Raw genomic sequence first — 56,202 nt, forward strand, 5'->3', positions numbered from 1 at the left:
GTTGCGGCTCGGGCATCCTCGCCATCGCAGCCCTGCTGCTCGGCGCACCGCAGGCGGTGGGCACCGATATCGACCCGCAAGCCCTGGAAGCTTCGCGCGACAATGCCTCGCGCAATGGCATCGACCCGGCGCGCTTCCCGGTTTACCTGCCCGCCGACCTGCCGCAACAGCCGGCAGACGTGGTGGTCGCCAACATCCTCGCCGGCCCGCTGGTTTCCCTGGCACCTCAGATCACTGCACTGGTCAAAGCCGGTGGACGCCTGGCACTGTCGGGCATCCTCGCCGAGCAGGCCGACGAAGTCCGTGCCGCCTATGCCGGCGCCTTCGACCTCGACCCGACGGCGACCAAGGACGGCTGGGTACGCATCAGCGGCGTCAAGCGCTGATGCGCGCTCAGTCGTTGCGTTAGACTAGCTGCTTGGATTTTCCGGACCCGCGCATGAGCGAAAGCCACGTCACCCAGTGCCCCCATTGCCGCACCAGCTTCCGCGTCAGCCAGGCGCAGCTGGGTGCTGCCCATGGCGTAGTGCGCTGTGGTGCCTGCCTGCATGTGTTCAACGCCGCCGAACAGTTGTTCGGCCCCCGCGCGCCGGCACCAGCACCGACGCCGGCCAACACGGCAAGCACTGCGCCCGACAAGCTTCAATCCGGCAGCGATATCAAGGCGCCGGCCAAGAAGCCGCTCGACGACACCCTGTGGATCCACGACGACCTCGACCTCGACAGCCTCGATCTGGACGAAGAGCTGGCCAGGCTGGAAGAGCAGGAACAGCAGCTGTCGCAACAGTTCCTCGCCCTGGAACAAACGCCGCCTTACACCGGGAACTTCGACGCCGGCGCCGACGAACAAGAAGCGGCGCATGACGAGGCCTGGGCCGAAGCCCTGCTGCGCGACGAGCCATTGAAACGCGAGCGCAGCAGTTTCGAACTGCAGCCGACCGAGAAGCAGCCGGACCCGCTGGCTGCACCGGAGCCGAAAGCAGCCAGCACGTTCAACGCGCCGGCCGTTGCCCGCAAGCCTTCGATCACCGACGAGCTCGACGAGACCGATGAGCCGCGCCTGGGCGACCTCGATAACGAGCCGGGGGAACCCGCCCCCCTGAACGACGGCCTGCACGACGACCGTGAAGAACCCAGAGTGGCACGCAACGAGCCGGGCCTGCGCGAGGAGCGTCTGTTCGAACTGGACGACGAGCCCCTGCAGCTCGACTGGCGCCAGCCACAGGGCATTGCCTGGGGGCGCGTGTTCGGCTGGAGCTTGCTCAATCTGCTGGCGGCCGGCGGCCTGCTGGCCCAGTACGTAACCTACAACTTCGACGAGCTGGCGCGCCAGGATCGCTATCGCCCCTGGTTCGAGCAACTGTGCCCGAGCATTGGCTGCAGCCTGCCGTCGAAAGTCGACATCGGCCAGATTCGCAGCAGCAACCTGGTGGTGCGCAGCCATCCGGAGTTCTCCGGCGCGCTGATCGTCGATGCCATCCTCTATAACCGCGCCCCCTTCGCCCAACCCTTCCCGCTGCTGGAGATGCGCTTCACCGACCTCGGCGGCCAACTGGTCGCCAGCCGTCGCTTCAAACCCAGCGAGTACCTTGCCGGCGAACTGGCCGGGCAGAGCGAAATGCCGCCGCAAACGCCGATTCACATCTCCCTGGATATCCTCGATCCAGGTACCCGCGCGGTCAATTACAGCCTCAGCTTCCACTCGCCCGAATAGCCTGAAGACGGCGCGACCGGTGGCCGCAGGCCACTCATCTAACTGCTGGCAATAAGCCCATAGCTGTTCAGAATTTGTTCAAAACGACCTTTATCCGGTCATCCAGAGCGGGTATCATGCCCACCCTTTTGCGAGCACCGCCCCACCATCGTTTCCCTCGAGGACACAGTGGAGGGCAGGTGTTGATCGCTTACAGTCTCAACTGCGAACCAACAAGCAGGGACGCCCATGTCGGCCCCACGTATTGGCCCCTACACATTGCCCAATCGGTTGATCCTGGCCCCCATGGCCGGCGTCACCGATCGCCCGTTCCGCCAGCTGTGCCGTCGCCTCGGCGCCGGGCTGGTGGTGTCGGAGATGGTCACCAGCGATGTGCGCCTGTGGAACAGCCGTAAATCCAGCCTGCGCCTGCTTCACGCCGGGGATCCCGAGCCGCGCTCGGTACAGATCGCCGGTGGCGATCCGCAGATGATGGCCGACGCAGCGCGCAAGAACGTCGAACTCGGCGCGCAGATCATCGACATCAACATGGGCTGCCCGGCAAAGAAGGTCTGCAACAAGGCCGCCGGCTCCGCCCTGCTGCGTGACGAGCCACTGGTACGCGAGATCCTCGATGCGGTGGTCGGTGCCGTGGACGTACCGGTCACCCTGAAGATCCGCACCGGCTGGGACCGGCAGAACAGGAACGGCATAACCGTAGCGAAAATCGCCGAAGATGCCGGCATCGCTGCACTGTCCGTACACGGGCGCACCCGTGCCGACCTGTACACCGGCGAAGCCGAGTACGAGACCATTGCCGCCATCAAGCAAGCGGTATCGATTCCGGTGTTCGCCAACGGCGACATCGACTCCCCACAAAAAGCCAAGGCCGTGCTCGACGCCACCGGCGCCGACGCCTTGCTGATCGGCCGTGCCGCTCAGGGCCGGCCATGGATCTTCCGTGAAATCGAGCACTACCTGCGTACCGGAGAAACCCTGCCGACACCAAGCCTGCTCGAAGTGGAACGCATCCTGCTGGAACATCTTGCCGCATTGCACGCCTTCTATGGCGAACTGATGGGTGTACGTATCGCCCGCAAGCATGTCGGCTGGTATCTGGCAACCCTGCCGGGCGCCAGGGAGTTTCGCGCCCAGTTCAACCGTCTGGACAGTACGGACGCACAGTGCGCCCACGTTCGCGCGTTCTTTCGCGAACGGCACGAAGAAGGAACAGAGGTGGCCGCATGACGTTGATGACAGAGACCCTAGTGAGTGGAATTGCACCCGTGAGTGACAACACCAGCCTTAAACAGCACCTGAACACGCCGAGCGAAGAGGGCCAGACCCTACGCGGCGCCGTAGAGAAGGCGCTGCACAACTATTTCGCCCATCTCGAGGGCGCGGACGTCACCGACGTGTACAACCTGGTGCTCACCGAAGTCGAAGCACCGTTGCTGGAAACCGTCATGAACCACGTGAAAGGTAACCAGACCAAGGCGTCCGAGCTGCTCGGCCTCAACCGCGGCACGCTGCGCAAGAAGCTCAAGCAGTACGACCTGCTGTAAGCGAATCCCCCGGAAAGGGCGGCCCGGTGCCGCCCTTTTTCACTGATATACCTGTTCCAATGGACCCTACCATGACCGACCAGACCACCCGCCTCCCCGTCCGCCGCGCCCTGATCAGCGTTTCCGACAAGACCGGCATCCTCGACTTCGCTCGCGAACTGGCTGCACTCGGTGTCGAGATCCTCTCCACCGGGGGCACCTACAAGCTGCTCAAGGACAACGGCGTGGCCGCGGTCGAAGTCGCCGACTACACCGGTTTCCCGGAAATGATGGACGGCCGCGTCAAGACTCTGCACCCGAAGATCCACGGCGGCATCCTCGGCCGTCGCGCACTGGACGGCGCGATCATGGACGAGCACGGCATCAAGCCGATCGACCTGGTAGCGGTCAACCTGTACCCCTTCGAAGCCACCGTGGCCAAGCCTGACTGCGACCTGGCCGACGCCATCGAGAACATCGACATCGGCGGCCCGACCATGGTCCGCAGCGCGGCGAAGAACCATAAGGACGTCGCTATCGTGGTCAACACCGGCGACTACGCCAGTATCGTCGAGAGCCTGAAAGCCGGCGGTCTGACCTACGCCCAGCGCTTCGACCTGGCGCTCAAGGCGTTCGAGCACACTGCCGCCTACGACGGCATGATCGCCAACTACCTGGGCACCATCGACCAGGCGCGCGACACCCTGAGCACCGAAGATCGCGGCGCCTTCCCGCGCACCTTCAACAGCCAGTTCATCAAGGCGCAGGAAATGCGCTACGGCGAAAACCCGCACCAGAGCGCAGCCTTCTATGTCGAAGCGAAGAAGGGTGAAGCCAGCGTTTCCACCGCCGTGCAACTGCAGGGCAAGGAGCTGTCGTTCAACAACGTGGCCGACACCGATGCCGCGCTGGAGTGCGTGAAGAGCTTCGTCAAGCCGGCCTGCGTCATCGTCAAGCACGCCAACCCGTGCGGCGTGGCCGTGGTTCCGGAAGACGAAGGCGGCATCCGCAAGGCCTACGATCTCGCCTACGCCACCGATACCGAATCCGCCTTCGGCGGCATCATCGCCTTCAACCGCGAGCTGGATGGTGAAACCGCCAAGGCCATCGTCGACCGTCAGTTCGTCGAAGTGATCATCGCCCCGAAAATCAGCGCCGCCGCCCGCGAAGTGGTAGCCGCCAAGGCCAATGTGCGCCTGCTCGAGTGCGGCGAATGGCCAGCCGAGCGCGCAGCCGGCTGGGACTTCAAGCGCGTCAACGGTGGCCTGCTGGTACAGAGCCGCGATATCGGCATGATCACCGCCGACGACCTGAAGATCGTCACCCAGCGCGCACCGAGCGAGCAGGAAATCCATGACCTGATCTTCGCCTGGAAAGTGGCCAAGTTCGTCAAATCCAACGCCATTGTCTACGCCAAGAACCGTCAGACCGTCGGTGTCGGCGCCGGCCAGATGAGCCGCGTCAACTCCGCGCGCATCGCCGCCATCAAGGCCGAGCACGCTGGTCTGCAGGTGCAGGGCGCGGTGATGGCCTCCGATGCCTTCTTCCCGTTCCGCGACGGTATCGACAACGCCGCCAAGGCCGGTATCACCGCGGTGATCCAGCCGGGCGGTTCGATGCGCGACCAGGAAGTGATCGCGGCAGCCGATGAAGCCGGGATTGCCATGGTGTTCACCGGCATGCGCCACTTTAGGCATTAAAATCGGCCGCACTGAAAAACCGGCATCTGCGTTGTTGCCCCAAGTTCCGCCAATGCTCATTGCCATTAGGCAACTGCGCTTGTCGGAGCCTGGGGCGCCTGGCATCTACCGGCTTCATCGCGACCTGACACCGAGTCGCCAAGTTTTTGTAGCGGCCCGAAAGATTTGCGTCGTAGCCCGGATGAAATCCGGGGACACCCCACTCAAAAGCCCCGGATTGCATCCGGGCTACGGTCAGGAGAAACCCCATGAACGTACTGATCATCGGCAGCGGCGGTCGTGAACACGCCCTGGCCTGGAAAGTGGCGCAGGACAAGCGCGTCGAGAAGGTCTTCGTCGCCCCGGGCAACGCCGGCACCGCCGTCGAAGCCAAGTGCGAGAACGTGGCCATCGACGTACTGGACATCGAAGCGCTGGCCGACTTCGCCGAGAAGAACGTGCAGCTGACCATCGTCGGCCCGGAAGCGCCACTGGTCAAAGGCGTGGTCGACCTGTTTCGCGCACGCAAGCTGGACATCTTCGGCCCCACCGCCGCCGCCGCCCAGCTGGAAGGTTCCAAGGCCTTCACCAAGGACTTCCTGGCCCGTCACAAGATCCCCACCGCCGACTACCAGAACTTCACCGAGATCGAGCCGGCGCTGGCCTACCTGCGCGAGAAAGGTGCTCCGATCGTGATCAAGGCCGACGGCCTGGCCGCGGGCAAGGGCGTGATCGTCGCCATGACCCTGCAGGAAGCCGAAGACGCCGTGCGCGACATGCTCGCCGGCAATGCCTTCGGTGATGCCGGTTCGCGCGTGGTGATCGAGGAGTTCCTCGACGGCGAGGAAGCGTCCTTCATTGTCATGGTCGACGGCGAGAACGTGCTGCCGATGGCCACCAGCCAGGATCACAAGCGCGTCGGCGACGGCGACAGCGGCCCGAATACCGGCGGCATGGGCGCGTACTCTCCGGCACCGGTGGTCACCGCCGAAGTGCACAAGCGCGTGATGGATGAAGTCATCTACCCGACCGTGCGCGGCATGGCCAGCGAAGGCAACGTCTACACCGGCTTCCTCTATGCCGGCCTGATGATCGACAAATCCGGCGCGCCCAAGGTCATCGAGTTCAACTGCCGCTTCGGCGACCCGGAAACCCAGCCGATCATGTGCCGCCTGGAAAGCTCTCTGGTGCTGCTGATCGAGGCCGCGCTGGCCAAGGCGCTGGACAAGGTCGAGGCGACCTGGGACCCGCGTCCGACCGTGGGCGTGGTGCTGGCCGCCGGCGGCTACCCGGGCGACTACGCCAAGGGTGACGTGATCGAAGGCCTGGATGACGCCGCCAAGCTCGACGGCAAGGTGTTCCACGCCGGCACCGCACTGAAGGACGGCGAGATCGTCACCGCCGGCGGCCGCGTGCTGTGCGCCACCGCCATCGGTGCCAGCGTCGCCGATGCCCAGCAGCAGGCCTACCGCCTGGCCGAGAAGATTCGCTGGAACGGCATGTTCCACCGCAACGACATCGGCTACCGGGCCATTGCCCGCGAGCGCGGCGAGAGCTGATAACCAGGGATTCGGTGCAGTTCGGCAAAAAAGCCGGCTTGCGGCTGGCATCAGGTGGCAAAAATGCCTGGCTGCGCCGTATTCCCGCAGACAAATGCTTGGCTATAATCCGGCCACTCATTTAGAAGGACTTGCCCGTGCGCCGGCTCAGGATTGCCATCGGACTACTCGCCAGTTTGCTGTTGCTTGGCCTTGCCCTGACAGCCAGTGCGACCTCTGCCCCGACAGGCGCGCATGGCTGGTCCTATCTGGTCGACGCCAGCGCCCGCCTGGGCCTCGAAGAGGTGCGGGCCCAGCGCCAGCAGTTCAAACCGCTGAGCAAGCAGTCCTTCACCTTCCCCCCCAGTGATCACGCCGTCTGGCTGCGTGCCGAACTGGCGCCGCAGCAGCAACCGGTCTGGCTGTGGATCTTCTCGCCCCGTGTGCAGTATCTCGACTACTACCTGCTGAGAGACGGCGAACTGGAGCAGAACCTGCATACCGGCGAGGCCATGCCGCTGGACACCCGGCCGCTGCCATCGCGCTTCTACCTGATGCCCCTGCCCAATGACGGCCAGGCCCGTGTCGCATATGTTCGCCTGACCTCCAACCATCCGCTGATGACTTGGTTCAAGGTCATGGACCAGACCGAACTGGTCAGCCTGGAAAAGCCCGCCTACCTCTACGGCATGCTGTTCGGCGCGCTGCTGCTGCTGACGCTGTATAACCTCATCCGCTTCATCTACAGCCGCACCGCCAGCAGTCTGTGGCTGGCCGGGGTGAACATCGGCCTGGCCGTGTGCTCGTCGGCCAACCTCGGCATCTTCGCCCAGTGGCTCCCCAGCCTGGGCTACAACCAGTCCCTGATCGCCGATCTTTCCGCACTGTTCGCCGCCTTCAGCGCCCTGGCCTTCGGCCTCAGCTTCATGCAGGGCACGCCGGTGCAGCACAGCGCGATCAATCGCCTGCTGCAGGGCAATGCGCTGCTGGTCCTGGCCTATGCCCTGTGCATCGCCGTCACCGGCCTGTTCTGGTACAGCTCGCTGGTCTACCTGCTGGTGGCCCTGAGCGCAATCAACCTGCTGCTGGTCAGCAGCCTGCACTGGCGCGCCGGTTACCAGCCGGCGCGGCTGATCACCATCGGCATGCTGGTGTTCAACCTCGGCTTCGGTTTCTTCGTACCGGTGCTGCTCGGTTTCGATCAGCTCAATCCGGGCTGGCTGGTGCTCGGCGTGTTCAGCGTTGCCACGCTGGCCGGTCTGATCCTCAGCGTGTCGCTGACCGAGCGCCAGCGGCAGATTCAGCACGACACCCTGAACGCAAGCACCGCCCTGGCCGCCAGCAGCGCGGAGCTGCGCGCCAAGGCCGAGTTCCTGGCGAAGATCAGTCACGAGATCCGCACGCCGATGAATGGGGTGCTGGGCATGACCGAACTGCTGCTGGGCACGCCGCTGTCGGCCAAACAGCGCGACTACGTGCAGACGATTCACAGTTCGGGCAACGAGCTGCTTACCCTGATCAACGAAATTCTCGACATTTCCAAGCTGGAATCCGGGCAGATCGAACTGGACGACGTGCAGTTCGACCTCAGCGCGCTGATCGAGGACTGCCTGGACATCTTCCGCGCCAAGGCCGAACAGCAGAAGGTAGAGCTGATCAGTTTCATCCAGCCGCAGGTGCCGCGGGTGATCAGCGGCGACCCTACGCGCCTGCGTCAGGCGCTGCTCAGTCTGCTGGACAACGCCTTCAAGCAGACCGACGAAGGCGAGATCCTGCTTGTCGTTGCACTGGACAGCAGCAACGGTCAGCATCGCCTGCGCGTTGCCGTACAGGACAGCGGCCGCCCGCTGCAGCCGGAGGAGCGCGATGCGCTGCTCAACGCCGAGCTGCAGAGCCGTGACTTCCTCGCTGCCACGCAACTGGGCGGACGCCTTGGTCTGATCATCGCGCGTCAGCTGGTGCGCCTGATGGGCGGTGAATTCGGCATCCAGGGCAGCGGCAACCAGGGCACCACCCTGTGGCTGAGCCTGCCGCTGGACGCGGCCCGGCTGGAACAGCCGGAAACCGATCTGGACAGCCCGCTGCAGGGCGCACGTCTGCTGGTGGTGGACGACAACGACACCTGCCGCAAGGTGCTGATGCAGCAGTGCAACGCCTGGGGCATGCAGGTCAGCGCCGTGCCGTCCGGCAAGGAGGCTCTGGCCCTGCTGCGCACCAAGGCTCATATGCGCGAGTACTTCGACGCGGTGCTGCTCGACCAGGACATGCCCGGCATGACCGGCATGCAGCTGGCCGCCAAGATCAAGGAAGACCCCAGCCTCAACCACGACATCCTGATCATCATGCTCACCGGCATCAGCAACGCGCCGAGCAAGGTGATCGCGCGCAACGCCGGGATCAAGCGCATCCTGGCCAAGCCGGTGGCTGGCTATACGCTCAAGACCACCCTGGCCGACGAACTGGCCCAGCGCCCCAACGACACCCCGGCCCAGGCCGCGCCAACACCGGTGAGCACGCCGCTGAACGTGCCGGCCGACTTCCGCATCCTGGTCGCCGAAGACAACAGCATCTCCACCAAGGTGATCCGCGGCATGCTCGGCAAGCTCAACCTCAAGCCGGACACCGCCAGCAACGGCGAGGAAGCCCTCAGCGCGATCAAGGCGCAGCCCTACGATCTGGTGCTGATGGACTGCGAAATGCCGGTGCTCGATGGCTTCTCCGCCACCGAGCAGCTGCGCGCCTGGGAACAGAGCGAGAAGCGCCCGCGCACGCCGGTGGTGGCGCTGACCGCGCATATTCTCAGCGAACACAAGGAACGCGCGCGTGCCGTGGGCATGGACGGCCATATGTCCAAACCGGTGGAACTGTCGCAATTGCGCGAGCTGATCGAGCACTGGATCGCCGAACGCGAACTGCGCCGCCAGCGTGATGCACTGCCACACTGATAACCTTCTTCACCTTATCTGCCTTTCTGCGAGCATGCCGCCATGGCGTCCGAGTTGTTCAGCCTGTACCTGAAGATGCTGGTGCTCTACAGCCCCTTCTTCGTCCTCTCCTGCTTCATCAGCCTCAGCCGCGGCCACACGCTCAAGGAGCGCAAGCGCCTGGCCTGGAAGGTGGCGCTGGGCGTGCTGGTGGCGAGCATGCTGCTGTACCTGTTCGGCAAGCACATCTTCGTACTGTTCGGCATCACCATCGATGCCTTCCGTATCGGCGCCGGTTCGGTGCTGTTCATCTCGGCGCTGGGCATGGCTCAGGGCAAGTCGGCGGTGCAGAGCGACAACGTGCAGCAGGACGTGACCATCGTGCCGCTGACCATTCCCCTGACGGTCGGCCCCGGCACCATCGGCGCCCTGCTGGTAATGGGCGCCACTCAGCCACACTGGGACGACAAGCTGGTGGCGGTGGCGGCGATCTTCCTCGCCAGCCTCACCGTGGGTCTGGTGCTGTACCTGTCCAACCAGTTCGAGCGCCTGCTTGGCGACCAGGGTCTGCAGATCGTCAGCCGTCTGATGGGCCTGTTCGTCTGCGCCCTGGCGGCGCAGATCATATTCACCGGGGTGAAAAACTACCTCGTCCCCTAGGGTTGCCACCCATCTGGCAGCGCTGTTTGGCCAGATCCTCTCGCCGCCCCACGGCAGAACATCCGCCTGCCCTGCGCACGCCGATGCGCACCTCATTGGTGCACACACCATCGCCCCCGCCTCGACTCAATAGAGCCTCAGCATCTTCCTCGCGCCCTGACCGCAGCAGCGCCGTGCGCGCCCTGCAGCGCGGTATCCGGCGCGTTTCCGGATGGCCGATCCTGCCCCGGCCGAGGCATTCGCCGGCGCCGCAGGGATGGAATTGCTGACCGACAGCCCAGAAAGGGCACAGCAATTGCTCAAGAGCCATATAGAGGTCAGCAAGGCAGAGGTGCATTCGATCACCCTGCACAGGCTGTACGGCGCTCGCCAGCACCTGGAGCCAAGACCGGTACAACCGGGACATGACCTTCACGCATGACCAATAACAACGCTGTCCGCTTAATCACATCCGTGAATGGAGATCGCACCATGCAACGTCGAAGTCTGATCAAGGCCTTTACCCTTTCCGCGTCCATCGCCGCCATGGGCCTGTCCTGGTCCATTCAGGCCGCCGAAACCATCAAGGTCGGCATCCTCCACTCGCTGTCCGGCACCATGGCCATTTCCGAAACCTCGTTGAAAGACATGGCGCTGATGACCATCGACGAGATCAACGCCAAGGGTGGCGTGCTCGGCAAGCAACTGGAGCCGGTGGTGGTCGACCCCGCCTCGAACTGGCCGCTGTTCGCCGAACGCGGCCGTCAGTTGCTGACCCAGGACAAGGTCGCGGTGACCTTCGGCTGCTGGACCAGCGTATCGCGCAAATCCGTGCTGCCGGTCTATGAAGAGCTCAACGGCCTGCTGTTCTACCCGGTGCAGTACGAAGGCGAAGAGATGTCGCCGAATGTGTTCTATACCGGTGCAGCGCCAAACCAGCAGGCCATCCCGGCGGTGGAGTACCTGCTCAGCGAAGACGGCGGCGCGGCCAAGCGCTTCTTCCTGCTCGGCACCGACTATGTCTACCCGCGCACCACCAACAAGATTCTGCGCGCCTTCCTGCACAGCAAGGGCATCGCCGACAAGGACATCGAAGAGGTCTACACCCCCTTCGGCCACAGCGACTATCAAACCATCGTCGCCAACATCAAGAAGTTCGCCGCCGGCGGCAAGACCGCGGTGGTCTCCACCGTCAACGGTGACTCCAACGTGCCGTTCTACAAGGAACTGGCCAACCAGGGCCTGGACGCCACCGAAGTGCCGGTAGTGGCCTTCTCCGTGGGTGAAGAAGAACTGCGCGGCATCGACACCAAACCGCTGGTCGGCCACCTGGCGGCGTGGAACTACTTCCAGTCCGTTGAGAACCCGGTCAACGAGAAGTTCGTCGCCGACTGGAAGGCCTACGCCAAGGCCAAGAAGCTGCCGAACGCCGACACCGTGGTGACCAACGACCCGATGGAAGCCACCTACGTCGGTATCCACATGTGGGCCCAGGCCGTCGAGAAGGCCGGCACCACCGATGTGGACAAGGTGCGCGAAGCCATGGCCGGCCAGGAATTCGCGGCGCCGAGCGGCTTCACCCTGAAGATGGACGAGAAGAACCACCACCTGCACAAGCCGGTGATGATCGGCGAGATCCAGGAAGACGGTCAGTTCTCCGTGGTCTGGGAAACCGAAGGCCCGATCCGTGCTCAGCCGTGGAGTCCCTTCATCGAAGGCAACGACAAGAAAGCCGATACCCCGGTGAAGTCGAACTGAGGCAAAGCCCCTCTCCCACAAGCGGCAAGCACAGCTCGTCATGGGTTGCCGTGCCGCTTGTCTCCCCTCTCCCGCTTGCGGGAGAGGGGCTGGGGGAGAGGGTTGCCGTAGCCCGGATGCAATCCGGGAAAGCACGTCCCGGAGCGCATCCGGGCTACGCCAAGGACACCCTTATGCCCACTGCCCTTACCCGAATTCTTCTGAGCCTGCTGCTGTTGCTGCCACTGGCCGCCAGCGCTGGCGATGCCGACGACTTCGTCGCCGCCAACCCTGGCAAGCAGGCCTCACTGCTGCAGGACTGGGCCGCAGCGCCCAGCCCCGAACGCATACCACTGTTGCAGGCTCTGCAGCAGGGCCGCGTCGGCAGCGATACCGACAAGCGCGCCTTCATCGAACAGGATGGCGCCTGGCAGGCTGCCGATGGCCAAGCCCAGGCCAATGGCACACCGCGCAAACTGCGTCTGAACAACCGCCTGCGCGGCCTGGTCGGCGTTGCCGTGGCCGGCCATCAGTTGCTCGACAGGGATGCAGCCATACGCCTCGGCGCCGCCAGACAACTGCAGCGCAACACGCCGGCGGCACTGCTGCCGCTGCTGGAAAGCCGTCTGAGCCTCGAGGCCGACGAGAACGTCCGCGACGCCGTCACCCTGGCTCTGGCCAACCTGCAACTGGCCGATGCCAACCCGGCCGTACGCCTGGCCGCCGTAGAGCGCCTGGGCAAGACCGGCGACCCGCTCGCACGCACCCGCCTGCAGACACTGCTCGACGGCGACGAAAGCGATGACGCGGTACGCACTGCGGCGCAGAAGAGCCTGGCCCAGGTGAAGAACAAGCTGCTGATCGGCGAGGTGCTCGGCCAGGCCTTCAGCGGTCTGTCCCTCGGTTCGATCCTGCTGCTGGCCGCCCTCGGACTGGCCATCACCTTCGGCCTGCTCGGGGTGATCAACATGGCCCATGGCGAGATGCTGATGCTCGGCGCCTACACCACCTACGTGGTGCAACTGGCCTTCCAGAAGCTCGCCCCCGGCTACCTCGCCCTCTACCCGCTGGCCGCCCTGCCGATTGCCTTCGTGGTCACCGCCTGCATCGGCATGGCCTTGGAGCGCACGGTGATCCGCCATCTCTACGGTCGCCCGCTGGAAACCCTGCTGGCCACCTGGGGCATCAGCCTGATCCTGATCCAGCTGGTACGCGTCACCTTCGGCGCGCAGAACGTCGAAGTGGCCAACCCGGCCTGGCTGTCCGGCGGCGTGCAGGTGCTGCCGAACCTGGTGCTGCCGTACAACCGCATCGTCATCATCGGTTTCGCCCTGTTTGTCGTGGCCCTGACATGGTTGCTGCTGAACAAGACGCGCCTGGGCCTGAACGTGCGTGCAGTGACGCAGAACCGCAACATGGCCGCCTGCTGCGGCGTGCCCACCGGCCGCGTGGACATGCTCGCCTTCGGTCTGGGCTCGGGGATCGCCGGCCTCGGTGGCGTGGCCCTGAGCCAGATCGGCAACGTCGGCCCGGATCTCGGCCAGAGCTACATCATCGATTCCTTCCTGGTGGTAGTGCTCGGCGGTGTCGGCCAGTTGGCCGGTAGCGTGCTGGCCGCCTTCGGCCTCGGCGTGGTGAACAAGTTCCTCGAGCCACAGATCGGCGCCGTGCTGGGCAAGATCCTGATCCTCGCGCTGATCATCCTGTTCATCCAGAAACGCCCGCAAGGCCTGTTCGCACTGAAAGGAAGGGTGATCGACTGATGACCATGCCACTGAATCAAACCGTTCTCGCCCGCGCCAGCGCCAAGCTCGGTCCACGAGTCTCGCTGGCCATCGGCCTGCTGGTGCTGGCGATCCTCGTCGCCATGCCGCTGCTGCACCTGCTGCCGGCCGATCATGCCCTATATGTCTCGGCCTACAGCCTGACCTTGGTGGGCAAGATCCTCTGCTACTGCATCGTCGCCCTGGCACTGGATCTGGTCTGGGGCTACGCCGGCATGCTCTCGCTCGGCCACGGCCTGTTCTTCGCCCTCGGTGGCTATGCCATGGGCATGTACCTGATGCGTCAGTCAGCAGGCGACGGCCTGCCGGCGTTCATGGGCTTCCTCGCCTGGACCGAGCTGCCCTGGTACTGGTACGGCACCTCCAGCTTCCTCTGGTCACTGTGCCTGGTGGTACTGGCGCCGGGTCTGCTGGCCCTGGTGTTCGGCTTCTTCGCCTTCCGCTCGCGGATCAAGGGTGTGTACTTCTCGATCATGACCCAGGCGCTGACCTTCGCCGGCATGCTGCTGTTCTTCCGCAACGAGACCGGTTTCGGCGGCAACAACGGCTTTACCGGGTTCACCCGCATCCTCGGTTTCGACATCACCGCGCAGGGCACCCGCGCCGCGCTGTTCCTGGCCACCGTGGTGTTGCTGGTGGGCAGCCTGTACCTGGGATTCTGCCTGGCACGCAGCAAGTTCGGTCGTGTACTCACCGCCCTGCGTGATGCCGAGAACCGCCTGATGTTCTGCGGCTACGACCCGCGCGGCTACAAGCTGTTCATCTGGGTATTGAGCGCAGTGCTGTGCGGCCTGGCCGGTGCGCTGTACGTGCCCCAGGTAGGCATCATCAACCCCAGCGAAATGGCCCCGACGCAGTCCATCGAGGCCGCTGTGTGGGTCGCTCTGGGTGGCCGCGGCACGCTGATCGGCCCGCTGCTCGGCGCCGGCCTGGTCAACGGCATGAAGAGCTGGTTCACCGTGGCCTTCCCCGAATACTGGCTGTTCGCCCTGGGCGCGCTGTTCATCGTCGTCACCCTATACCTGCCCAGAGGCGTGGTGGGACTGCTGAAGAAGGACAAGGAACAATGAGAGCCACTCCCGTACCCGAGTCCATGCTCGAAGCCGCCTTCGACCCCACCGGCCTGGCGCTGGACACCGGCAATCTGCTGGGCAAGGGTGTCAACGTCCGCCACGGCACCATCCTCACCCTGGAAGACATCAACGTCAGCTTCGATGGCTTCAGGGCGCTGACCAACCTGACCCTGTACATCGGTGTCGGCGAGCTGCGCTGCATCATCGGCCCCAACGGCGCCGGCAAGACCACCATGATGGACGTGATCACCGGCAAGACCCGCCCGGACACCGGCGTGGCCTACTTCGGCGAACAGTTCGACCTGACCCGCATGAGCGAGGTGGAGATCGCCCAGGCCGGCATCGGCCGCAAGTTCCAGAAGCCGACTGTGTTCGAGGCCTTGAGCGTGTTCGAGAACCTGGAACTGGCGCAGAAGACCAACAAGTCGGTATGGGCCAGCCTGCGCGCGCGCCTGTCCGGCGAGCAACGTGACCGCATCGACGAGGTGCTGCAGACCATTCGCCTGGATGGCTCGCGCCACCGTCCGGCCGGCCTGCTCTCCCACGGCCAGAAGCAGTTCCTCGAAATCGGCATGCTGCTGATGCAGGAGCCGCACCTGCTGCTGCTCGACGAACCGGTGGCAGGCATGACCGACGCCGAAACCGAGTTCACCGCCGAGCTGTTCAAGTCGCTGGCGCGCAAGCACTCGCTGATGGTGGTCGAGCACGACATGGGCTTCGTCGGCTCCATCGCCGACCACGTCACCGTACTGCACCAGGGCAGCGTGCTGGCCGAAGGCTCGCTGGAGAAGGTGCAGAACGACGAGCGGGTGATTGAGGTTTATCTGGGGCGCTGAGCCTCTCCCCGGCTCCTCTCCCACAAGCTGGAGAGGGGCAAAGGCTGGCGCTCCATAGGGTGCGCCGTATGCCCTGAACAACGGTCAAGGACATTCCTATGCTGCAAGTCCAACAGCTTCACCAGTACTACGGCGGCAGCCACATCCTCCGTGGCCTGTCGTTCGACGCCAAGGTCGGCGAAGTCACCTGCCTGCTCGGCCGCAACGGCGTGGGCAAGACCACCCTGCTCAAGTGCCTGATGGGCCTGATCCCGGCCAAGGACGGCAGCGTGCAATGGGAAGGCAAACCCATCACCGGCTTCAAACCGCACCAGCGCGTGCACGCCGGCATCGCCTACGTGCCCCAGGGCCGCGAGATATTCGGTCGCCTCACCGTGGAAGAGAACCTGCTGATGGGGCTTTCCCGGTTCAACGCCAGGGAAGCCAAGGCCGTACCCGAGTTCATCTACGAGCTGTTCCCTGTGCTGCGCGAGATGAAGCACCGCCGCGGCGGCGACCTGTCCGGCGGCCAGCAGCAGCAGCTGGCCATCGGTCGCGCCCTGGCCAGCAAGCCGCGCCTGCTGATCCTCGACGAGCCCACCGAAGGCATCCAGCCCTCGGTGATCAAGGAGATTGGCGTGGTGATCAAGAAACTCGCCGAGCGTGGCGACATGGCCATCCTGCTGGTCGAGCAGTTCTACGACTTCGCTGCCGAGCTGGCCGACCAGTACCTGGTGATGAGCCGGGGCGAGATCGTCCAGCAGGGCCGTGGCGAGAATATGGAAGCCGAAGGTGTGCGCGGGCTCGTAGCAATCTGATACGCGCCCGCCTGTGGGAGGGGCTTTAGCCGCGACGGCTCCTAGCGCCCACATGCATGGCAATTAGCGGGCGACCACGCACCGAATTGGTTCAGGGCACGCCTCTTGCTTGCCCACTCGGTCAAGTATCCTGCGGAACCGTTGCCTTACCATGAATCTGCCCGCCGCCCCGTTCACGCCAAGCTGGCCTGCCGAGCTGGAGCTGGCCTACGCGCGCCATGGCGAGCGCACCACACCGGTGCGCAGGCGCCACCTCGGCCCCCTAAGGGTGCAGAAGCACCTGTACGCCGAAGGCCCGGAAGTCTGCCAGCACATCATCGTCCACCCGCCTGGCGGCATTGCCGGCGGTGACGTTCTGGAGATCTCGGCCCAGGCTGGCGAAAACGCCTGGGTGCAGCTCACCAGCCCTGGCGCAGCCAAGTGGTATCGCGCTGCCGGTGTCGCCCGACAGAACCTGCGCCTGAGCGTCGAAGCCGGCGCCACTCTGGAATGGCTGCCGCAGGAGACCATCATCTATGCCGGCGCCCAGGCCGAACTGCACACACAGATCGACCTGCAAGGCGACGCCCGCCTGTTCTACTGGGATATCGTCGCCCTCGGCCGCCCTGCCGCCGACGAGCGTTTTGCCAGCGGCCATTTCCAGGCCGCACTGGATATCCGCCGCGACGGCAAGCTGCTCTGGCATGAACGCCAGCGTGTTTGCGGCGGCGACGGTCTGCTCGACTCGCCCATCGGTCTGGACGGTCAGCCGGTGTTCGCCACCCTGCTGGTCAGTGGCGAAGTGGACAGCGACCTGCTGGAGCGCTGCCGCGAACTGAAGATCGACGGCGTGCGCGGCGACCTCAGCCAGCTTGCCGGCCTGTTGGTCGCACGCTGCCTGGCCAGTGAAGCACTGCAGGCGCGCGCCTGGCTGATCGAACTCTGGCGCCTGCTGCGCCCGGCCCTGCTGGGTCGCGAGGCGGCGCCACCACGAATCTGGAATACCTGAGGCGGTGGCTGCCTGCAGCCGCCCCATGACCTGGAGCGAACGATGGATCTGAGTCCACGCGAGAAAGACAAGCTGCTGATCTTCACCGCCGGCCTGGTGGCCGAGCGCCGTCTGGCGCGTGGGGTGAAGCTGAACTACCCGGAGGCCATGGCCTATATCTCCGCCGCCCTGCTCGAAGGCGCGCGCGACGGCCAGACCGTCGCCGAACTGATGCATTTCGGCACCACCCTGCTGACCCGCGAGCAGGTGATGGAAGGCGTGCCGGAGATGATCCCGGAGATCCAGATCGAAGCCACCTTTCCCGACGGCACCAAACTGGTGACCGTCCACCAACCGATTGCATAACCATGAGCTACGAAATAGCGAACGCCAGTGAAGCCGACCTGCCCGGAATCCTGGCCATTTACAACGACGCGGTGCAGCACACCACGGCGATCTGGAACGAGAACCTGGCCGACCTCGCCAACCGCCGCGCCTGGCTGACCGAGCGCACCGGCGCCGGCTTCCCGGTGCTGGTGATGGTGGATAGCGCCGGCGCGGTGCTCGGCTACGCCAGCTACGGGCCCTGGCGCCCGCACGATGGCTACCGGCACACCGTCGAGCATTCGGTTTACGTACGCAGCGACCAGCGCGGTCAGGGCCTCGGCGTGCTGCTGATGCAGGCCCTGATCGAGCGAGCCAGAGCAGCCGGGCTGCACGTGATGGTCGGAGCCATCGAGTCGGAGAACACCGCCTCGATCCGCCTACACCAGCGCCTCGGCTTCGTCACCACCGGGCAGATGCCCCAGGTCGGCCGCAAGTTCGGCCGCTGGCTGGATCTGACTTTCATGCAACTGATTCTGGAGTGAGCACCCCATGATTCCCGGCGAATACCAGATTGCCGACGGCGAGATCGAGCTCAATGCCGGTCGTCGCACCCTGACCCTCTCCGTGGCCAACAGCGGCGACCGGCCGATCCAGGTCGGTTCGCACTACCACTTCTTCGAGACCAACGATGCGCTGATCTTCGATCGAGCATCCACACGAGGTATGCGCCTGAACATTCCAGCCGGCACCGCCGTGCGTTTCGAGCCCGGACAGAGCCGCGAGGTGGAGCTGGTGGAACTGGCCGGCGCGCGCCGCGTGTTCGGCTTCGCCGGCCGGGTGATGGGCGACCTGGATTGAGGTGACTCTCGCAGGAGCGGCTTTGGCCGCGATAACGGTTTCGCCGCTAAAGCCGCTCCCACGGAAGAACCGCAGCTCCTCATCCCCTGACAGACAAACACGCGCCAGCCTTCGCGCCACAAGGGAAGCGAATATGAAAATCAACAGACAAGCCTACGCCGACATGTTCGGCCCCACCGTCGGCGACAAGGTGCGCCTGGCCGACACCGACCTGTGGGTCGAAGTCGAGAAGGACTTCACCACCTACGGCGAAGAAGTGAAGTTCGGCGGCGGCAAGGTGATCCGCGACGGCATGGGCCAGGGCCAACTGTGCGCCGCCGAGGTGGTCGACACCCTGATCACCAATGCCCTGATCATCGACCACTGGGGCATCGTCAAGGCCGACGTCGGCCTCAAGGACGGGCGCATCGCCGCCATCGGCAAGGCCGGCAACCCGGATATCCAGCCTGACGTGACCATCGCCATCGGCGCCGGTACCGAGGTGATCGCCTGCGAGGGCATGATCCTCACCGCCGGCGGCATCGACACCCACATCCACTTCATCTGCCCGCAGCAGATCGAAGAAGCGCTGATGAGTGGCGTCACCACCATGATCGGCGGCGGCACCGGGCCGGCCACCGGCACCAACGCCACCACCTGCACCTCCGGGCCGTGGCACATGGCGCGCATGCTGCAAGCCGCCGACGCCTTCCCGATGAATCTGGGCTTCACCGGCAAGGGCAACGCCTCTCTGCCCGAGCCGCTGATCGAGCAGGTCAAGGCCGGCGCCATCGGTCTGAAGCTGCACGAGGACTGGGGCACCACCCCGGCGGCCATCGACAACTGCCTGTCGGTCGCCGATCAATACGACGTGCAGGTGGCGATCCACACCGACACGCTGAACGAGTCCGGCTTCGTCGAAACCACCCTGGCCGCGTTCAAGGGAAGGACCATCCACACCTACCACACCGAGGGCGCCGGCGGCGGCCACGCCCCGGACATCATCAGGGCCTGCGGCTTCGCCAATGTGCTGCCGTCCTCGACCAACCCGACCCGACCGTTCACCCGCAATACCATCGACGAGCACCTGGACATGCTGATGGTCTGCCACCACCTCGACCCGAGCATCGCCGAGGACGTGGCCTTCGCCGAGAGCCGCATCCGTCGCGAGACCATCGCAGCGGAAGACATCCTCCACGACCTTGGCGCCTTCTCCATGATCAGCTCCGACAGCCAGGCCATGGGCCGTGTCGGCGAAGTGATCACCCGCACCTGGCAGACCGCCGACAAGATGAAGAAGCAGCGCGGCCCGCTGCCCGAGGATGCGCCAGGCAACGACAACTTCCGCGCCAAGCGCTACATCGCCAAGTACACCATCAACCCGGCGATCACCCACGGCATCAGTCATGAAGTGGGTTCGGTGGAAGTGGGTAAGTGGGCCGACCTGGTGCTCTGGCGCCCGGCCTTCTTCGGCGTCAAGCCGACGCTGATTCTCAAGGGCGGGGCCATCGCCGCCAGCCTGATGGGCGACGCCAACGCCTCGATCCCGACCCCGCAGCCGGTGCACTACCGGCCGATGTTCGCCAGCTACGCCGGCAGCCGTCATGCCACCAGCATCACCTTTATCAGCCAGGCAGCGTTCGACGCCGGCGTGCCCGAGCAGCTCGGACTGAAGAAGAAGATCGGCGTGGTCAAGGGCTGCCGCGAGGTGCAGAAGAGCGACCTGATCCACAACGGCTATCTGCCGAACATCGAGGTCGATCCGCAGAACTATCAGGTCAGGGCCGATGGCCAGCTGCTCTGGTGCGAGCCGGCCGAAGTGCTGCCGATGGCGCAGCGCTACTTCCTGTTCTGACGCAGGAGCCGGGCTTTACGCCCGGCTCTGGCTGTAGTCAGGAATCCTGCTTCATCTCGTCGTAGGCACTCAGATAGTCGCCGGCCAGGCGCTCCTTCTGCCTGTCGTTGAGCAGCTTGCCGGCCATCTGGAAAAAGGTGCGCTCTTCTTCCTTGAGGTGATGCTCGACCTTCTCCGCCAGTGCCTTGGCTTGCGCCAGCCAGCTGGGGCTGCTGGGATCGGTTTCCTCCAGCCCCTCGACCATTTCGTCCATCTCGTGATGTTCGGCGATCGCATGGCGCGACAGATCAACGCCCGCATCCTGCTGCATCAGGGGAATGTAGAAATGGCGCTCCTCGGCCACCGAATGCACGGCTAGTTCCTGCTTGAGCTGGGAAAACAGGGCGTGGCGTTCGGGGCTGTCGCCCTGGGTGGCGACCAGTTTCCGCGCCAGTTCGCGCTGGATGTCGTGGCTGATGCGCAAGGCTTCGAAAATCGTCATGCAGGCACCTCTTCCTGAGTCACGGTCGTAGTAGCACTAGACCATCAGCTCGCCGATAGGTGCCGTACCGCTTGTTCAGCGCAGCTGGCTGTCCTTGCTGCCACGGCGGTTGTAGCCGCTGAAGGCGGCGTTCTCGCGGTCGTGCTCGGCCTGGCACCTGACGCACAGGCGGACGCCGGGAATGGCCTGGCGACGGGCCTCGGGGATGACCGCGTCGCACTCTTCGCAGTGACGCAGGCTCTCGCCTTTCGGCAATTGGCTGCGGGCACGCGCGACGGCGTCCTCGATGCTGCTGTCGATCTGTTCCTGAACTGCGTCGTCGCTTGCCCAACCACCGGCCATGCTCATCCTCCTCGCATTCACCGGACAGATATGCGCCCGGGAAATGCGAAGTGCAAGTGCTGCCGGTCGTTACTCGCGGACTTCCATGAACTCCGTGGCCCAGCGGATGTAATCCTCGGGCATGGTGTACTTGTGCGTCAGTTCGGTGGCGTTGAGGTCGCACGGCTGCGCGCCGCGCTGCTCGCGCAGGCAGTCGTAGGTGGCCTTGATCGCGGCGAAGTAGGCGGCGTGGCCGTTGACCACGATGCGCACGCCCAGGCGGGCCAGACGCTGGTTGTCGCGCAGTTCGGGGTTGCCATAGGTGACCAGCATCAGCGGCACCCTGAGGCCCGAGGCGATCTGCTCCAGGTGAGCGAAGTCCCTGACCCCGACCAGGCAGATGCCGTCTGCGCCAGCCGCCTCGTAGGCGCGGGTACGGCGGATCACTTCGTCCACTTCCAGTACGCCGGCATGGGTACGGGCGATGATCGCCAGTTCCGGATCGACGCGCGCTTCCAGCGCGGCGAGGATCTTGCCGACGCCTTCTTCGATGGAAATCAGGTCGGTGGACTTGCGCCCGAACTGGGCCGGCAGCAGGGTGTCCTCGATGGTCAGCGCGGCGACGCCGGCGCGTTCCAGCTCTACCACGGTGCGCATCACGTTGAGCGCGTTGCCGTAGCCGTGGTCGGCGTCGGCAATCACCGGCAGGCGCGCGACGCGGCCGATGCGCGCGGCCTGCTCGACGAATTCGCTGAGGGTGATCAGGGCGAAGTCCGGCGCGCCGAGCACCTGCAGAGAGGCGACGGAGCCACCGAGGATGCCGACCTCGAAGTCGAGATCCGCAGCAATCCGGGCGGACATGGGATCGAAGACCGAAGCGGTGTGATAGCAGCGGTCGGAAGCCAGCAGGGCACGAAAGGCGCTGCGTAGCTCATGGTGGGATGCACGTTGCAGGATGGGCATGGGGCGTATTCCAAAGTCGGTTGAATCGCTTTTTTCTCTTTTTAGTAGGGCGTAGACGCGGCGAATGCTAGCGCAAGGCACTTGCTGCCAGCTTTCAAACGGCTCGCCTGGCGAATGACCAGCAATTTACCGGCCAGCCAGCTCCGCCGGCAGTGTCGGGAAGAAGCCACCGCCGGTCAGCAGGCCGTAAGCCATCCAGATGGCAACGGCCAGATAGAACAGCCGCGGCGCCCAGCTCGCCAGCATCTGCTGGCTCGCAGCCAGCTGCTGCGCCTGCAGGCGGGCGAAACGCAGCAGTGCCTTGCCCGGGCGCCCGGTCGCTTCGCCGGTATTGAGCACACCGATGAGCATGGCCTTGCCGGGAAAACTCAGGCCGTCGAAGGCGCGCGCCAGCGACTGCCCGGCAGCGACTCGCGGCGCCAGGCTGGCGAAATCCCGCCGCAGCCGTGGATTGCCCATCGCGCTGCTGGCACGTGGCAGGGCATCGAGTACCGGCATGCCGGCCTCAAGCAGCAGCCCGAGGCTGTCACAGTAGTTTCGCAGGTCAGCGCGACGCTGCAGACTCCCCAACACCGGCAAGGCCAGCAGCAGATCGTCGAGCTGACCCGGCCTTTCGGTTCGGCGCTGCTGCCAGCGACGCCACAGTGCCCGCACGCCAAACAGCAACGCACAGAGTGCCAGCACAGGCAGCAGCACGGCTGCCAGATAACCCGCGACACTCAGGCTTCCACCGACCAGGGCGGGCAAGGGTTTGACCGTCAGCGCCAGCACCAGCACGCCTGCGGGCAGCAATAGGCGGGAGACGAGATCAGCGGCATGGCGCGCCTGCTCGTCGTAGCGCTGCGCCAGTTGCTCGTGGATATGTACCAGCGCACCGGCCTCCTGCGCAGCCCGCACCAGGCTGCTTTCCAGTGGCGTGAATACGCCACTCAGCTGGCCGGAACTCGCCAGGTCGCGTCCGTTCCCCACCATCTGCCGCAAGCGCTTCACGGCAGCCTCATGGCGCGCGCCAAGATTCAGGCTGGCCAGTGCCCGATCGATGGGTACCCCCGCCCGTTCCATCGCCGCCAGGTGAGCGAACAACCCGGCGCGGCTACGCAGATCGAGAGTGACAAAGGGACGCGACATGATCAGGCTCGGTGAAGTGCAGCGCTCAGGTTAACCAGTCGCCGTGCGGGTCGCTATGGCTGTTCCAGCGGTGGCATCGACGCGTGCGGCAGCCAGCGTCCGAGAATGGCCTCGAGGCTGCCGTCCTCGTGCATCTGCTGCAATGCACGCTGCCAGCGCACCACGCGGACCACCGAGGTCTGCGGGGAAAAGGCGATGTAATAGGCCGAGCGCATGAACGGCACGTGCGCGGTAACGTCCTGCGGCTTGAGGTCGACGACAGCCAGTTCGCCAGCCAGGGTCAGGTCCTCGGTGGCGATCAGGTTGACCCGGCCGTGCTTGAGCAGGGTCATCATCTGTCTCGGCCCGGAGACCCCGTAGAGGTTGGTGAAGCCCCTGGAACCGAGAACCTCGAAGGTATACCACTGCTTGGGCAGCGCCAGAGGCCCACTGGCGGCCGCCTGCGGCAAGCTGTCGATGACCAGCCCGCGTGATTTCAGCGAGTAGAAGCTGGTGGTGCCAACCACGATGGGGCCGACCCAGTGGAATCTGCCCTCGCGCTCGGGGATACGCACGGTAGAGAACAGACCGATGTCCGCGTCCTGCTGGGCCAGGTGAAAGGCGCGCGTCCAGGGCACCAGCTCGATCCTGCCACGGTCGCCGGTGCGCGCCAGCAGGGCTCTGACCACTTCGACCGAGAAGCCGCTGGGCTCACCGTCGCGCATGAAACTCATCGGCGGTGAATCTTCGGTGAGCAGGCGCAGCCGGGTCTCTGCCGACGCACAGGGCGCCACCAGCAGCAGAACACACAGCCATCGATGCAAGAAGCGCTTGCCCATCAACCCTCCCTCCGGCCTGCAGACTAGCAAGCCAAGATGCACGATGCAGCAGCTTCGCTCCTAACGGAGCAAATCGGCCAGCATGCTCTCGTCGGCCTCCGGAAACCAGTGTCGATGGATCCGGCCCAGGCCACCGTCGTGGCGCATATCCTCAAGCGCCCGTTGCCAACGGGCGACAAGAGCGGCATCGGTGTGCAGTGAAAAAGCAATGTAGGAGTCGCTGGGCATCAGGTCGAACTGCGCCTGCAGCTGCCCGGGATGCATGCCCTGCTCGGCGAGCAGGGCATCGAGAGTGAGGTTGTTGACCAGCAGCAGCCGCACCCGGCCGTGGCGGAACATGCGCAGCATGTCCCGCGGGGTCGACACGCCATAGAGGTTCTCCAGCTTCTGCTGGCGCAGGATTTCGTAGCTGTACCATTGACTGGGCACGGCTAGAGTACCGAGTTGCCTGACATCGTCGAGGCTGGCGACCCGCAACCCGGCATCCTTGCGCGTATAGAACCGCGTATAGCCTCGCGCAATCGGCCCTACCCACTGAAACTGTGCTTCACGCTGCGCCGTGCGCACGGTGGAAAACAGCGCGCTGTCGGCCTGGTGGCGAACCTGATGGTAGCCGCGAGTCCAGGGCACCAGTTCGATGTGCGCCGTTTCGCCGGTCCGGCGGATCAGCTCTTCGACCACGGCCACCGCCATGCCGCTCGGCTTGCCGTCCTGCAGATAGCTCAGTGGCCGATGGTCTTCGGTATACAGCCGCAATTCGGCAGCCGACAGATGTGCACCAAGGCTGCAAATCAGCAGCAGAACTGCAACCAGGCACTTCAGATTCATCACGTCTACCGTCAAAGGCCCGCCCTACAGCGAATTCAGGGCTCCGGGATCATAAACGCCTGCGCGTTCATCACCAAGGTCGCACAGATGCGGGCACATCTGCCCGTGCCTGCGGTCGGCCAGAGGACGATCCCGACAGGTCCGACGTCACCACCTCGCTACCACCCGGGCAGTGCCTTTGCGCCGTGCGGTGGCTGTCGGCAAGCTGTCGGCTCATACTTTTTCATATCCAAAACCGACGGTCGGACTAGCTCTGACGCCTCGGGCAGGCGATCATCGGGCATCCTACGCAATCGTCCAGTTACCATGACCGCCACTACTGACAGCCGTACCCCGACCCACAAGCCCCGCCCACTGATCGATCTGGCCATCAGCATCCTGATTCCCTCGTTCATCCTGATGAAGCTCAGTGGCGAGCACCGCCTCGGCGCAGATGGCGCGCTGCTGCTGGCCCTGGCATTTCCCCTGGGCTGGGGCGCGTTCGAGCTGATCAAGTACCGCAAGTTCAACTTCATCGCCCTGCTCGGTCTGATCAGCGTGGCGCTGACCGGCGGTATCGGCCTGCTCAAGCTCGATACCCAGTGGCTGGCCGTCAAGGAAGCCTTGATTCCGGGACTGATCGGCATTGCCGTGCTGGTCTCGACGCGCACCCGCTACCCGCTGATCCGCACCCTGCTGTTCAACAGGAGCGTGCTCAACGTCGACAAGATCCATGATCGTCTGGAACAGGGCGGCCATGTCGAACACTTCGAAACACGCCTGATGCGCGCGACCTACTGGCTCAGCGGCACCTTCTTCTTCTCCTCGTTCATGAACTACGTGCTGGCCAAGTGGATCGTGGTCAGCCCGGCAGGCACCGAGGCGTTCAACGACGAACTGGGGCGCATGACCCTGCTCAGCTACCCGATGATCGCCATTCCCTCGATGATCATGCTGATGGCCATCTTCTACTACCTGTGGAAGACCATTCACGGCCTGACAGGGCTGAGTCTGGAAGAGATCATGGCCCACAACGGCCAGGAGCCGCAGAGCTGAGTCGCGCCGACCTTCGGGTCGGCAGCGCCTGGCATGTTCGGTCTCTCCGCCTATCCGGCCCTGTTTCTTTCCGCCTTCGGCGCGGCGACATTATTGCCACTGCAGTCCGAGGCCTTGCTGGTCGCGCTGCTGCTGGCCGGTCAGCATGCGCTCTGGGCTCTGTTGCTGATGGCGACGCTGGGCAACGTATTGGGCTCATGGCTCAACTGGCTGCTGGGACGCTCGATCGAGCACTACCGCGAGCGGCGCTGGTTTCCCGTCACCCCGGCCCGGCTAGAGCAGGCGCAGGGCTGGTATGCCCGCTACGGTCGCTGGTCGCTGCTGCTCAGCTGGATGCCGGTGATCGGCGACCCATTGACCTTGGTCGCCGGGGTGATGCGTGAGCGACTGTGGATATTCCTGCTTATCGTGACCCTGGCCAAGGCCGGCCGCTATGTGGTGCTGGCGGCGCTCACCCTGGCCTGGATATGAACGTATCGGGAAAACATCTGACACAACTACTGAGGGCGCCTGCGTGTATGCCGGTTGAGTACTGACGGCGGCTCCCTGATACTGCGCACCGCACCGCACCGCGCGGGCGCAATCTGCCGCGGTCGTTGCGAATGGCCGGCAAGCCGGTGAACAACCGCCTCGACAGAGGCATGCGACCCCACCATCCCGGGGTCTGGTGAACGAGGAATTATGGTGTCTGTCGTAGAAGCCAAACCCAAACTGAAGCGCAGCGACCTGATCTGGACGCTGATCGGCCTCGGTGCCGTGGTTCTGTCTGGCTTCCTGCTCTATCGCGAACTGCGCACCATCTCCCTCGAAGAGATCAAGGGCAGCCTCGAGGCGATATCCCACATGAACTGGATGTTCGCCGGCGCGGCCACGCTCGGTGCCTACTGGGCGCTGGCCTGGTACGACCGCATCGCGGTCGCTCACCTCGGCAAGCAGATCCCCTGGCGCTTCATCACCCTGTGTTCCTTCACCACTTATGCCCTGGCGCACAATATCGGCGCCTCGGTGTTCTCCGGGGCCGTGGTGCGTTATCGCGCCTATCGCAGCAAGGGCCTTACGCCGCAGGAAATCGGCATTCTCATCGTCTTCTGCTCCTTCACCTTCGCCCTCGGCACGCTGCTCGCCAGCGGCTGCGTACTGATCGCCCAGCCCGATCTGATCCATCGGGTCGCCAACATCACCCCGCTGGTTTCGGTGGCCATCGGCAGCGTGCTGCTGAGTCTGGTCGGTCTCTACGTGCTGGGTTCCTGGCGCCAGTTCAAGCCCTGGACGCTGGGCAAGCTGCACGTGGAATATCCCCGCCTGCCCGTCGTCAGCCGCCAGTTGCTGGCTGGGCCACTGGAGCTGCTGTGCGCCGCAGCGATCATCTATTTCGCCCTGCCGGCCGACAATCACCCCGGCTATCTGGTGGTGCTCGGCGTGTTCCTCGCGTCCTTCTCCCTGGCGCTGCTATCCCATGCGCCGGGCGGTCTGGGCGTGCTGGAAGTGACCTTCCTCGCCGCCCTGCCGGAAATTCCCGCCGCCGATGTACTAGCTGCGCTGATCGTGTTCCGCGTGTTCTATCTGCTGCTGCCGTTCGCCCTGTCGCTGCTGGTGGTGCTGGGCTTCGAATGGACGCAGTGGAAGCACAAACGCGCAGAGAACATCGACCTGCCGTCCTGACGACTCGCCGCCACCTCGGCACTGGCATAGAATACGCGGCCATTTTTTGCGCCCCTGCGTTTCCATGTCCTTCTCTACACCCGCCCGCGCCTGCGGCATCGACTTCGGCACATCCAATTCCACCGTCGGCTGGCTGCGTCCCGGCCAGGACAGCCTGCTGCCCCTGGAGGACGGCAAGATCACCCTGCCTTCGGTGATCTTCTTCAACACCGAGGAACGCCGCCCGGTCTACGGCCGTATGGCCCTGCATGAATACCTGGAAGGCTACGAAGGACGTCTGATGCGCTCGCTGAAAAGCCTGCTGGGCTCCAAGCTGCTGAAGAGCGAAACCACCGTGCTGGGCAGCGCCCTGCCGTTCAAGGATCTGCTCTGCTTCTTCATCGGCGAACTGAAAAAGCGCGCCGAAGCGCAGGCCGGCCGCGCCTTCGAGGAAGTGGTGCTGGGCCGCCCGGTATTCTTCGTCGATGACGACCCGGCAGCCGATCAGGAAGCGCAGAACACCCTGGCGGCCGTGGCGCACAAGCTCGGCTTCAAGGAGGTATCGTTCCAGTACGAGCCCATCGCCGCCGCCTTCGACTACGAGTCGGCTCTGGCGCGCGAGGAGCTGGTGCTGATCGTCGACATCGGAGGTGGTACCTCGGACTTTTCTCTGGTGCGTCTGGCGCCTGAACGCCATCACCTCGCCGAACGCCAGGGCGACATCCTCGCCACTGGCGGCGTGCATATCGGCGGTACCGACTTCGACAAGCAGCTGTCGCTGGCCGGTGTGATGCCGCTGTTCGGCTACGGCAGCCGGATGAAGAGCGACGCCTTCATGCCCACCAGCTACCACCTCAACCTGGCCACCTGGCACACCATCAACGCGCTGTACGCGCAGAAGACCCAGCTGGCCCTGCAGAACATGCGCTACGACATCGTCGACGCTACCGGCATCGACCGCCTCTTCGGCCTGATCGAACAGCGCGCCGGACACTGGCTGGCCATGCAGGTGGAAGAGAGCAAGATCGCCCTCAGCGAGCAGGCTGCACGCCCCATCGACCTGTCGCGCGTCGAACCGGGCCTGGTCGCCGAGCTGACCCGCCCGCTGTTCGAGAACGCCATCGAACCGCTGCTCGAACGCATCCGCGCCAGCCTCACGCAACTGCTGGCCGATGCCGGCATCGCGGCCGATCAGGTCGATACGCTGTTCTTCACCGGCGGTTCCAGCGGCGTACCGGCGCTGCGCCAGAGCGTCGCGGCGATGCTGCCCAACGCGCGCAGCGTGGAAGGCAATACCTTCGGCAGCATCGGCAGCGGCCTGGCCATCGAAGCCAAGAAACGCTACGGCTAGGTTTTTTGTGGGAGGGGCTTTAGCCGCGACAAGAGCTCGCGGCTAAAGCCCCCCTACGCCAGGAGACCGAAGTGCTCTCCCATGCATCGCACAACAGGCTCTGAGTTATGCTTGCCGCCCATCCGAATGAACCGAGGAATAGCCCGATGAAAGCCCAGCTGGAAGAACTGATCGCCAAGATAAGCTCCGGCTGCCTACCCGAGGACGAGATCGCCCGGATCGCCGACGAAGCCGCGCAGGCCTACGCCGATCCGGCCGCCTTCCTGGCCGCCAACCCGGACGTCAACTACGACGACGAATTCCCCATTCCGCTGGGCGAATGGGTGGTGGTCGGCAGCCTGCCGGATACCGTGCTGTTCCAGGCCGACAGCTACGAAGAATTGTTCCAGCGCATCACCGAGTCGTTCGGCCCGCAGGTGCAGTTCGTGCTCAAGGCCAAGCAGTTGGCCAGGGCCGAACCTCTCAAGGCGCTCAACCGCATTCAGGTGCAGCTCTCGGCACTGTCACCGGAAACCGGCGGCTACGTGCTGGTGGATTTCAGCGAACCGCTGGATGACGAACTGCAGGCGGTACTGGTATATGCCAGCGATCTGCCGCGGGTGATGGAGCTGGCGGTGGAGGTCGGTATCTACGCCGCGCCGGCACTGGAAGCCATGCAGGCGGCGCAGGCCGAAGAATAAGCCACACCACGGGAGTCACCATGCAGTCGATTCGTCCTGCCCTATTGCTCGGTTTCCTGCTGCTCGCCGCATGCGGCGGCACCGAGACAGCCACCACCGCCTCCTTGCAAGCCCAGAACGCGGCGCAGAAACAGCAGCAGATGGAACAACTCAAGCAACAGATAGACCAGCTCAACCAGCAGGCCGAGCAGCGACTGCAGGAACAACTGGACACCGCCGGGCAGTGATCACCTGCCGCTCCCTGTAGCAGGCCGGGCTACAAGGCTCCGTGCAGTGCCTTCTCGAACAGGGCGCTGTACTGCGCGGCACTGAAGCCGATGGGGTTGGTGCCGGCCGAAGGGTCGACCTCGGCCATGCGCCCGACCTGTTCGATGCGCGCATCGTCGATGCCGATCTCACCCAGGCTATGGGGTATGCCCACCTCGCTGCGCAGCGTCAGCACCCATTCCAGCACCGCGTCGAAGCCGCTGCCCGGCAGCGCCAGGTAGCGCGCCATCTTCTCCATCTGCGGCTCGATCAGCGGACGGTTGGCCACCAGCACATAGGGCATCAGTACCGCATTGAGCAGGCCATGGTGGGCGTCGTACAGCGCGCCCAGCGGATGCGCCAGCGCATGCATCGCCCCGAGCCCGCGCTGGAATGCAGTGGCGCCCATGCTCGACGCCACCAGCATCTGCAGCCGCGCCTCGACATCATTGCCCTGCGCCACCGCACGCGGCAGATGCTGCTGCACCAGGCGCATGCCTTCCAGCGCGATGCCCTCGGCCATGGGATGAAACAGCGGCGAGCAGAACGCCTCCAGGCTGTGCGACAGCGCGTCCATCCCGGTAGCCGCGGTGATCCTGGCCGGCAGCCCGACGGTCAGTTCGGGGTCGAGAATCACCAGTGCAGGCAACATCCGCGCGTGAAAGATGATTCGCTTGATATGCGCCGCGTCGTCGGTGATTACCGAAGCGCGGCCGACTTCCGAGCCGGTACCTGCGGTGGTCGGAACCGCCACCACCGGGGCCATGCCGGCGACATTGACGCGGCTGGCGTTGTCGCCGATGTCCTCGAAATCCCACAGTGGCCGATCCTGGCCCACCATCAGGGCGATGGCCTTGCCGGCATCCAGCGCCGAGCCGCCGCCGAAGGCGATCACCCCGTCATGCCCGCCTGCCTTGAATGCGGCGACACCATCCATCACGTTGCTGCCGGTGGGGTTGCCCTTGATCGCCGAGAACAACCCGGCCTTCAGCCCTGCGTCGCGACATTGACGCAGCGCCGCGTCGATCATCGGTAACGCCGCCAGGCCCGGGTCGGTACATAGCAGCGGTGCGCGCATGCCGAGCAGGCGGCAGGCATCGGCCAGCTCGGCAATGCGCCCGACGCCGACGCGCATCGAGGTCGGGTAGTTCCAGTTCATGCGGTACTGTTCGAGAGTCATGGCGCGCCTCACAACTGAGTCTTGAAGTGGAAGGATTTCGGCCGGGTCAGCTGCTCGTAGCCAACCCGTGACAGGGTGCAGCCGCGCCCGGAGTTCTTCACCCCGGTCCAGGCCAGGCCGGGATCGAGGTAATCGCAGCGGTTGAGAAACACCGTGCCGGCCTCGACCCGATCAGCCAGCGCCATGGCGGCGTCGACATCGCGACTGAAGATCGCTGCGGTCAGGCCGAACTCGCTGTCGTTCATCAGCGCCAGTGCTTCCTCGTCGCTGGCGACCTTCTGAATGCCCACCACGGGGCCGAAGGATTCTTCGGTCATCACGCGCATTTCGTGGTTGACGTTGGTCAGTACCTGCGGTGCGAGGTAGGGGGTACCTGGCGCATCCAGGGGAAACTCGGCCGGGTCGATATGTGCCCTGGCGCCCTGCTCGACCGCTTCGGCGATCTGCCCACGAACGAAGTCGGCAGCATCGGCCCGCACCAGCGGCCCCAGGGTGGTCTCCGGATCGTCCGAACGGCCCAGCCTGTACTGGCGCACCAGCGCCACCGCACGCTCGACGAACTCGTCGTACAGCGCTTCATGCACGTAGATGCGCTCGATGCCGCAGCACGATTGACCGGAGTTGAAGAAGGCGCCATCGATGGCGGTTTCCACCGCGTGCTGCAGATCGGCGTCGGCCCGGACATAGGCCGGGTCCTTGCCACCCAGTTCGAGCCCGACACTGATGAAGCGCCCGGCCGCAGCGCGCTCGACCATGGCCCCGCCCGGCACCGAACCGGTAAAGGCGACGTGGTTGATGCTGGGGGAGCGAATCAGCGCCTCGGTCTCGCCGTGACTCAGGTGCAGGTACTGGAATACGCCTTCGGGCAAGCCGGCCTCGGCGAAGGCCTCGACCATGCGTTCGGCACACAGCGGCGTCTGCGCCGAATGCTTGAGCAGTACCACATTGCCTGCCAGCAGGGCCGGCATCACCGCGTTGACGGCGGTCAGGTAGGGGTAGTTCCAGGGCGCGATGACCAGCGCCAGGCCGAGCGGTTCACGGCGAATGAAACGGGTGAAGCCGGCCTTTTCCGGCAGGCGGATGTCGGCCAGCGAGCCCTCGGCGATGTCCGCCATATGGCTGGCACGCTCGACGAAACCACGTATCTCGCCGGCGGCGTAACGGATCGGCCGGCCCATCATCCAGCACAGTTCCTCGGCCAACTGAGCCTCGCGCGCGGCGAAGGCTTCGATGGCGCGCCGGCCAATTGCGATGCGCTCGCACAGCGAGGTCTGTTTCCAGGTCTGCTGCGCCAGTTCGGCCTTTGCCAGCGCGGCCAGCACCTCGGGATTGGACGCAAGACGACGCTCGACATAGACCGAGCCATCGATGGGAGAAATGCATTGCAGCTTGCTCATAAAGTGCTCCAGAAATCTTGCCCGCGTAACCCGGATGCAATCCGGGACACTCGGCGAAACCGCCCCGGATTGCATCCGGGCTGCGGCCGGTGGAATCAGATGATTTCGAAGTAGCGATCCAGCTCCCAATCGCTGACATGACGACGGTACTCGCGCTCTTCCCACTCGCGGCTGGCCGCGAAGTGCTCGACGAAGGCATCACCGAACAACTCGCGCGCGGCCTGCGACCCCTTCAGACGCTGCGCGGCATCCCACAGCGTGCGGGGAAGCGCCAGCTCTTCGGGATGCTTGACCGCGTAGGCGTTGCCGCTGACCGGCTCGGTCGGCTCCCACTCCTGCATGATCCCGTACAGGCCCGAGCCGATGGCCACCGACAGCGCCAGGAAGGGATTCCCGTCTGCGGCGCCGAGGCGATACTCCTGGCGCTGCGACTTGTCGCTGCCGGGAATCACCCGTAGTGCTGCGGTGCGGTTCTCCACACCCCAGGTGGCATCGGTGGGCGCCCAGAAGCCGGGGATCAGGCGCCGGTAGCTGTTCAGGGTCGGCGCCACCATGCACAGGAACTCCGGCATCAGACGCTGCTGGCCAGCGAGGAAATGCCGCTGCAGCTTGCTCATGTTGTGTGCCTGGCCGGGGTCGTAGAAGGCCGACTTGTCCGTCTTGCGGTCGCGCAGCGACACATGGATATGCCCGCTCTGCCCCGGGTAGTTGCCGGACCATTTGGCCATGAAGGTGGCCATCAGGCCGTTGCGCTGGGCCAGCACCTTCATGAAGGTCTTGAACAGTGCGCCCTTGTCCGCCGCGGCCTCGGCGTGATCCACGGCGATGGCCGCCTCCAGTACGCCGGGACCGGTCTCGGTGTGCAGACCCTCGATGGGAAAGTCCATCGCCTCGCCCATTTCGAGAATCTGGTGGTACAGCTCGGCATGTACCGAGTTGCGGATCATCGAGTAGCCGAACCAGTCCGGCGTGAATGGTTTGAGATCGCGAAAGCCCTTGGCTCGCGCCGAGTCCGGGGTTTCATCGAACATGAAGAATTCGTATTCCAGCGCAGCAAAGGGCTCGAAGCCCATGTCCTGACAACGCCGGATCACCCGCCGTAGCGTACCGCGCGGGCATACCGCCTCGGCCTGCTGGTCGAACTCGGCAAGAAACAGCAGCATGCCGTTCTCGAAGGGAATCTCGCGGCAGGTGTGCGGCAGGATGCGCACCGGCGCGTCCGGATAGCCGCTGTGCCAGCCGGTGTACTGGGTGTTGTCGTAGAGCTGGTCCTTGACGTCCCAGCCGAGCACCACATCGCAGAAGGCGAAGCCGTGCTCCAGCGCCGAGAAGAACTTGCTGCGGCTCATGTATTTGCCGCGCATCACCCCATCGTTGTCGAACAGACCGACCTTCACGTGGCTCAGGCCACGCTCCTCGACGATGCGCCGCGCATCGCCCAGGGTCTTTACATCCCGTGGTTTGAACATGCTAACCCCTATGTCTTGTTGTTATGGCAAGCGGGTCCAGCGCCGGGCTGAGCATCCATGACCGGCCAGGCAAGGCCGACAGCGCACGAGCGCAGCCCGACGCTTGGTATAGCGTGCGTTTCAGGCTCATAGAGTGTGGTACAGGATTGCCGGGATGGCAGGGTATCGAAGGGAAAAATCTGGCAGGTGCGATGCTGCGCTGGATAAAGCCGCGCCCGCACCTTCAGGTACGGGCGCCATGAAGCGAAAATGACCTCAGTAACGGTAGGGCGGGCCGGCCTTGGCCATCAGTGCGTTGTACTTCTTGAAGATCTCCACCACCCGGGCGCAGCGCGGGCTGGTCTTGGCGATCTCGTCCCAGAACTTCTGCGCCTCGGCCTCCACCGTGGCCCATTCTTCGGCGGGAATGGTGGTCAGCTGCAGCTTGCTGCCCTCCACCCGCAGCTGTGCCTCGCCGCCCCAGTACCAGTGCTGACGGTAGTAGTGGGAGCTGTCCATGCTCAACTTGAACAGGCTCTTGAGGTGTTCGGGCACCGCGTCCCATTTCTCGCTGTTGGCGAAATAGGAGCCGATCCAGGCGCCGGAGATGTTGTTGGTCAGGAAGTACTTGGTGACGTTGGCCCAGCCCACCGTGTAGTCCTCGGTGATGCCGCACCAGGCGATGCCGTCCAGCTCGCCGGTCTGGATGGCCACCTCGATGTCCTCCCAGGGCAGGGTCACCGGGATCACCCCGAAGCGGGCGAGGAACTTGCCGGCCGTGGGGAAGGTGAAGATGCGCTTGCCCTTGAGGTCGGCGAGGCTGTTGATCGGCTGGACCGTGGCGAAGTGGCAAGGGTCCCAGGCGCCGGAGCCGAGCCAGGTGACGCCCTTGACCTCGCCGTAGGCCTCGGCCCAGATCTCGTTCAGCCCGTAGCCGTGAAACAGCGCCGGCACATCGAGGCTGTAGCGGGTGGCGAAGGGGAAGTAGCCGCCGAATACCGAGACGTCCACCGGCGCGGCGATGGAATCGTCGTCGCTCTGCACCGCGTCGATGGTGCCGCGCTGCATGGCGCGGAACAACTCGCCGGTCGGCACCAACTGGTCCGCGGTGTAGAGCTGGATTTCCATCTCGCCCTTGGCCGCCGTGTTGAAGGCGGTGATCGAGGGTTTGATCACATGCTCGGCCAGCGCCGGCCCGGCATAGGTCTGCAGACGCCAAGTGATCTTCTTCGGCTCGTCGGCGTAGATATGCGCTGCGCCCAGCGCTGCGGTGCCGGCCGCGCCACCAGCTACTGCGGCGGTCTTCAGGAACTTGCGTCTCGTTGTCATGCTGTCCTCCAGGGATGTCGATACAGTCGTTTGCAACCGCACAACAGGGGCCGGCAGACAGCGCGCGGCCCATTCTTGTCCGTCGACAGCAGGTGCCGCCGGCGAAATTTCAGGTCAATTCCCGCCGCCATGCCACTGCGGCAGCCACAGGGCGATCTGCGGAAAGACCATGATCAGGGCTAGGGTCAGCACCATGATCGCCACGAAGGGCACCACCGAGCGGTAGATGTCCGGCAGGGTGATTTCCGGCGGGGCCATGGCGCGCATCAGAAACAGGTTGTAGCCGAATGGCGGGGTCAGGTAGGCCATCTGGCAGGTGATGGTGTAGAGCACGCCGTACCACACCAGGTCGAACCCCAGTGCGCCCACCAGCGGGATGTACAGCGGCGCCACGATCACCAGCATGGCGGTGTCGTCGAGGAACATACCCATGACGATGAACGACAGCTGCATGAGGATCAGGATTTCCCAGGGCCCGAGGCCCATGCCCTCGACGAAGATGTTCTCGATCGCCTTGACCGCGCCGAGGCCGTCGAACACCGCGCCAAAGCACAGCGCGGCGAGGATGATCCACATGAACATGCAGGTGATGCCGAGGGTCTTGCGCAGTGTTTCCTCCATCACCGCGCGCGTCAGCCGACCCTTGATCAGGGCCGCCAGGGTGGCGGCCAGCGCGCCCACCCCCGAGCTTTCCACCAGGCTGGTGAAGCCCATCAGGAACAGCCCGGTCATGGCGAAGAAGACGAACAGCGGCACCAGCCCGGCGCGCAACAGGCGGAACTTCTCCGCCCAGGTGATCTGCGCACGCTCCTCCTCGGGCAGCGGCGGCCCCAGCTCCGGCTGCAGGCGGCAGCGGATGGCGATGTAGACCAGAAAGAGGAAGGCCATCAGCAGCCCGGGAAAGACCCCGGCCAGCCACAACTGCCCGACCGGCTGGCGGGCGATCATGCCGTACAGCACCATCACCACGCTGGGCGGCAGCAGGATGCCGAGGGTGCTTCCACCCTGAATCACGCCGGTGACCATGATCTTGTCGTAGCCGCGACGCAGCAGCTCCGGCAGGGCGATGGTGGCGCCGATGGCCATGCCGGCCACGCTGAGCCCATTCATCGCCGAGATCACCACCATCAGGCCGATGGTGCCCAGCGCCAGGCCGCCGTGCAGCGGGCCCATCCACACATGGAACATCCGGTACAGGTCGTCGGCCACCCCCGACTCGGAGAGGATGTAGCCCATGTAGATGAACATCGGCACGGTCAGCAGCGGATACCATTTCATCAGCTTCATCGCCGCGCTGAAGCCCATCTCCGCACCACCGTCACCCCACAGCAGCAGCGCCGCGACCACACCGACGAAGCCGATGGCGCCGAACACCCGCTTGCCGGTAATCAGCAGCAACATCATGGTCGAGAACATCAGCAGGGAGATCAGCTCATAGCTCATTGCAGCGACTCCCCACGGGCTTCGGCCAGGTTCCTGAAGAAGGTCGCGCAGGCCTGCAGCAGCATCAGCAGCACGCCGAAGGTCATCACGATCTTGATCGGCGCCATGTGCGGCGACCAGGCGGAATAGCTGGTCTCGTCATATTCCAGGGCGTACCAGGTCGAGGAAATGCCGCCGTACAGCAGCAGCCCCAGGTAGAAGATGAGCAAAAGCATGGTCACCACGTCGACCCGCGCCCGCGTGCGCGGCTGCCAGCGGCTGTACAGCAGGTCCATGCGCACATGGGCATCGAGCTGCATGGAGTAGCCCCCCCCCAGCAGGAAGTAGCTCACCATGAGGAACTGGGCGACTTCCAGGGTCCAGATCGATGGAGTGAAGAAGGTCTTGCTCAGCGACGAGTACAGCAGCACGCCGAGCATGACGAAGATCAGGTACATGGTGCATCGGCCGATGACGCGATTCATGCCATCCACCGCACGAACGAACACGTGTACGCCCCTGTTCATGCCAGCCCCCGGACTTTTTTTGTCGGTGATCAGGTCAGCCTAGACGAGGATTGGCCGATGCCAACCACAACCCTGCAACCATGACAATGGCTCGGCGCGGTCACGGCGCTCGCGCCGACGGGGGCGTTCAGTCGGCCAGAAAGCGCTGCAAGGCGGGCACCGTGCGCAGCGGATCTTCCTCCTGTGGCACATGGCCGAGCGCCTCGAACAGCACCAGCCGACTGCCTTCGATGTCGCGCAGGAAACGCTCTGCGTTGTCCGGCGGAATCAGCCGGTCACGCGCGCCCCAGATGATCAGCGTGGGCAATTGCAGCTCGCCGATACGCTCGTGCAGCTCGCCGCTGGGAGCCTGAGCGAACCGCTGACGCAAGGCCTGGCGATTTCCCTCGCGCAAGGTCAACTGGTAATAGCGCTCGACCAGATCATCCTCGACTTTGTCCGGATCGCCATACACGTTGCGTACGCTGGACTCGATCATGCCTCGCGGCAACAGACGACTCATCAGCGGCGCCAATGCCGGAATACCCGCCAGGCGAAAACCTATCGGTACCGACTCGGAATTGCGCGGATAGCCGGCCGCATCCACCAGTACCAGGCGCGCGCTGCGTTCGGGATGGGCCAGGGCAAAACGCCAGGCCAACTGACCACCAAAGCTGTTGCCGACCAGCACGACGCGCTTCACCTGCAGATGATCGAGCAGGGCGAGTAGAAACGCCGTGTAGTGCCCGACACGGTAATCGCCATCGGGGAACGGGCCGGTGAGGCCGAAGCCGGGCAGATCCAGGCTGATCACCCGGCGTTGCGGCGTCAGTTCCTGCGCCCAGCCTTCCCAGGTGTGCAGGCTGGCGGAGGTGCCATGCAGCAGCAGGATCGGTTCGGGATCATCGCGTCTTCCCTGATCACGCAGGTGCACGGACATGCCACCGATATCGACGAACTGCGAAGGCGCTGGCGCCCAGCGCGCCTTGAGCTCGTCCAGAGGACGATCCGGCGCCCAGTTGAGGGCGACGAATCCGGCCAGAGTCAGCCCGAACACCAGCACCAGGCCGAGCAGCACGTGAGCGAGTCGTTTCATCGAAGCAGTCCTGAACGGAGCGGGAAGCGCGATGCTAACCAGACACCGCGAACACGCCTATCGCCTGGAAGACGGAATCGCCATCAGAACCCGGCCAGCAGCATCCACAGCGGAAGGGAAATCGACGCCAGCAGCGTGGACAGGGAAATCGCCGCGCTGACACTGCGGCTGTCTTCGGCGGTGCGGGCAAAGGCCATCACGTTGACCCCACTCGGGCAGGCAGCAAGCAGCACCAGCACGCTGCGCGCCGTTTCGTTGAGGCCGGGAAGCAGACCGCTGAGCCACCAGACCAGTGCCGGGAACAGCAGCAGCTTGGCCACCGCCACACCCCAGGCCTCGCCGGTCGGACGCAGGCGGTAGCGCGACAGACTGGCACCGAGCACGATCAGCGCGCAGGGCAACGCCGCCTGGCCCAGCCAGGTGACCGCCCGCCACAGGCTTTCCGGCACCTGCAGCCCGGACAGATTGAGCAGCGCCCCCAACCCCAGGCCGATGATCATCGGGTTGGCCAGATTCTTCAGCAGCGCACGGCCGTCAACGCGCTCCTGACTGCCAAAGGCGGCGTAAAAGCTGTGCAGGGAAAACAGCGTAAGACTGTGAAACACCAGGATGGCAAAGACGTAGAGCAGACCATCGGTGCCCATCAGACTGGCGATCAGCGGAATGCCCACCAGCACATTGTTGGAGAACGCCGCCACCAGGCCCAGCGGCGTCGCCGTACCGCGCCGCCAGTGCGCCAGCGCATTGACCAGCGCAAACACCAGCAGCACCGGCAGGTAATAGGCCAGCAGCAGAACCGGCGAAAGCCCCTCGGCCAGGGAGGCCTTGGCAATGCCGGCGAACAGCAACGTCGGCATGAACAGCTTGAAGGTGATATTGGCCAGGCCGGTCGCCGACTCGCTGGTAAGCCACTGCCGCCAGCCAAGTACATAGCCGAGAACGATCAGAGAGAAGATCGGCAAAATTGCCTGTGCCGCGAGCATGACGAGCCCTGCCTCCTGGGAACTGCTGAAGAAGGCGGATCGCACTGGACCCGCGAGGGTCGCCAAGCATACGCGTGCCGGGCCATCGGCGCGATGCTTGGCGAAACACTCTCCGCCCGGCTTGACGGCCGTCCAGAAGCCCCGAGATAGAGCCTCTCAATCAAGTATTGAAGGTATCGATGTTCACTATCAGGACAGTCAAGTTCTTATCTGCGCTCATGTCCTCAAGAATTGCCTCCGAAGCCACTTATTAACTCCCCCACGGAGACACCGACATGAAAACTCAACTGACCCTCGCCGCCCTGGCCCTCAGCCTGATGACCACCAGCGTATTCGCCGCCCCGAGCAGCGCCCCCTTCCCTCTCGTGGGTGAAGCCAAGGACAGCCAGGTACAACAGCAAACCGTTGCACCGCTGGCCGAGAACGGTTCCGAACGCACCCCGGGCGTACAACGTATTCAACTGGCTGAAGACGGTTCCGACCGCACTCCCGGCAGCCAGCGCATCAAGCTGGTAGAAGGTGGTTACGAGCGTACCCCTGGCGCACAGCGTGTCCAGTTGGCCGAAGGTGGTGCTGAGCGCACCCCGGGCGTACAACGCATTCAACTGGCCGAAGACGGTTCCGACCGTACTCCCGGTAGCCAGCGCATCAAGCTGGTAGAAGGTGGTTACGAGCGTACCCCTGGCGCACAACGTGTCCAGCTGGCTGAAGGCGGTTACGAGCGCACTCCGGGCGCCAAGCGCGTACAGCTGGCAGAGGGCGGCTCCGATCGTCTGATCGAACAGCATGGCCGCACCGCCTGAGCGTCACTGCAATACCCCCAAAGCCCGGCACAAGCCGGGCTTTTTCATGCTCGCCGCCGGCTCGAGTGGCCTTGCGGGCGCAGCGACTCAGACCATTTCGGCAGAGGGGCGGCGGTAGATCCAGATGCGCCGCAACACCGTGCGGAACTGCCCCCAGAGCGTCCCCGTGTTGTAGTGCTGGCCGTAGCGCTGCGCGATCTCCCGCACTTCCCGCGCCAGCTCGGCGTAGCGCCGCGCCGGCAGATCCGGATAGAGGTGATGCTCGATCTGGTGGCTGAGGTTGCCGGTGAGAATATGCAGCAGCGGTCCGCCGGACAGGTTGCTCGAACCACGCAGCTGACGCAGATACCAGTGCCCACGCGTTTCCCCTTCCAGCACCTGCGGCGAGAATACCGCCGCCTTTTCGGTGAAGTGACCGCAGAAGATCACCAGGAAGGTCCACAGGTTGCGCAGCAGATTGGCCACCAGGTTGCCGGTCAGTACGGCCAGCGCACTGGCGCCGAGCAACAGAGCCAGCAGCGGGAATACCAGGTAGTCCTTGACCCATTGCCGCGCCGTCTTGCCTCCAAGCTGACGGGCCAGCGGTTTGACCTCCTCCTTGCTGATACGTCCCTTGATCAGCTTGTCCAGACGCAGGTGCTGGATCGCCACGGCGTACTGGAACAGCAGCGCCTGGATCGTCACCCACAGCGGCTGCCAGCGATAGAAGGGCTTCCAGCGCTGCTCGGGGAACAGCCTCACCACGCCATAGCCGACATCGTCGTCCATGCCCAGCACGTTGGTGTAGGTGTGATGCACGTGGTTGTGGGTGTGCCGCCAGAAATCCGAAGGCCCCACGATGTCCCACTCGTAGGTACGGCCCTGCAACTCCGGATCGTTCATCCAGTCGTACTGGCCGTGCATCACGTTGTGGCCAAGTTCCATGTTCTCGAGGATCTTGCCCAGCCCCAGCAGCAGGGTCCCGAGCAGCCAGGTCGGCGGGAACCAGCCGAACATCAGCAGCGCGCGGCCACTCCAGCAGCACAGTCGCACGGCACTTCGCACACGACGGATATATCGGGCATCGGTTTCCCCCAGGTCGGCCAGCGTGCGCTGGCGCAGGGCGTCCAGTTCCTGGCCGAAGGCCTCCAGCTCGGCGGGACTCAGTTCTCGGTCAAGGCGGGCAGTCACAGGTCGATCTCCACATCCCCGTGCGGGGCGCTGACACACAAGCGAATGGGTTGATTGGGTTCGGCGAACAGCTCGCCGCTGCGCAGATCGCGTACCGAACCGGCCAGCAGCAGACAGGTGCAACTGGTGCAGATGCCCTGCCGACAGCCGTGAGCCGGACGCAACCCGGCGGCTTCGGCCTGATCCAGCAGACTGGCGTTGCTGCTGCCGGAAACCTGCTGCCGGCTGCGGGCAAAACTCAGGCGGACCTCACCCGCTTCCGCTTCGGCGAGCACCGGCAGCGGGCTGAAGCTTTCCGACTGCAGGCTGCTGCCGCGTCCGGCCTCAAGCCACCAGCCACATGCCTGCTCGACGAAACCGCGCGGGCCACAGATCCGCAGGTGCGCGCCCGGCAACGCAGCCAGCCGCTCGGCCGACAGGCGCTGCTCCTCACCACTGAAAATCCACTGCACCTGCACGTTGGCATGACGCGCCGCCAATGCCTGCAACTCCTCGGCATAGGCCTGCTGCCCCTGGCGGCGCACCTGATGCAGCAGCGTGACCGGCGCGGTAAAGCCATGCGCCAGGGCATCACGCAGCAAACCGAGCAGGGGCGTGATGCCACTGCCGGCCGCAAGCAACAGCACGGCGCCCTGATCCTGCGGCCAGGCGAAATCGCCGAATGCCTGGCTCAGTTCGAGTACCTGGCCGACCGCAAGACGGTCGAGCAGCAGATTGGACATACGCCCGCCCGGCTGGCGTTTGATCGCAAGCTCGACGCGCCCGTCAGCCGATACCGAAGTCAGGCTGTAACTGCGCGCATGGCGTATGCCGTTGTGCTCCAGATACAGCTGGACATGCTGTCCGGCTCGCCAGGCCTGTGCATTGCCATTGCAGCGCAGCTGTACTGCCAGCATGTCCTCGGCCACCCAGCGACGCGACTCGACCTGAGCAAACACGCGGTTGAGGCGCAGGGTCGGGTGCAACTGGCGCAGGCATAGATCGACATCCGCCTCACGCAGCCAGCCGTTGGCACAAAGCCGGCGCAGCGGCTGCAGGCAACCCGCAACCCGCCGCGCCAATGGCAGGGAAAGTAAAGCCATCAAGAATTTCCAGTGAACACTTGTGCACAAGGCTGACAGAAACCAGGCTTTTCGGTCAACAGTTGTTCACCAAACCCTGTCGAGCCGGTTCGACGCTGGCGCCGCGCATTTGTTAGAGTGCGGCATCGCTCAACGACCCCGATCTCGCATGACGCCACGCGCCGAACAGAAGCAGCAGACCCGCCAGGCCCTGATGGATGCCGCCCTCACGCTGATGGAGAGCGGCCGCGGTTTCGGCAGCCTGAGCCTGCGTGAAGTGACGCGCGGCGCCGGCATCGTGCCGACCGGTTTCTACCGCCATTTCGCCGATATGGATGAACTCGGTCTGGCGCTGGTGGCGGAAGTCGGCGAGACCTTCCGTGCGGCGATCCGCCAGGTACGCCGTCACGAGTTCGAGATGCGTGGCATGATCGACGCCTCAGTGCGCATATTTCTCGCCGAAGTGGCCGCCAACCACGGTCAGTTCCTGTTCCTCGCCCGCGAGCAGTACGGCGGCTCGCGCCAGGTACGCCAGGCCATCGCCGCCCTGCGCGAGGGCATCACCAGCGATCTGGCCGCCGACCTCAAGCTGATGAACCGGATGCCGCACCTCGACGATGCAGCTCTCGACGTGGTCTCGGACCTGGTGGTCAAGACCGTGTTCGCCACCCTGCCCGAACTGATCGACCCGCCCGCGGAAAACCTGCCCGCCCATCTCACCGCAGAAGCCAAGATCATCCAGCAACTGCGCTTCATCATGGTCGGTGGCAAGCACTGGCTGGGCCTGGGCAAACCCTCCGCCTAACACGCACCAATAGCGTGCAATCCAGGCAAAAACGCACCAAATCAATTCCGAGCAACTCGACAAGTTTTCCACAGATAGCCTGAGCGCCCCGTCCTGCGCCACTCTGCGGCCTTGGCAAGCCACTTGCACTATTTCCGGGCACATTGCCCCGGAATAGATACACATGCTGGTGATCCACTCCCGAGTCGCGCCGCAGAGCACCTGCGACGCCGAACTGGAACTAACCTTCGAGGCCCGCAGCAAGAGTCGCCTGCGCTGCTTCACCACTACGGGTGAGGAAGTCGGCCTGTTCCTCGAACGCGGCCAACCGGCGCTGGCCGACGGCGAGTGCCTGCAGGCCAATGACGGACGCATCGTCCGCGTACGTGCCAAGCCCGAGCCGCTGCTGCATGTCACCTGCTCCAGCCCGTTCGAGCTGATGCGCGCCGCCTACCACCTGGGCAACCGTCACGTCGCCCTGCAACTGGGCGAGGGCTGGCTGCGCCTGCCCGACGACTATGTGCTCAAGGCCATGCTCGAACAGCTCGGTGCCACGGTCGAAGCCATCGAAGTCCCCTACCAACCCGAGCAGGGCGCCTATGGCGGCGGCCATCATCATTCCCACCACGGCGATGCGGAATTCAACTACGGCCCGCGCCTGCATCAGTTCGGTGTGCGCAAGTGAGCCAACGCATGACAGCTGCCAGCACCGAGACCCGGGCATGAAACCGGCCTGGGCATTGCTGCGCCTGGCCAGCCCACAGCTGCCGATCGGCGGCTACAGCTACTCACAGGGCCTGGAATGGGCCATCGACAGCGGTCTGATCAGCGACGCCGACGGCGCCGAACGCTGGCTGGCCGATCAGCTCGCGCTCAACCTCGCCCGCTTCGAAGCTCCGCTGCTGCTGGCTCACTGCCGCGCCGCAGACGAGGGTGACTGGCCACGCCTGCAGACACTGGCCGAACAGCATCGGGCCAGCCGCGAAACCCGTGAGCTGGCACTGGAAAGCAGGCAGATGGGCTACTCGCTCAGGCAACTGCTCGAAGGCCTGCCCGAACTGGACGAGGCCGCTCGCGGACTGCTCGAAACCCAGGACGAGCCGGGCCTGGCCCTGGTCTGGGCGCTGGCCGCACGTGCCTGGCAGATCGCCCCGGACGATGCCCTGGCCGCCTGGCTCTGGGGCTGGCTGGAAAACCAGCTCGCCGTACTGATGAAGGTCCTGCCGCTTGGTCAGCAGGCCGCTCAGCGCCTGACCAGCCGTCTGCTGCCGCAACTCGATGCGGCCCAGCAGCAGGCTGCGTCCATCTCCCCCGAACACTGGGGCAGCGCCGCCTTCGGCCTGGCCCTGACGAGCATGGCGCACGAGCGCCAGTACTCGCGTCTCTTCCGCTCCTGACGAGGAACAACAGCACATGAACAGCCAACCCCTGCGTGTCGGCATCGGCGGCCCGGTCGGTTCCGGCAAGACCGCCCTGACCCTGGCCCTGTGCCGCGCCCTGCGCGAGCGCTACAACATCGCCGTGGTCACCAACGACATCTACACCCAGGAAGACGCCCAGTTTCTGGTGCGCAACGAGGCCCTGGAGCCCGAGCGCATCATCGGCGTGGAAACCGGCGGCTGCCCGCATACCGCCATTCGCGAAGACGCGTCGATCAACCTGGAGGCAGTGGAGCAACTCAACCGCCGCTTCCCCGGCCTGGACCTGATCATCGTCGAGTCCGGCGGCGACAACCTGTCGGCCACCTTCAGCCCCGAGCTGTCCGACCTGACCCTCTACGTGATCGACGTGTCGGCTGGCGACAAGCTGCCGCGCAAGGGCGGTCCGGGCATCTGCAAGTCCGACCTGCTGGTGATCAACAAGGTCGATCTGGCGCCGATGGTCGGCGCTTCGCTCGAGGTCATGGAGCGCGACACCCTGAAGATGCGCGGCGACAAGCCCTTCGTCTTCAGCAACCAGAAAGTCGGCCAGGGTCTCGACGAGATCATCGCCTTCATCGAACGCCAGGGCATGCTCACGGCAGCCTGATTCCCTCAAGGAGAACCTCATGAATCTGCGCAAAACCCTCTATGCCATCGCCCTGTTCTGCTCACCCGCCCTGGCATTCGCCCACCCTGGGCATGGTCATGAAGGCCTCATGGCCGGCCTGGCCCACCCGGTATTCGGTCTGGATCATCTGCTGGCGATGTTCGCTGTCGGTCTGTGGGCCGCGCAGCAAAGCGGCGCCGCGCGCTGGGCGCTGCCGGTGACCTTCGTCGGCACCATGTTCGTCGGCGGTCTGCTGGGCTTTACCGGTACGCAAATCCCGCTGATGGAAACCGGCATCGCCGGCTCGGTACTGGCCTTCGGTCTGCTGGTGGCCGTGGCCGCCCGCCTGCCGGTGGCAATTTCCGTGGCGATGACCGCTCTCTTCGCCCTGACCCACGGCGTCGCCCACGGTCTGGAACTGCCCGAACTGGCCAGCCCCTTCGCTTATGCCATCGGCTTCGTCGTCGCCACCGCCGCGCTGCATGTCGTCGGCTTCGCCCTGGTGCGTTTCCTGCCTCAAGCCGCGGCACCACTGGTGCGTATCGCTGGCGCTGCTTCGGCAGCGACTGGTGTCTGGCTGCTGGCGAGCTGAGCGCCGGCAACCCTACGGGGGGCGCCGCCATATTGCTGGCTGCGCCTCCTTCGCTGCCCCCCCTGCGCAATTGCTCAAACGCGTCATTCGTGGCTCGGCGCGTTGCCCCGTACCCCGCCTGGCGAAAAGTTCACCGCCCGCCTACAGCCCAGTGACGACGGAGCCTGCCCCGACTCGCCACCAGCTTATCCACAAAGCACTCAACAGTTCTCGTGGATAACCGCTGCAGCACAACCTGATCGCTGCAAATGTTCTGGACAAACCGGCAGGTTTCCTATCCAGAGCGCCCCTCTGCAAGCGCTGATCAAAAATCAGACAAATCGCTGAAAGCCCCGCTAAACGTGGGCCCTGAGGATAGGTACAGAAGTTATCAACAGCATCGCCCACAGCAACCGTGGACAATCCAAAAGTTCCGACGTAATTCTTGCCGACTGATGTCAAGCCTCTGTGCACAAAGGAAAAACCGCGCTGCTCAAATCTCCATCAGCAGGCTGAAAGGGGCGCCGCATAAGCGTCATAGACACAAACCACCAGCTTATTCACAGCTATTCCCACAGTCTGCGTGGAAAACTTTATTTCTGATCGACCGGCGACTATCACCGTCATCGAGACAATCAAAGGGCGCGACGCCCGCACCGGGTCTAGTTTGAGCTCCGTGTCCCTGCGTCAGGAAGTCGCGCCATGCACCTCAATGATCTGCTCAAGCAACTGCTCGCCAGCTACGCCTGCGCCACCTGCGGCATTGATACGCGCCACTGACCCTTGGTGCTTGCGCAGCAGCTGGTTACCCTTGACGCATTCGGTCAAGGAGTCTGTCCATGTCCCTGCGTAGTATCTGCGTCTTCTGTGGTGCCAGCCCCGGTGCCAGTCCCGTCTATCGTCAAGCCGCCGAAGCACTTGGCCAGCACCTGGCCGAGCGGGGCATACGGCTGATATACGGCGGCGGCGCTGTCGGCCTGATGGGCGTAGTCGCCGATGCAGCACTGAATGCCGGTGGCGAGGTCATCGGCATCATCCCGCAGAGCCTGGAACGAGCCGAAATCGGCCACCGTGGCCTGACCTGCCTGGAAGTGGTGGACGGTATGCACGCGCGCAAGGCACGCATGGCCGAACTGGCCGACGCCTTCATCGCCCTGCCCGGCGGGCTCGGCACCCTGGAAGAGCTGTTCGAGGTCTGGACCTGGGGCCAGCTTGGCTACCATGCCAAGCCACTGGGCCTGCTGGAGGTGAATGGCTTCTACAGCAGGCTGGGGGATTTTCTCGATCACCTGGTGGCCGAGCGCTTCGTGCGTCCGCAGCACCGCGACATGCTGCAGATCGCAGACACCCCGCAGAACCTGCTCGACGCCCTCAGCGAGTGGCGTCCCAGCGCGGCACCGAAGTGGGTGGATCGCACGCCCGTCTGAGCCTGCGCGCAGACATGTAACACAATGCTACCCTCTGCGGCTTCACCCTCTATGGAAGCCGCAACATGGCCGGAAGCAGCCTGCTCGCCCTGATCGACGACATCAGCACCGTTCTCGATGACGTCGCCACCATGACCAAGGTCGCCGCGCGCAAGACTGCCGGCGTGCTGGGTGACGATCTCGCCCTCAATGCCCAGCAGGTCACCGGTGTGCGCGCCGACCGCGAGCTGCCGGTGGTCTGGGCGGTAGCCAAGGGCTCGCTGGTGAACAAGGCGATTCTGGTGCCGGCAGCACTGCTGATCAGCGCCGTGGCGCCCTGGCTGGTGGTGCCGCTGCTGATGCTTGGCGGGCTGTTTCTCTGTTACGAGGGTGCAGAAAAACTGCTGCACAAGTGGCTGCACCAGGCAGAAGAACAGCAGGCGCTCCGGGAGGCGATCGCCGACCCTGCACTCGACCTCGTGGCCTTCGAGCGCGACAAGATTCGCGGCGCCGTGCGTACCGACTTCATCCTCTCCGCGGAAATCATCGCCATCACCCTTGGCACCGTCGCCACCGCCAGTTTTCTCAATCAGCTGGTGGTACTCAGCGGCATCGCCCTGGTGATGACCGCCGGGGTGTACGGGCTGGTGGCCGGCATCGTCAAACTGGACGATGCCGGGCTCTACCTCAGCCAACGCGCCAGCGCCTTCGCCCGGGCCTGCGGGCGCGGCATCCTGCGTCTGGCGCCGTGGCTGATGAAAGCCCTGTCGGTAATCGGCACCGCGGCCATGTTCATGGTCGGTGGCGGCATCCTCAGCCACGGTCTGCCACCCGTCGAGGCCGTTGTACACCACGCGGCGCAGTGGGTGGCGCAGGATGCCGGCCAGTTGCTGTCGGCCCTGGTGCCGACGCTGCTCAATGCCCTGCTGGGTGTCGTGGCGGGTCTGCTGACGGTGCCGCTGGTCAGCCTGGCAACAGGCCTTTGGCGCCGCCTGCGACCGACCACCGACTGAGTCGGTCATTCTCTGAGCAGTGCCGGCAACGCCTTGAGCCACGCTGGCGCGGCGCGCTTTCCCCAAGCTTATCCACAATTTGCTCCACCGTTATCGGGGATAACGCCTGGACTGCATCGGGCTCTGCGCAAATTGCCGTCCTCCTGCGCCAAGCACTTCATTGCAAAGTGTTTTCCCGGTGCAGGCAGTCGATCTGGGTAAAACCTGACCAGGCTTTCAGAAAGCCCGCCACGAGCGCCATGGGCACGTCGTTTCAGAGCTTCTCAACAGTCTTATCCACAGATTTTCGGGATAAATGCCGTGGCGTTCGGTCGCATAGAGTATGGGCCGCAAGCTGTGCGAGCCTGTAGACCTGACCGATAAATCAGAATCCGGAGGGATCAAGATGTTGCGCAAACTCACCCTGGTAGCACTCCTTGGCCTCGGCAGCTCGCCACTGCTGGCAGCCGAATGCACTGTAGACGTCGAGTCGACCGATCAGATGACCTTCAACACCCAGGCCATCGAAGTCAGCAAGAGCTGCGAAACCTTCACCGTCAACCTCAAGCACACCGGCTCGCTGCCCAAGACCGCCATGGGCCACAACTGGGTGCTGAGCAAGACTGCCGACATGCCCGGGATCGCCACCGACGGCATTCCCGCCGGCCCCGATGCCAGCTACCTCAAGGCCGGCGACGAGCGAGTCATCGCCCATACCGACCTGATCGGCGGCGGCGAGAGCACCTCGGTAACCTTCGACGTGAACAAGCTGAGCGCGGGCGAGGACTACAGCTTCTTCTGCTCCTTCCCCGGCCACTACTCGATGATGAAGGGCAGCGTGAAGCTGGTCGACTGAGTCATCATCCCAAGGGTCTCACGCGAGGCCCTTGATCCCGCCTATCCCAGCGGCAGCACCGTGACCCGAACTTCCGGGTCATGGCTGCCGCCTCCCAGAATCACGCCCCGCAACGGCGATACATCGGAGAAATCCCGGCCCCAGGCCAGGGTGATGTGCTCCAGTGCCGGACGCACGTTGTTGGTTGGATCGAAGTCCACCCAGCCCTGATGCGGGCAATACAGCGAAACCCAGGCATGCGACGCATCGGCGCCGATCAGCCGCGGCTGGCCGGGTGGTGGCTGGGTCAGCAGATAGCCGCTGACATAGCGCGCGGCCAGACCGCGTGAGCGCAGACAGGCAAGCATCAGGTGGGCGAAGTCCTGGCACACACCGCGCTTCTCCTCCAGCACCTGCAGCAGCGGCGTCGCCACCTGAGTGGCGTCGGCGTCGAAGCTGAACTCCCCGAATATCTTCTGCATCAGCGCCTGCCCGGCCTGCAGCAACGGGCGACCCGGTGTGAAGCAGTCATCGGCGTAGTCGGCAAAAACCTGCTTGAGGCGCACATAGGGCGACTCGAAACGGTAGCGCGCGGCCTCCAGCAGCGCCGGCGCCATTGGCTTGCCGGCATAGCTAAGCGCCGCGACGGCCGCTTCCCAGTCCGGCGAGTCGTTCAGTTCCAGCGGCGCACGCGCCAGCACCTCGACGCGCAAGCGCGCGCTGACGCTGAGCGCCTCGTGCGGGCGCTCGAACACCAGCCGCGTCAGCGGATTGCCGAACACATCCAGGCCGTCACGGCGCTGGCTGGGCTGCGGGTCGATGCGCAGCTCCTGCTCATGGCAGCGCTGCCAGGGACATTCGCGCGGCCACAGATGCGCCAGTTGCTGGGCCAGGGAAACCGGCGCCGAATAACGGTAATGGGTGTCGTGGAGAACCTGATACAGCGCGCTGTTCATGAGGATTGCGTCCGCTGACTGACATCGACATGGGCGAAGAAACGCAGCCCGAGGTGATCGGATACATCACCGGCGGCCGCGCTGATGCTCACCAGCAGCTCGGCCAGGCCTGCCAGCACGGCGCGGATGCTGCCGGGGCCGAACAGCGGGTTCTCCAGGCTGGCCAGACTGAAGGCGCTCAACTGTTGCTCGAGATAGACCAGATAACGCTCGGCCGGCAGTTCGAAGCGCTCGTGCAGCCCCTGCAGCGAACGCAGCAGGGTGCGCATCTGAAAGATCACGGCGTGCGGGTTCTGCTCGTCCAGCAGCAGCAGGTCGAGCACCGGAATCAGCTGCGCCGAAGCCAGATAGCGGGTGCGGTAGGTGATGCTACTGTTGCCCAGTTCCAGCAGCCACTCCAGCGCCGACTGATCGGTGGCCGAACCGCTGCGCAGGAAACCGGCGAAGCTGTCGCAGAGAAACTGCAGACGCTCGATGTAGCGGCCGAGCATGAGAAAGCGCCAGCCATCGTCGCGGGTCATGTCGTCGAGGGCAAAGCCCGACAGCGCCGCCAGCGACATCAGCAGGCGGTTGAGAAAATCCAGCAGTTCGCCGAAATCGGCCGGCTGGCCTTCGAGCATCTGCGCCTCGCGCTGCAATTCGACCAACGCCTGCCAGTTGGCCTGGGACAGCTTGCCGCGCACGCTCGCGGCCGCCCATTGCAGGCGCTGCAGATTGGCACGCAGGCTGGCCGGCCAGTCACCACCGAGCAGCGCCTGCAGCAGACGCGCCTCCAGCTCGCCGGCATCCGGCGCGGCCAGTAGCCCCAGATCCTGCGCCAGGGCCAGGGCGCTCTGCAGCGCCTGCGGGTCGTCGTCATCATCGACGTAGCGCGCCAGCATGATGCGCAGCAGGCGCGCATTGCCCTCGCAGCGCTCGGCATAACGGCCGAACCAGTACAGGTTCTCCACCACCCGCGAGGGCAGGAAGGGGTCGCTGCGCACCAGATCCGCCGTGCCGAGGGTGCGCTGCGTCTGCCAGGGCTCGCCGCTCTGTCGATTGCCGAGTACCCAGGTGTCCTTGCTCGCTCCGCCACGCTGCATCGACACCACCTCGGCATCGGCTTCGCCGGCCACACGGGTCAGGCCGCCAGGCATCACCCGGTAGCCATCGGCGCTGGCCACGGCGAACACGCGCATACCGATGGCGCGCGGCTGCAGGCCACTGCCATCCCACACCGGCGCCTGCGACAGCTTGGCTCGCGCCTGCGCCACGTAGGCGTAGGGGCGCTGCTTGAGACGCTCGGCGAGCCTGGCGCGCTGCGCCTCGTCCAGGTCGCGGCCGAACACCGGATTGAAACTCTGCGAAGGAAAGGCCGGGCGCACCAGCAACTGGTCGAGCTTCTCCAGCGCCTCGTCCAGCACCGGCGGCTCGCCGCACCACCAGCTGGCAATGGACGGCAGCAGCAGTTCCTCGCCCAGCAGATGCTCGCTGATCGCCGGCAGGAAACCCGGCAGCCCGGGCGACTCCAGCACGCCGCTGCCCAGGGCATTGGCTACCAGCACGCGCCCACGGCGTACCGCTTCCAGCAGGCCGGGCACGCCGAGGGCCGAATCGGTGCGCAACTCCAGCGGATCGCAGTAGTCGTCGTCGAGGCGGCGCAGCACCGCATGTACGCGGCGCAGGCCGGCCAGGGTCTTGAGATAGAGGGTGGCATCGCGCACGGTCAGGTCGCTGCCCTCGACCAGCGGATAGCCGAGCTGACGCGCAAGATACAGGTGCTCGAAGTAACTTTCGTTGAAGCGCCCCGGCGTCAGCAGTACCACCAGCGGCGTCTCGCCGCCACTCGGGGCCTGACGCGCCAGGGTGTCCTGCAGGGTACGGAAGAAACCGGCCAGGTACTGCACGCGCAGGTCGCGGTACAGCTCGGGAAATGCGCGCGAGACGATCTGCCGGTTCTCCAGCGCGTAGCCGGCGCCGGAAGGTGCCTGGGTACGGTCGGCGGTGACCCACCAGCGCCCGTCCGGCGCGCGGGCCAGATCCACCGCATACAGATGCAGCCAGGTGCCGCCCGGCGCCTGCATGCCCTGACACGGCCAGAGGAAATTGTTGTGGCCAAATACCAGCTCGGTCGGCAGCAGGCCTTCGGCAATCAGCTTCTGCGGTCCGTAGAGATCGGCCAGCACACGGTTGAGCAGCGTCGCGCGCTGCGCCACGCCGGCGGCGATCTGCTGCCACTCGTCAGCCGGGATCAGGTTGGGCAGCAGATCGAGTTCCCACGGCCGGTCGGCACCGTCCGGGTCGGCGTAGACGTTGTAGGTGACGCCGTTTTCCTGAATCTGCCGGGCCAGCATGGCTTCGCGTTGCGCCAGGTGCTCCGGGCGGCTGCGCGCCAGCTGCTCGTACAGACGGCGCCAGTGCGGGCGCACGTTGCCCTTGGCGTCGAGCAGTTCGTGGTAGGCCCCGGCAGGGGGCGGGTAATCGGCTAGCAGGTCGTGCATGGCAGGCTCGGCAGTGGCAAGGCGGTGCAGCGTGATGCAGGTGGGTGCCGCATCCGTGGGAGGCGCTTCAGCGGCGACGGTTCGCGGCTAAAGCCCCTCCCACAGACGGAATCGACGTCAAACCCGACGCAGATCCAGAGTCATCGGCAATTCATTGTTGTCCTTCGGTTGCAGTGCCGGGCGCTTGCCCGGGCTGTGGCCGAGGCGGAAGAAACGCGCCAGGCGCCGGCTCTCGGCCTCGTAGGCGTTGACCGGCAGGCTGTCGTAGTTGCGTCCGCCCGGATGCGCCACATGGTACTGGCAGCCGCCCAGCGAGCGCTGCATCCAGGTGTCGATCAGGTCGAACACCAGCGGCGCGTGCACGCCGATGGTCGGCTGCAGGCAACTGGCCGGCTGCCAGGCGCGAAAGCGCACGCCGCCAACGAACTCGCCGACCTTGCCGGTGGGCCGCAACGGCACCGGCACGCCGTTGCAGGTCAGTACGTAGCGATCCGGCGCCATGCCGGCGACCTTGACCTGCATGCGCTCCAGCGACGAGTCGACGTAGCGCACGGTGCCGCCGCTGGCACCCTCCTCGCCCAGCACGTGCCAGGGCTCCAGGGCCTGGCGCAGTTCCAGGTCGATGCCCTTGACCGCGAAATCGCCGGCCTTGGGAAAACGAAACTCCAGATGTGGTGCAAACCATTCGGCACGCAGCGGGTAACCGAAGGCGGCCAGCTCCTGCAGCACGTCGGTGAAATCCTGCTCGACGAAATGCGGCAGCAGAAAACGGTCGTGCAGCTCGGTACCCCAGCGCACCAACCTGGCTGGGCGGTAGGGCTCCTGCCAGAAGCGGGCGATCAGCGCGCGCAGCAGCAGTTGCTGGGCCAGGCTCATCTGCGCGTGCGGCGGCATCTCGAAGGCGCGCAGTTCGAGCAGGCCGAGGCGACCGCTGGCCGAGTCCGGAGAGTACAGCTTGTCGATGCAGAACTCGGCGCGATGGGTGTTGCCGGTGACGTCCACCAGCAGGTTGCGCAGCAGGCGGTCGACCAGCCACGGCGGACAGTCGCGGCCCGGCTCGGGCATCTGCGCGAAGGCGATCTCCAGCTCGTACAGCGCATCGTTGCGCGCCTCGTCCACACGCGGCGCCTGCGAGGTCGGGCCGATAAACAAACCGCTGAACAGATACGAAAGCGAGGGGTGGTTGTGCCAGTAGCTGATCAGGCTGCGCAGAAGATCCGGGCGACGAAGAAAAGGCGAGTCGCCCGGCGTCGCCCCGCCGAGGACGAAGTGGTTGCCGCCGCCGGTGCCGGTGTGGCGCCCGTCGATCATGAACTTCTCGCTGGACAGCCGCGATTGACGCGCCGCCTCGTAAAGGAATTCGCAGCGTTCGACCAGTTCGTCCCAGCTGGCAGCCGGGTGAATGTTCACCTCGATCACCCCCGGGTCGGGGGTGACGCGGAAATACTGCAAACACGGATCGAGTGGTGGCTCGTAGCCTTCCAGCAGGACCGGGCAGTTCAGCTCGGCGGCCACCGCCTCGATGGCCGCGACCAGCTCCAGGTAGTCCTCCAGGTGCGCCAGTGGCGGCATGAACAGATACAGCCGACCTTCGCGCGGTTCGGCGCACAGCGCGGTGCGCACGATGCCGGCAGCCGATTGCCCGGTAGCCGGGCGAGCGCTCTGCGGCGCGGCACTGGCGCCGCGCCAGACCCCGCGCAGCTGGCGCTGGATTTGCGCCGCGGCGGGCAGCGGTGGCAGCGGCTGGCTGGGATCGACCGGATTGATATAGGGATAGTCGGCCTGGCTGACCCAGGGCAGCGAGTCCAGCGGCAGGCGGTAGCCCAGCGGCGAATCGCCCGGCAGCAGCCGGCAGTGTTCGTCACGCAGGAACCAGCGTCCGCTCTGCCAGCCCTCGCCCACCACCTGGCGCGCCAGCGGCAGCACATGACCGACGACGTGATCCAGTCCCTGGCCGAACACCTTGCGCATCCGTTCGCGCTCCAGCGGGTCGCTCAGGCGCGGGGCGTCGGGAGTGACGTTGTCCGGCAGCTTGCGCTCGCGCCACAGGTAGTAGAACCAGTCTTCATAGGCGGGGAAGACGTTGCCGGCATCCACGTGCAGATAGGACGCCAGGGTCGTCAGGAAGCGCTCGGCGGTTTCGCCACTGGCGCCATAACCGCGCTTCTCGTCAGCCAGCAGTTCCGGATCGTGCCAAAGCGGCTCGCCGTCGCGGCGCCAGAAGCAGTTCAGCGACCAGCGCGGCAACTGCTCGCCCGGATACCACTTGCCCTGACCGAAGTGCACCAGCGCCTTGGGCGCGTAATGCTCGCGCAGGCGATGAAACAGATCGGCAGCCAGGCGCCGTTTGTTCGGCCCCAGTGCGGTGGTATTCCACTCGTCATCATCGGGATGGTCGAGGGCGACGAAGGTCGGCTCGCCGCCCATGGTCAGGCGTACGTCATGGGTCTGCAGGTCATCGTCGATACGCCGTCCCAGCGCCTGGATCGCCTGCCACTGCGACTCACTGTAGGGCTTGGTGACGCGCGGAGCTTCCCACACGCGCTCGACGCTCATCAGGTGCTCGAACTCCACCTCGCATTCGTCCAGCCCGCCGCTGATCGGCGCCGCCGAGGACGGTTCCGGACTGCAGGCCAGCGGGATATGACCTTCGCCGGCGAACAGACCCGAAGTCGGGTCGAGACCGATCCAGCCGGCGCCGGGCAGGTACACCTCGCACCAGGCGTGCAGGTCGGTGAAGTCCTGATCGGTTCCGCTCGGGCCATCGAGGGATTTGACGTCGGCGGTGAGCTGGATCAGGTAGCCGGAGACGAAGCGCGCAGCCAGCCCCAGATGACGCAGCAACTGCACCAGCAGCCAGGCCGAGTCGCGGCAGGAACCGGAGGCCAGCTCCAGCGACTGCTCCGGCGTCTGCACGCCCGGTTCCATGCGGATCAGGTAGCGGATGTCGCGTGACAGACGCTGGTTCAGCTCCACCAGAAAATCGACGCTGGGCCTGGGTGTGCGCTCGATGCCGGCCAGGTACTGGGCGAACAGCGGTGTGGCCGGCAGCTTGACCAGATACGGCGCCAGCTCGCGCTGCTCGACCTCGGTGTAGTCGAAGGGAATGCGCTCGGCATAGGGTTCGAGAAAGAAATCGAAAGGATTGAACACCGCCATCTCGGCGACCAGATCCACCTCGACCTTGAACTCGCGGGTCTTTTCCGGGAACACCAGACGCGCCAGGTAGTTGCCCTGCGGATCCTGCTGCCAGTTGATGAAGTGCTGGCCCGGCTCGACGTTCAGCGCGTAGGAGAGGATGCGCGTGCGGCTGTGCGGCGCCGGTCGCAGACGCACGACCTGCGGCCCGAGATTGACCGCGCGATCGTAGCGGTAGTGGGTGACATGGTGCAGCGCGACATGAATCGACACGGCGGCCTCCTGCTAGCCTGGGCGATGCTCAGTGCCGCGCAAGACTTATGCCAGAGGCAAAGCACCGTTTTTTGCCGAGGCGCTCACGCAAACCGAGCCCCATATCGGGGCGCCAGTCGCACCAGCTTCCGCCGGAGCGCACAACTAAGGAGCAGCCCCGGCGACTGAGCGCTGCGTCATTCAGCACTCGCCGTCGAGGCTGGCAATCCAGCGGTCGATCACCTCCAGTCCTTCGCGGTGGGAGGTGGACCGCCCCAGTTCGGGCATCATGATGCTGGGGTCGGTGCTGTGCAGGCGAAAGCTCAGCACCGACTTTTCAGGCGCACCGGGATGAATGTCCACAAGGCGGTCGCCGGAGCCCTTGCCGGCCGCAACCGGCTGCTTGCATAGCCCATAGGCGATGCTCAGCGGCGTGTCCGAGTCGAGATACAGCCCGGAGGTCCGCCCCGGCCCTTGAGGGTTGTGGCAATGCGCGCAGTTGGCATCCAGATAACTGCGCGCCCGCGTCTCCAGGCTCTCGCCCTCACGCGGTGCCCCCCACAGGGCGTTTCGCGGAACGTCCGCCATATCGGCCGGAACACCCTGCAGAAAACCGGCAGACTGCCAGCGCTGCAACTGGTTG

54 protein-coding genes and 1 pseudogene (2 of these 55 running past the window's edge) are annotated in these 56,202 nt (G+C 64.9%); 34 read left to right on the plus strand and 21 right to left on the minus strand.

The window, feature by feature from the left end; genetic code table 11:
- From prmA to ureC, 19 genes and pseudogenes are all read left to right on the plus strand, one after another.
- Positions 1 to 386, plus strand: partial view of a 50S ribosomal protein L11 methyltransferase gene (prmA, locus tag OEG79_RS17765; protein WP_264146264.1) — the end only. It extends 493 nt beyond the left edge of the window; only the last 386 of its 879 coding nucleotides appear in the window; the start codon falls outside the window, past its left edge; its stop codon occupies positions 384 to 386.
- Between the two features lie 53 nt (positions 387 to 439).
- On the plus strand, positions 440 to 1,714 hold the full coding sequence (locus OEG79_RS17770; protein ID WP_264146265.1) for a DUF3426 domain-containing protein: 1,275 nt from the start codon (positions 440 to 442) through the stop codon (positions 1,712 to 1,714).
- Positions 1,715 to 1,942: 228 nt separating this feature from the next.
- Positions 1,943 to 2,941, plus strand: coding sequence for a tRNA dihydrouridine synthase DusB (gene dusB, locus OEG79_RS17775; RefSeq protein ID WP_264146266.1), 999 nt, complete (start codon positions 1,943 to 1,945; stop codon positions 2,939 to 2,941).
- Positions 2,938 to 3,258, plus strand: coding sequence for a DNA-binding transcriptional regulator Fis (gene fis / locus OEG79_RS17780; protein ID WP_003242613.1), 321 nt, complete (start codon positions 2,938 to 2,940; stop codon positions 3,256 to 3,258). Before dusB ends, fis begins: the two co-directional genes overlap by 4 nt.
- Before the next feature lie 71 nt (positions 3,259 to 3,329).
- Entirely contained in the window at positions 3,330 to 4,937 is a 1,608-nt protein-coding gene (purH, locus tag OEG79_RS17785) for a bifunctional phosphoribosylaminoimidazolecarboxamide formyltransferase/IMP cyclohydrolase (protein ID WP_264146267.1), read from the plus strand.
- A 248-nt stretch (positions 4,938 to 5,185) separates the two neighbouring features.
- The gene (gene purD / locus OEG79_RS17790) at positions 5,186 to 6,475 is read left to right on the plus strand and encodes a phosphoribosylamine--glycine ligase (RefSeq protein ID WP_264146268.1); all 1,290 of its coding nucleotides are present in this window, start codon (positions 5,186 to 5,188) and stop codon (positions 6,473 to 6,475) included.
- Positions 6,476 to 6,612: 137 nt separating this feature from the next.
- Complete coding sequence (locus OEG79_RS17795) at positions 6,613 to 9,399, plus strand: hybrid sensor histidine kinase/response regulator (protein WP_264146269.1); 2,787 nt, start codon at positions 6,613 to 6,615, stop codon at positions 9,397 to 9,399.
- Between the two features lie 42 nt (positions 9,400 to 9,441).
- Positions 9,442 to 10,038: a MarC family protein gene (locus OEG79_RS17800; protein ID WP_264146270.1), complete on the plus strand. Its 597-nt coding sequence runs from the start codon at positions 9,442 to 9,444 to the stop codon at positions 10,036 to 10,038.
- Positions 10,039 to 10,318: 280 nt separating this feature from the next.
- A pseudogene (locus OEG79_RS17805) lies at positions 10,319 to 10,459 on the plus strand (GntR family transcriptional regulator); the annotation flags it as partial.
- A gap of 50 nt (positions 10,460 to 10,509) precedes the next feature.
- Positions 10,510 to 11,775 (plus strand): urea ABC transporter substrate-binding protein, encoded by a 1,266-nt coding sequence (gene urtA, locus OEG79_RS17810; RefSeq protein ID WP_264146271.1) that lies wholly within the window; start codon positions 10,510 to 10,512, stop codon positions 11,773 to 11,775.
- Positions 11,776 to 11,948: 173 nt separating this feature from the next.
- Positions 11,949 to 13,517, plus strand: a complete 1,569-nt coding sequence (gene urtB / locus OEG79_RS17815) for an urea ABC transporter permease subunit UrtB (RefSeq protein ID WP_264146272.1) — start codon at positions 11,949 to 11,951, stop codon at positions 13,515 to 13,517.
- Positions 13,517 to 14,608 (plus strand): urea ABC transporter permease subunit UrtC, encoded by a 1,092-nt coding sequence (gene urtC / locus OEG79_RS17820; protein WP_264146273.1) that lies wholly within the window; start codon positions 13,517 to 13,519, stop codon positions 14,606 to 14,608. The genes urtB and urtC overlap by 1 nt, the downstream gene beginning before the upstream one ends.
- The gene (gene urtD, locus OEG79_RS17825; protein ID WP_264146274.1) at positions 14,605 to 15,447 is read left to right on the plus strand and encodes an urea ABC transporter ATP-binding protein UrtD; all 843 of its coding nucleotides are present in this window, start codon (positions 14,605 to 14,607) and stop codon (positions 15,445 to 15,447) included. The genes urtC and urtD overlap by 4 nt, the downstream gene beginning before the upstream one ends.
- Positions 15,448 to 15,545: 98 nt before the next feature.
- Positions 15,546 to 16,244 (plus strand): urea ABC transporter ATP-binding subunit UrtE, encoded by a 699-nt coding sequence (gene urtE / locus OEG79_RS17830; protein ID WP_264146275.1) that lies wholly within the window; start codon positions 15,546 to 15,548, stop codon positions 16,242 to 16,244.
- Between the two features lie 151 nt (positions 16,245 to 16,395).
- Positions 16,396 to 17,232: an urease accessory protein UreD gene (locus OEG79_RS17835; RefSeq protein WP_264146276.1), complete on the plus strand. Its 837-nt coding sequence runs from the start codon at positions 16,396 to 16,398 to the stop codon at positions 17,230 to 17,232.
- Positions 17,233 to 17,274: 42 nt separating this feature from the next.
- The gene (gene ureA, locus OEG79_RS17840; protein ID WP_074676143.1) at positions 17,275 to 17,577 is read left to right on the plus strand and encodes an urease subunit gamma; all 303 of its coding nucleotides are present in this window, start codon (positions 17,275 to 17,277) and stop codon (positions 17,575 to 17,577) included.
- A gap of 2 nt (positions 17,578 to 17,579) precedes the next feature.
- The gene (locus tag OEG79_RS17845; protein ID WP_264146277.1) at positions 17,580 to 18,080 is read left to right on the plus strand and encodes a GNAT family N-acetyltransferase; all 501 of its coding nucleotides are present in this window, start codon (positions 17,580 to 17,582) and stop codon (positions 18,078 to 18,080) included.
- Positions 18,081 to 18,087: 7 nt separating this feature from the next.
- Positions 18,088 to 18,396, plus strand: coding sequence for an urease subunit beta (locus tag OEG79_RS17850; protein WP_264146278.1), 309 nt, complete (start codon positions 18,088 to 18,090; stop codon positions 18,394 to 18,396).
- A 133-nt stretch (positions 18,397 to 18,529) separates the two neighbouring features.
- Entirely contained in the window at positions 18,530 to 20,230 is a 1,701-nt protein-coding gene (ureC, locus tag OEG79_RS17855; protein ID WP_264146279.1) for an urease subunit alpha, read from the plus strand.
- Between the two features lie 37 nt (positions 20,231 to 20,267).
- On the opposite strand, the gene OEG79_RS17860 is transcribed toward ureC, so the two are convergent.
- From OEG79_RS17860 to OEG79_RS17885, 6 genes are all read right to left on the minus strand, one after another.
- The gene (locus OEG79_RS17860) at positions 20,268 to 20,711 is read right to left on the minus strand and encodes a hemerythrin domain-containing protein (protein ID WP_264146280.1); all 444 of its coding nucleotides are present in this window, start codon (positions 20,709 to 20,711) and stop codon (positions 20,268 to 20,270) included.
- Between the two features lie 75 nt (positions 20,712 to 20,786).
- Positions 20,787 to 21,053, minus strand: coding sequence for a DksA/TraR family C4-type zinc finger protein (locus tag OEG79_RS17865; RefSeq protein WP_264146281.1), 267 nt, complete (start codon positions 21,051 to 21,053; stop codon positions 20,787 to 20,789).
- A 69-nt stretch (positions 21,054 to 21,122) separates the two neighbouring features.
- Positions 21,123 to 21,986 (minus strand): isocitrate lyase/PEP mutase family protein, encoded by an 864-nt coding sequence (locus OEG79_RS17870; RefSeq protein ID WP_264148746.1) that lies wholly within the window; start codon positions 21,984 to 21,986, stop codon positions 21,123 to 21,125.
- Between the two features lie 135 nt (positions 21,987 to 22,121).
- Positions 22,122 to 23,123: a type II secretion system F family protein gene (locus OEG79_RS17875; RefSeq protein ID WP_264146282.1), complete on the minus strand. Its 1,002-nt coding sequence runs from the start codon at positions 23,121 to 23,123 to the stop codon at positions 22,122 to 22,124.
- A gap of 53 nt (positions 23,124 to 23,176) precedes the next feature.
- Positions 23,177 to 23,941 carry a substrate-binding periplasmic protein gene (locus OEG79_RS17880; protein WP_264146283.1) on the minus strand — a complete coding sequence of 255 codons (765 nt, stop codon included), beginning with the start codon at positions 23,939 to 23,941 and terminating at the stop codon, positions 23,177 to 23,179.
- A gap of 60 nt (positions 23,942 to 24,001) precedes the next feature.
- Positions 24,002 to 24,769: a substrate-binding periplasmic protein gene (locus OEG79_RS17885; protein ID WP_264146284.1), complete on the minus strand. Its 768-nt coding sequence runs from the start codon at positions 24,767 to 24,769 to the stop codon at positions 24,002 to 24,004.
- Between the two features lie 306 nt (positions 24,770 to 25,075).
- Here OEG79_RS17885 and OEG79_RS17890 point away from each other — a divergent pair, with 306 nt between their 5' ends.
- The 6 genes from OEG79_RS17890 (at position 25,076) to OEG79_RS17915 (ending at position 29,703) form a co-directional block, all read left to right on the plus strand.
- On the plus strand, positions 25,076 to 25,804 hold the full coding sequence (locus OEG79_RS17890; RefSeq protein ID WP_264146285.1) for a VC0807 family protein: 729 nt from the start codon (positions 25,076 to 25,078) through the stop codon (positions 25,802 to 25,804).
- A 33-nt stretch (positions 25,805 to 25,837) separates the two neighbouring features.
- Positions 25,838 to 26,275, plus strand: coding sequence for a YqaA family protein (locus tag OEG79_RS17895; RefSeq protein WP_264146286.1), 438 nt, complete (start codon positions 25,838 to 25,840; stop codon positions 26,273 to 26,275).
- Positions 26,276 to 26,485: 210 nt separating this feature from the next.
- Positions 26,486 to 27,466 (plus strand): lysylphosphatidylglycerol synthase transmembrane domain-containing protein, encoded by a 981-nt coding sequence (locus OEG79_RS17900; RefSeq protein WP_264146287.1) that lies wholly within the window; start codon positions 26,486 to 26,488, stop codon positions 27,464 to 27,466.
- Positions 27,467 to 27,530: 64 nt separating this feature from the next.
- A complete protein-coding gene (locus OEG79_RS17905; protein ID WP_264146288.1) occupies positions 27,531 to 28,796 on the plus strand; it encodes an Hsp70 family protein in 1,266 nt (421 codons plus the stop codon).
- 146 nt (positions 28,797 to 28,942) lie between these two features.
- Positions 28,943 to 29,476 (plus strand): hypothetical protein, encoded by a 534-nt coding sequence (locus OEG79_RS17910; RefSeq protein WP_264146289.1) that lies wholly within the window; start codon positions 28,943 to 28,945, stop codon positions 29,474 to 29,476.
- A gap of 20 nt (positions 29,477 to 29,496) precedes the next feature.
- On the plus strand, positions 29,497 to 29,703 hold the full coding sequence (locus OEG79_RS17915; protein ID WP_264146290.1) for a hypothetical protein: 207 nt from the start codon (positions 29,497 to 29,499) through the stop codon (positions 29,701 to 29,703).
- Positions 29,704 to 29,732: 29 nt separating this feature from the next.
- Here the strand turns inward: OEG79_RS17915 and OEG79_RS17920 are convergent, their stop codons facing one another.
- From OEG79_RS17920 to OEG79_RS17955, 8 genes are all read right to left on the minus strand, one after another.
- Complete coding sequence (locus OEG79_RS17920) at positions 29,733 to 30,902, minus strand: iron-containing alcohol dehydrogenase (RefSeq protein WP_264146291.1); 1,170 nt, start codon at positions 30,900 to 30,902, stop codon at positions 29,733 to 29,735.
- A gap of 8 nt (positions 30,903 to 30,910) precedes the next feature.
- Positions 30,911 to 32,299, minus strand: a complete 1,389-nt coding sequence (locus OEG79_RS17925) for an aldehyde dehydrogenase family protein (protein ID WP_264146292.1) — start codon at positions 32,297 to 32,299, stop codon at positions 30,911 to 30,913.
- Positions 32,300 to 32,394: 95 nt separating this feature from the next.
- Positions 32,395 to 33,768, minus strand: coding sequence for a glutamine synthetase family protein (locus OEG79_RS17930; protein WP_264146293.1), 1,374 nt, complete (start codon positions 33,766 to 33,768; stop codon positions 32,395 to 32,397).
- 255 nt (positions 33,769 to 34,023) lie between these two features.
- On the minus strand, positions 34,024 to 35,076 hold the full coding sequence (locus OEG79_RS17935; RefSeq protein ID WP_264146294.1) for a TRAP transporter substrate-binding protein: 1,053 nt from the start codon (positions 35,074 to 35,076) through the stop codon (positions 34,024 to 34,026).
- Between the two features lie 114 nt (positions 35,077 to 35,190).
- Positions 35,191 to 36,519: a TRAP transporter large permease gene (locus tag OEG79_RS17940; protein ID WP_264146295.1), complete on the minus strand. Its 1,329-nt coding sequence runs from the start codon at positions 36,517 to 36,519 to the stop codon at positions 35,191 to 35,193.
- Positions 36,516 to 36,956 (minus strand): TRAP transporter small permease subunit, encoded by a 441-nt coding sequence (locus OEG79_RS17945; RefSeq protein WP_413247552.1) that lies wholly within the window; start codon positions 36,954 to 36,956, stop codon positions 36,516 to 36,518. The genes OEG79_RS17940 and OEG79_RS17945 overlap by 4 nt, the downstream gene beginning before the upstream one ends.
- 196 nt (positions 36,957 to 37,152) lie before the next feature.
- Positions 37,153 to 38,100 (minus strand): alpha/beta fold hydrolase, encoded by a 948-nt coding sequence (locus tag OEG79_RS17950; protein WP_264146297.1) that lies wholly within the window; start codon positions 38,098 to 38,100, stop codon positions 37,153 to 37,155.
- Between the two features lie 83 nt (positions 38,101 to 38,183).
- A complete protein-coding gene (locus OEG79_RS17955; protein WP_264146298.1) occupies positions 38,184 to 39,083 on the minus strand; it encodes an AEC family transporter in 900 nt (299 codons plus the stop codon).
- Positions 39,084 to 39,358: 275 nt separating this feature from the next.
- On the opposite strand from OEG79_RS17955, the gene OEG79_RS17960 reads away from it, so the two are divergent.
- Positions 39,359 to 39,886 carry a hypothetical protein gene (locus tag OEG79_RS17960; RefSeq protein WP_264146299.1) on the plus strand — a complete coding sequence of 176 codons (528 nt, stop codon included), beginning with the start codon at positions 39,359 to 39,361 and terminating at the stop codon, positions 39,884 to 39,886.
- Positions 39,887 to 39,973: 87 nt separating this feature from the next.
- Here OEG79_RS17960 and OEG79_RS17965 read toward each other — a convergent pair whose 3' ends face one another.
- Entirely contained in the window at positions 39,974 to 41,056 is a 1,083-nt protein-coding gene (locus OEG79_RS17965) for a fatty acid desaturase family protein (RefSeq protein WP_413247519.1), read from the minus strand.
- Positions 41,053 to 42,138, minus strand: a complete 1,086-nt coding sequence (locus OEG79_RS17970) for a ferredoxin reductase (RefSeq protein WP_264146301.1) — start codon at positions 42,136 to 42,138, stop codon at positions 41,053 to 41,055. The genes OEG79_RS17965 and OEG79_RS17970 overlap by 4 nt, the downstream gene beginning before the upstream one ends.
- 148 nt (positions 42,139 to 42,286) lie before the next feature.
- Between OEG79_RS17970 and fabR the strand changes: the two genes are divergently transcribed.
- From fabR to OEG79_RS17995, 5 genes are all read left to right on the plus strand, one after another.
- Positions 42,287 to 42,922, plus strand: coding sequence for an HTH-type transcriptional repressor FabR (gene fabR / locus OEG79_RS17975; protein WP_264146302.1), 636 nt, complete (start codon positions 42,287 to 42,289; stop codon positions 42,920 to 42,922).
- 163 nt (positions 42,923 to 43,085) lie between these two features.
- The gene (gene ureE, locus OEG79_RS17980) at positions 43,086 to 43,586 is read left to right on the plus strand and encodes an urease accessory protein UreE (RefSeq protein WP_264146303.1); all 501 of its coding nucleotides are present in this window, start codon (positions 43,086 to 43,088) and stop codon (positions 43,584 to 43,586) included.
- Positions 43,587 to 43,623: 37 nt separating this feature from the next.
- Positions 43,624 to 44,298 (plus strand): urease accessory protein UreF, encoded by a 675-nt coding sequence (locus tag OEG79_RS17985; RefSeq protein WP_264146304.1) that lies wholly within the window; start codon positions 43,624 to 43,626, stop codon positions 44,296 to 44,298.
- 16 nt (positions 44,299 to 44,314) lie between these two features.
- The gene (ureG, locus tag OEG79_RS17990; RefSeq protein WP_013713893.1) at positions 44,315 to 44,929 is read left to right on the plus strand and encodes an urease accessory protein UreG; all 615 of its coding nucleotides are present in this window, start codon (positions 44,315 to 44,317) and stop codon (positions 44,927 to 44,929) included.
- Between the two features lie 19 nt (positions 44,930 to 44,948).
- Positions 44,949 to 45,521, plus strand: coding sequence for a HupE/UreJ family protein (locus tag OEG79_RS17995; RefSeq protein WP_264146305.1), 573 nt, complete (start codon positions 44,949 to 44,951; stop codon positions 45,519 to 45,521).
- A gap of 666 nt (positions 45,522 to 46,187) precedes the next feature.
- On the opposite strand, the gene OEG79_RS18000 is transcribed toward OEG79_RS17995, so the two are convergent.
- Positions 46,188 to 46,328 carry a hypothetical protein gene (locus OEG79_RS18000; RefSeq protein WP_264146306.1) on the minus strand — a complete coding sequence of 47 codons (141 nt, stop codon included), beginning with the start codon at positions 46,326 to 46,328 and terminating at the stop codon, positions 46,188 to 46,190.
- Positions 46,329 to 46,339: 11 nt separating this feature from the next.
- On the opposite strand from OEG79_RS18000, the gene OEG79_RS18005 reads away from it, so the two are divergent.
- The 3 genes from OEG79_RS18005 to azu all read left to right on the plus strand — a co-directional run bounded on the left by OEG79_RS18005 (position 46,340) and on the right by azu (position 48,754).
- Entirely contained in the window at positions 46,340 to 46,927 is a 588-nt protein-coding gene (locus OEG79_RS18005) for a TIGR00730 family Rossman fold protein (RefSeq protein WP_264146307.1), read from the plus strand.
- A gap of 65 nt (positions 46,928 to 46,992) precedes the next feature.
- Entirely contained in the window at positions 46,993 to 47,919 is a 927-nt protein-coding gene (locus OEG79_RS18010) for a DUF808 domain-containing protein (protein ID WP_264146308.1), read from the plus strand.
- A 385-nt stretch (positions 47,920 to 48,304) separates the two neighbouring features.
- Positions 48,305 to 48,754 carry an azurin gene (gene azu, locus OEG79_RS18015; protein ID WP_264146309.1) on the plus strand — a complete coding sequence of 150 codons (450 nt, stop codon included), beginning with the start codon at positions 48,305 to 48,307 and terminating at the stop codon, positions 48,752 to 48,754.
- 41 nt (positions 48,755 to 48,795) lie between these two features.
- Here the strand turns inward: azu and OEG79_RS18020 are convergent, their stop codons facing one another.
- The 4 genes from OEG79_RS18020 to OEG79_RS18035 form a co-directional block, all read right to left on the minus strand.
- On the minus strand, positions 48,796 to 49,689 hold the full coding sequence (locus tag OEG79_RS18020; protein ID WP_264146310.1) for a transglutaminase family protein: 894 nt from the start codon (positions 49,687 to 49,689) through the stop codon (positions 48,796 to 48,798).
- Complete coding sequence (locus OEG79_RS18025; protein WP_264146311.1) at positions 49,686 to 52,169, minus strand: circularly permuted type 2 ATP-grasp protein; 2,484 nt, start codon at positions 52,167 to 52,169, stop codon at positions 49,686 to 49,688. The genes OEG79_RS18020 and OEG79_RS18025 overlap by 4 nt, the downstream gene beginning before the upstream one ends.
- Positions 52,170 to 52,286: 117 nt before the next feature.
- Positions 52,287 to 55,580: a DUF2126 domain-containing protein gene (locus OEG79_RS18030; RefSeq protein ID WP_264146312.1), complete on the minus strand. Its 3,294-nt coding sequence runs from the start codon at positions 55,578 to 55,580 to the stop codon at positions 52,287 to 52,289.
- Between the two features lie 180 nt (positions 55,581 to 55,760).
- On the minus strand, positions 55,761 to 56,202 hold the 3' portion of the coding sequence (locus tag OEG79_RS18035) for an SO2930 family diheme c-type cytochrome (protein WP_264146313.1). It continues 665 nt past the right edge of the window; the window shows 442 of its 1,107 coding nt (coding positions 666-1,107); the start codon falls outside the window, past its right edge — the gene reads right to left on this strand; its stop codon occupies positions 55,761 to 55,763.

It is taken from the genome of Pseudomonas sp. Z8(2022), assembly GCF_025837155.1.
In the GTDB taxonomy this organism is placed as follows: Bacteria; Pseudomonadota; Gammaproteobacteria; order Pseudomonadales; family Pseudomonadaceae; genus Aquipseudomonas.

What these genes read in the sequence shown, in the direction of transcription:
- OEG79_RS17850 (WP_264146278.1), top strand. Translation starts at nt 18,088, where the DNA reads ATGATTCCCGGCGAATACCAGATTGCCGACGGCGAGATCGAGCTCAAT.
- OEG79_RS17900 (WP_264146287.1), top strand. Translation starts at nt 26,486, where the DNA reads ATGGTGTCTGTCGTAGAAGCCAAACCCAAACTGAAGCGCAGCGACCTG.
- urtC (WP_264146273.1), top strand. Translation starts at nt 13,517, where the DNA reads ATGACCATGCCACTGAATCAAACCGTTCTCGCCCGCGCCAGCGCCAAG.
- OEG79_RS18005 (WP_264146307.1), top strand. Translation starts at nt 46,340, where the DNA reads ATGTCCCTGCGTAGTATCTGCGTCTTCTGTGGTGCCAGCCCCGGTGCC.
- ureE (WP_264146303.1), top strand. Translation starts at nt 43,086, where the DNA reads ATGCTGGTGATCCACTCCCGAGTCGCGCCGCAGAGCACCTGCGACGCC.
- fis (WP_003242613.1), top strand. Translation starts at nt 2,938, where the DNA reads ATGACGTTGATGACAGAGACCCTAGTGAGTGGAATTGCACCCGTGAGT.
- OEG79_RS17970 (WP_264146301.1), bottom strand. Translation starts at nt 42,138, where the DNA reads ATGGCTTTACTTTCCCTGCCATTGGCGCGGCGGGTTGCGGGTTGCCTG.
- fabR (WP_264146302.1), top strand. Translation starts at nt 42,287, where the DNA reads ATGACGCCACGCGCCGAACAGAAGCAGCAGACCCGCCAGGCCCTGATG.
- ureG (WP_013713893.1), top strand. Translation starts at nt 44,315, where the DNA reads ATGAACAGCCAACCCCTGCGTGTCGGCATCGGCGGCCCGGTCGGTTCC.
- purD (WP_264146268.1), top strand. Translation starts at nt 5,186, where the DNA reads ATGAACGTACTGATCATCGGCAGCGGCGGTCGTGAACACGCCCTGGCC.
- OEG79_RS17880 (WP_264146283.1), bottom strand. Translation starts at nt 23,941, where the DNA reads ATGGGCAAGCGCTTCTTGCATCGATGGCTGTGTGTTCTGCTGCTGGTG.
- OEG79_RS17945 (WP_413247552.1), bottom strand. Translation starts at nt 36,956, where the DNA reads ATGTACCTGATCTTCGTCATGCTCGGCGTGCTGCTGTACTCGTCGCTG.
- OEG79_RS17890 (WP_264146285.1), top strand. Translation starts at nt 25,076, where the DNA reads ATGACCGCCACTACTGACAGCCGTACCCCGACCCACAAGCCCCGCCCA.
- OEG79_RS17800 (WP_264146270.1), top strand. Translation starts at nt 9,442, where the DNA reads ATGGCGTCCGAGTTGTTCAGCCTGTACCTGAAGATGCTGGTGCTCTAC.
- OEG79_RS18025 (WP_264146311.1), bottom strand. Translation starts at nt 52,169, where the DNA reads ATGCACGACCTGCTAGCCGATTACCCGCCCCCTGCCGGGGCCTACCAC.
- purH (WP_264146267.1), top strand. Translation starts at nt 3,330, where the DNA reads ATGACCGACCAGACCACCCGCCTCCCCGTCCGCCGCGCCCTGATCAGC.
- OEG79_RS17835 (WP_264146276.1), top strand. Translation starts at nt 16,396, where the DNA reads ATGAATCTGCCCGCCGCCCCGTTCACGCCAAGCTGGCCTGCCGAGCTG.
- dusB (WP_264146266.1), top strand. Translation starts at nt 1,943, where the DNA reads ATGTCGGCCCCACGTATTGGCCCCTACACATTGCCCAATCGGTTGATC.
- ureC (WP_264146279.1), top strand. Translation starts at nt 18,530, where the DNA reads ATGAAAATCAACAGACAAGCCTACGCCGACATGTTCGGCCCCACCGTC.
- ureA (WP_074676143.1), top strand. Translation starts at nt 17,275, where the DNA reads ATGGATCTGAGTCCACGCGAGAAAGACAAGCTGCTGATCTTCACCGCC.
- OEG79_RS17995 (WP_264146305.1), top strand. Translation starts at nt 44,949, where the DNA reads ATGAATCTGCGCAAAACCCTCTATGCCATCGCCCTGTTCTGCTCACCC.
- azu (WP_264146309.1), top strand. Translation starts at nt 48,305, where the DNA reads ATGTTGCGCAAACTCACCCTGGTAGCACTCCTTGGCCTCGGCAGCTCG.
- OEG79_RS17960 (WP_264146299.1), top strand. Translation starts at nt 39,359, where the DNA reads ATGAAAACTCAACTGACCCTCGCCGCCCTGGCCCTCAGCCTGATGACC.
- OEG79_RS17915 (WP_264146290.1), top strand. Translation starts at nt 29,497, where the DNA reads ATGCAGTCGATTCGTCCTGCCCTATTGCTCGGTTTCCTGCTGCTCGCC.
- OEG79_RS17985 (WP_264146304.1), top strand. Translation starts at nt 43,624, where the DNA reads ATGAAACCGGCCTGGGCATTGCTGCGCCTGGCCAGCCCACAGCTGCCG.
- OEG79_RS17895 (WP_264146286.1), top strand. Translation starts at nt 25,838, where the DNA reads ATGTTCGGTCTCTCCGCCTATCCGGCCCTGTTTCTTTCCGCCTTCGGC.
- OEG79_RS17770 (WP_264146265.1), top strand. Translation starts at nt 440, where the DNA reads ATGAGCGAAAGCCACGTCACCCAGTGCCCCCATTGCCGCACCAGCTTC.
- OEG79_RS17860 (WP_264146280.1), bottom strand. Translation starts at nt 20,711, where the DNA reads ATGACGATTTTCGAAGCCTTGCGCATCAGCCACGACATCCAGCGCGAA.
- OEG79_RS17865 (WP_264146281.1), bottom strand. Translation starts at nt 21,053, where the DNA reads ATGGCCGGTGGTTGGGCAAGCGACGACGCAGTTCAGGAACAGATCGAC.
- urtA (WP_264146271.1), top strand. Translation starts at nt 10,510, where the DNA reads ATGCAACGTCGAAGTCTGATCAAGGCCTTTACCCTTTCCGCGTCCATC.
- urtB (WP_264146272.1), top strand. Translation starts at nt 11,949, where the DNA reads ATGCCCACTGCCCTTACCCGAATTCTTCTGAGCCTGCTGCTGTTGCTG.
- OEG79_RS17925 (WP_264146292.1), bottom strand. Translation starts at nt 32,299, where the DNA reads ATGAGCAAGCTGCAATGCATTTCTCCCATCGATGGCTCGGTCTATGTC.
- urtD (WP_264146274.1), top strand. Translation starts at nt 14,605, where the DNA reads ATGAGAGCCACTCCCGTACCCGAGTCCATGCTCGAAGCCGCCTTCGAC.
- OEG79_RS17920 (WP_264146291.1), bottom strand. Translation starts at nt 30,902, where the DNA reads ATGACTCTCGAACAGTACCGCATGAACTGGAACTACCCGACCTCGATG.
- OEG79_RS17950 (WP_264146297.1), bottom strand. Translation starts at nt 38,100, where the DNA reads ATGAAACGACTCGCTCACGTGCTGCTCGGCCTGGTGCTGGTGTTCGGG.
- OEG79_RS17935 (WP_264146294.1), bottom strand. Translation starts at nt 35,076, where the DNA reads ATGACAACGAGACGCAAGTTCCTGAAGACCGCCGCAGTAGCTGGTGGC.
- OEG79_RS17910 (WP_264146289.1), top strand. Translation starts at nt 28,943, where the DNA reads ATGAAAGCCCAGCTGGAAGAACTGATCGCCAAGATAAGCTCCGGCTGC.
- urtE (WP_264146275.1), top strand. Translation starts at nt 15,546, where the DNA reads ATGCTGCAAGTCCAACAGCTTCACCAGTACTACGGCGGCAGCCACATC.
- OEG79_RS17955 (WP_264146298.1), bottom strand. Translation starts at nt 39,083, where the DNA reads ATGCTCGCGGCACAGGCAATTTTGCCGATCTTCTCTCTGATCGTTCTC.
- OEG79_RS17875 (WP_264146282.1), bottom strand. Translation starts at nt 23,123, where the DNA reads ATGTCGCGTCCCTTTGTCACTCTCGATCTGCGTAGCCGCGCCGGGTTG.
- OEG79_RS17905 (WP_264146288.1), top strand. Translation starts at nt 27,531, where the DNA reads ATGTCCTTCTCTACACCCGCCCGCGCCTGCGGCATCGACTTCGGCACA.
- OEG79_RS18010 (WP_264146308.1), top strand. Translation starts at nt 46,993, where the DNA reads ATGGCCGGAAGCAGCCTGCTCGCCCTGATCGACGACATCAGCACCGTT.
- OEG79_RS17940 (WP_264146295.1), bottom strand. Translation starts at nt 36,519, where the DNA reads ATGAGCTATGAGCTGATCTCCCTGCTGATGTTCTCGACCATGATGTTG.
- OEG79_RS17930 (WP_264146293.1), bottom strand. Translation starts at nt 33,768, where the DNA reads ATGTTCAAACCACGGGATGTAAAGACCCTGGGCGATGCGCGGCGCATC.
- OEG79_RS18020 (WP_264146310.1), bottom strand. Translation starts at nt 49,689, where the DNA reads ATGAACAGCGCGCTGTATCAGGTTCTCCACGACACCCATTACCGTTAT.
- OEG79_RS17885 (WP_264146284.1), bottom strand. Translation starts at nt 24,769, where the DNA reads ATGAATCTGAAGTGCCTGGTTGCAGTTCTGCTGCTGATTTGCAGCCTT.
- OEG79_RS17845 (WP_264146277.1), top strand. Translation starts at nt 17,580, where the DNA reads ATGAGCTACGAAATAGCGAACGCCAGTGAAGCCGACCTGCCCGGAATC.